At 61.7% G+C, this 42,615-nt stretch carries 42 protein-coding genes and 1 tRNA gene (2 of these 43 cut by a window edge); 20 read left to right on the plus strand and 23 right to left on the minus strand.

Annotated features, from left to right (window positions below; translation table 11 throughout):
* Together Q0887_RS14500 and Q0887_RS14505 are read left to right on the plus strand one after the other, a co-directional pair.
* On the plus strand, positions 1-998 hold the 3' portion of the coding sequence (locus tag Q0887_RS14500; RefSeq protein ID WP_299196602.1) for an aldehyde dehydrogenase family protein. It extends 439 nt beyond the left edge of the window; only the last 998 of its 1,437 coding nucleotides appear in the window; its start codon lies off the left edge, out of view; its stop codon occupies positions 996-998.
* Between the two features lie 89 nt (positions 999-1,087).
* Positions 1,088-2,224 carry a Xaa-Pro peptidase family protein gene (locus tag Q0887_RS14505; RefSeq protein ID WP_299196787.1) on the plus strand — a complete coding sequence of 379 codons (1,137 nt, stop codon included), beginning with the start codon at positions 1,088-1,090 and terminating at the stop codon, positions 2,222-2,224.
* Positions 2,225-2,461: 237 nt separating this feature from the next.
* Here Q0887_RS14505 and ccoS read toward each other — a convergent pair whose 3' ends face one another.
* The 9 genes from ccoS to Q0887_RS14550 form a co-directional block, all read right to left on the minus strand.
* Complete coding sequence (ccoS, locus tag Q0887_RS14510) at positions 2,462-2,617, minus strand: cbb3-type cytochrome oxidase assembly protein CcoS (protein ID WP_299196603.1); 156 nt, start codon at positions 2,615-2,617, stop codon at positions 2,462-2,464.
* Positions 2,614-4,749 carry a heavy metal translocating P-type ATPase gene (locus tag Q0887_RS14515; RefSeq protein ID WP_299196604.1) on the minus strand — a complete coding sequence of 712 codons (2,136 nt, stop codon included), beginning with the start codon at positions 4,747-4,749 and terminating at the stop codon, positions 2,614-2,616. Before Q0887_RS14515 ends, ccoS begins: the two co-directional genes overlap by 4 nt.
* Positions 4,746-5,207 (minus strand): FixH family protein, encoded by a 462-nt coding sequence (locus Q0887_RS14520; protein WP_299196605.1) that lies wholly within the window; start codon positions 5,205-5,207, stop codon positions 4,746-4,748. The genes Q0887_RS14515 and Q0887_RS14520 overlap by 4 nt, the downstream gene beginning before the upstream one ends.
* Positions 5,207-6,751 (minus strand): cytochrome c oxidase accessory protein CcoG, encoded by a 1,545-nt coding sequence (ccoG, locus tag Q0887_RS14525; RefSeq protein WP_299196606.1) that lies wholly within the window; start codon positions 6,749-6,751, stop codon positions 5,207-5,209. Before ccoG ends, Q0887_RS14520 begins: the two co-directional genes overlap by 1 nt.
* On the minus strand, positions 6,738-7,700 hold the full coding sequence (ccoP, locus tag Q0887_RS14530) for a cytochrome-c oxidase, cbb3-type subunit III (RefSeq protein ID WP_299196607.1): 963 nt from the start codon (positions 7,698-7,700) through the stop codon (positions 6,738-6,740). The genes ccoG and ccoP overlap by 14 nt, the downstream gene beginning before the upstream one ends.
* Entirely contained in the window at positions 7,693-7,854 is a 162-nt protein-coding gene (locus Q0887_RS14535) for a cbb3-type cytochrome c oxidase subunit 3 (protein ID WP_299196608.1), read from the minus strand. The genes ccoP and Q0887_RS14535 overlap by 8 nt, the downstream gene beginning before the upstream one ends.
* Positions 7,851-8,627, minus strand: coding sequence for a cytochrome-c oxidase, cbb3-type subunit II (ccoO, locus tag Q0887_RS14540; RefSeq protein WP_299196610.1), 777 nt, complete (start codon positions 8,625-8,627; stop codon positions 7,851-7,853). Before ccoO ends, Q0887_RS14535 begins: the two co-directional genes overlap by 4 nt.
* A gap of 11 nt (positions 8,628-8,638) precedes the next feature.
* Positions 8,639-10,309, minus strand: coding sequence for a cytochrome-c oxidase, cbb3-type subunit I (gene ccoN, locus Q0887_RS14545; RefSeq protein ID WP_299196611.1), 1,671 nt, complete (start codon positions 10,307-10,309; stop codon positions 8,639-8,641).
* 243 nt (positions 10,310-10,552) lie between these two features.
* On the minus strand, positions 10,553-11,254 hold the full coding sequence (locus tag Q0887_RS14550; protein ID WP_299196613.1) for a helix-turn-helix domain-containing protein: 702 nt from the start codon (positions 11,252-11,254) through the stop codon (positions 10,553-10,555).
* A 140-nt stretch (positions 11,255-11,394) separates the two neighbouring features.
* Between Q0887_RS14550 and Q0887_RS14555 the strand changes: the two genes are divergently transcribed.
* Complete coding sequence (locus tag Q0887_RS14555; protein WP_299196614.1) at positions 11,395-12,078, plus strand: OmpW family outer membrane protein; 684 nt, start codon at positions 11,395-11,397, stop codon at positions 12,076-12,078.
* 34 nt (positions 12,079-12,112) lie between these two features.
* Positions 12,113-12,901 carry a DUF2189 domain-containing protein gene (locus Q0887_RS14560; protein ID WP_299196615.1) on the plus strand — a complete coding sequence of 263 codons (789 nt, stop codon included), beginning with the start codon at positions 12,113-12,115 and terminating at the stop codon, positions 12,899-12,901.
* A gap of 278 nt (positions 12,902-13,179) precedes the next feature.
* Here the strand turns inward: Q0887_RS14560 and Q0887_RS14565 are convergent.
* A tRNA-Ser gene (locus tag Q0887_RS14565) sits at positions 13,180-13,270 on the minus strand.
* A 302-nt stretch (positions 13,271-13,572) separates the two neighbouring features.
* Here Q0887_RS14565 and Q0887_RS14570 point away from each other — a divergent pair.
* The 5 genes from Q0887_RS14570 (at position 13,573) to Q0887_RS14590 (ending at position 20,219) form a co-directional block, all read left to right on the plus strand.
* Positions 13,573-14,523: a DUF1134 domain-containing protein gene (locus Q0887_RS14570; RefSeq protein ID WP_299196617.1), complete on the plus strand. Its 951-nt coding sequence runs from the start codon at positions 13,573-13,575 to the stop codon at positions 14,521-14,523.
* A 114-nt stretch (positions 14,524-14,637) separates the two neighbouring features.
* Positions 14,638-15,813 carry an aromatic amino acid transaminase gene (locus Q0887_RS14575; protein ID WP_299196619.1) on the plus strand — a complete coding sequence of 392 codons (1,176 nt, stop codon included), beginning with the start codon at positions 14,638-14,640 and terminating at the stop codon, positions 15,811-15,813.
* Positions 15,814-15,822: 9 nt separating this feature from the next.
* Positions 15,823-16,380: a GNAT family protein gene (locus Q0887_RS14580; protein WP_299196621.1), complete on the plus strand. Its 558-nt coding sequence runs from the start codon at positions 15,823-15,825 to the stop codon at positions 16,378-16,380.
* 766 nt (positions 16,381-17,146) lie between these two features.
* On the plus strand, positions 17,147-18,916 hold the full coding sequence (locus Q0887_RS14585; protein WP_299196622.1) for a hypothetical protein: 1,770 nt from the start codon (positions 17,147-17,149) through the stop codon (positions 18,914-18,916).
* A 376-nt stretch (positions 18,917-19,292) separates the two neighbouring features.
* Complete coding sequence (locus tag Q0887_RS14590; protein WP_299196623.1) at positions 19,293-20,219, plus strand: OmpA family protein; 927 nt, start codon at positions 19,293-19,295, stop codon at positions 20,217-20,219.
* Between the two features lie 78 nt (positions 20,220-20,297).
* On the opposite strand, the gene Q0887_RS14595 is transcribed toward Q0887_RS14590, so the two are convergent.
* From Q0887_RS14595 to Q0887_RS14620, 6 genes are all read right to left on the minus strand, one after another.
* Complete coding sequence (locus Q0887_RS14595) at positions 20,298-20,918, minus strand: riboflavin synthase (RefSeq protein WP_299196624.1); 621 nt, start codon at positions 20,916-20,918, stop codon at positions 20,298-20,300.
* Positions 20,919-20,930: 12 nt separating this feature from the next.
* Complete coding sequence (gene ribD, locus Q0887_RS14600; RefSeq protein ID WP_299196625.1) at positions 20,931-21,878, minus strand: bifunctional diaminohydroxyphosphoribosylaminopyrimidine deaminase/5-amino-6-(5-phosphoribosylamino)uracil reductase RibD; 948 nt, start codon at positions 21,876-21,878, stop codon at positions 20,931-20,933.
* A gap of 29 nt (positions 21,879-21,907) precedes the next feature.
* Complete coding sequence (locus Q0887_RS14605) at positions 21,908-22,417, minus strand: hypothetical protein (protein WP_299196626.1); 510 nt, start codon at positions 22,415-22,417, stop codon at positions 21,908-21,910.
* A 218-nt stretch (positions 22,418-22,635) separates the two neighbouring features.
* Positions 22,636-23,382 carry a SprT family zinc-dependent metalloprotease gene (locus Q0887_RS14610; protein WP_299196627.1) on the minus strand — a complete coding sequence of 249 codons (747 nt, stop codon included), beginning with the start codon at positions 23,380-23,382 and terminating at the stop codon, positions 22,636-22,638.
* The gene (locus Q0887_RS14615; protein ID WP_299196629.1) at positions 23,379-23,870 is read right to left on the minus strand and encodes a YcgN family cysteine cluster protein; all 492 of its coding nucleotides are present in this window, start codon (positions 23,868-23,870) and stop codon (positions 23,379-23,381) included. The genes Q0887_RS14610 and Q0887_RS14615 overlap by 4 nt, the downstream gene beginning before the upstream one ends.
* On the minus strand, positions 23,858-24,466 hold the full coding sequence (locus Q0887_RS14620) for an SCO family protein (protein ID WP_299196630.1): 609 nt from the start codon (positions 24,464-24,466) through the stop codon (positions 23,858-23,860). Before Q0887_RS14620 ends, Q0887_RS14615 begins: the two co-directional genes overlap by 13 nt.
* A gap of 152 nt (positions 24,467-24,618) precedes the next feature.
* Here Q0887_RS14620 and Q0887_RS14625 point away from each other — a divergent pair, with 152 nt between their 5' ends.
* The 3 genes from Q0887_RS14625 (at position 24,619) to ssb (ending at position 26,605) form a co-directional block, all read left to right on the plus strand.
* Positions 24,619-25,236, plus strand: a complete 618-nt coding sequence (locus Q0887_RS14625; RefSeq protein WP_299196631.1) for an ankyrin repeat domain-containing protein — start codon at positions 24,619-24,621, stop codon at positions 25,234-25,236.
* Positions 25,237-25,251: 15 nt separating this feature from the next.
* Entirely contained in the window at positions 25,252-25,938 is a 687-nt protein-coding gene (locus Q0887_RS14630; RefSeq protein ID WP_299196632.1) for a COQ9 family protein, read from the plus strand.
* A 127-nt stretch (positions 25,939-26,065) separates the two neighbouring features.
* A complete protein-coding gene (ssb, locus tag Q0887_RS14635; RefSeq protein ID WP_299196633.1) occupies positions 26,066-26,605 on the plus strand; it encodes a single-stranded DNA-binding protein in 540 nt (179 codons plus the stop codon).
* A gap of 4 nt (positions 26,606-26,609) precedes the next feature.
* Here ssb and Q0887_RS14640 read toward each other — a convergent pair whose 3' ends face one another.
* Entirely contained in the window at positions 26,610-27,293 is a 684-nt protein-coding gene (locus tag Q0887_RS14640) for a hypothetical protein (protein ID WP_299196636.1), read from the minus strand.
* A gap of 267 nt (positions 27,294-27,560) precedes the next feature.
* Between Q0887_RS14640 and Q0887_RS14645 the strand changes: the two genes are divergently transcribed.
* On the plus strand, positions 27,561-28,028 hold the full coding sequence (locus Q0887_RS14645) for a BLUF domain-containing protein (RefSeq protein ID WP_299196638.1): 468 nt from the start codon (positions 27,561-27,563) through the stop codon (positions 28,026-28,028).
* Positions 28,029-28,039: 11 nt separating this feature from the next.
* Here Q0887_RS14645 and Q0887_RS14650 read toward each other — a convergent pair whose 3' ends face one another.
* Positions 28,040-28,717: a Crp/Fnr family transcriptional regulator gene (locus Q0887_RS14650; protein ID WP_299196641.1), complete on the minus strand. Its 678-nt coding sequence runs from the start codon at positions 28,715-28,717 to the stop codon at positions 28,040-28,042.
* A gap of 49 nt (positions 28,718-28,766) precedes the next feature.
* On the opposite strand from Q0887_RS14650, the gene Q0887_RS14655 reads away from it, so the two are divergent.
* Positions 28,767-29,615, plus strand: coding sequence for a sterol desaturase family protein (locus Q0887_RS14655; RefSeq protein WP_299196643.1), 849 nt, complete (start codon positions 28,767-28,769; stop codon positions 29,613-29,615).
* Positions 29,616-29,743: 128 nt separating this feature from the next.
* Positions 29,744-31,198: a S41 family peptidase gene (locus tag Q0887_RS14660; protein WP_299196644.1), complete on the plus strand. Its 1,455-nt coding sequence runs from the start codon at positions 29,744-29,746 to the stop codon at positions 31,196-31,198.
* 15 nt (positions 31,199-31,213) lie between these two features.
* On the opposite strand, the gene Q0887_RS14665 is transcribed toward Q0887_RS14660, so the two are convergent.
* Positions 31,214-31,756 carry a YceD family protein gene (locus Q0887_RS14665; RefSeq protein ID WP_299196645.1) on the minus strand — a complete coding sequence of 181 codons (543 nt, stop codon included), beginning with the start codon at positions 31,754-31,756 and terminating at the stop codon, positions 31,214-31,216.
* The gene (locus tag Q0887_RS14670) at positions 31,753-32,304 is read right to left on the minus strand and encodes a ubiquinol-cytochrome C chaperone family protein (protein ID WP_299196646.1); all 552 of its coding nucleotides are present in this window, start codon (positions 32,302-32,304) and stop codon (positions 31,753-31,755) included. Before Q0887_RS14670 ends, Q0887_RS14665 begins: the two co-directional genes overlap by 4 nt.
* Positions 32,305-32,538: 234 nt before the next feature.
* Between Q0887_RS14670 and bamE the strand changes: the two genes are divergently transcribed.
* The 5 genes from bamE (at position 32,539) to Q0887_RS14695 (ending at position 38,314) form a co-directional block, all read left to right on the plus strand.
* Positions 32,539-33,024 carry an outer membrane protein assembly factor BamE gene (gene bamE / locus Q0887_RS14675; protein WP_299196788.1) on the plus strand — a complete coding sequence of 162 codons (486 nt, stop codon included), beginning with the start codon at positions 32,539-32,541 and terminating at the stop codon, positions 33,022-33,024.
* A 45-nt stretch (positions 33,025-33,069) separates the two neighbouring features.
* Positions 33,070-33,630, plus strand: a complete 561-nt coding sequence (gene hslV / locus Q0887_RS14680) for an ATP-dependent protease subunit HslV (protein WP_299196647.1) — start codon at positions 33,070-33,072, stop codon at positions 33,628-33,630.
* A 16-nt stretch (positions 33,631-33,646) separates the two neighbouring features.
* Positions 33,647-34,948 carry an ATP-dependent protease ATPase subunit HslU gene (hslU, locus tag Q0887_RS14685; RefSeq protein ID WP_299196648.1) on the plus strand — a complete coding sequence of 434 codons (1,302 nt, stop codon included), beginning with the start codon at positions 33,647-33,649 and terminating at the stop codon, positions 34,946-34,948.
* On the plus strand, positions 34,948-35,340 hold the full coding sequence (locus Q0887_RS14690; protein ID WP_299196649.1) for an ACT domain-containing protein: 393 nt from the start codon (positions 34,948-34,950) through the stop codon (positions 35,338-35,340). Before hslU ends, Q0887_RS14690 begins: the two co-directional genes overlap by 1 nt.
* 103 nt (positions 35,341-35,443) lie before the next feature.
* Positions 35,444-38,314 carry a pitrilysin family protein gene (locus Q0887_RS14695; protein WP_299196651.1) on the plus strand — a complete coding sequence of 957 codons (2,871 nt, stop codon included), beginning with the start codon at positions 35,444-35,446 and terminating at the stop codon, positions 38,312-38,314.
* Positions 38,315-38,326: 12 nt separating this feature from the next.
* Here Q0887_RS14695 and Q0887_RS14700 read toward each other — a convergent pair whose 3' ends face one another.
* The 3 genes from Q0887_RS14700 to Q0887_RS14710 all read right to left on the minus strand — a co-directional run.
* Positions 38,327-40,159: an ABC transporter ATP-binding protein/permease gene (locus tag Q0887_RS14700; RefSeq protein WP_299196652.1), complete on the minus strand. Its 1,833-nt coding sequence runs from the start codon at positions 40,157-40,159 to the stop codon at positions 38,327-38,329.
* 65 nt (positions 40,160-40,224) lie between these two features.
* Positions 40,225-41,223 carry an aspartyl protease family protein gene (locus tag Q0887_RS14705; RefSeq protein WP_299196654.1) on the minus strand — a complete coding sequence of 333 codons (999 nt, stop codon included), beginning with the start codon at positions 41,221-41,223 and terminating at the stop codon, positions 40,225-40,227.
* Positions 41,224-41,358: 135 nt separating this feature from the next.
* Positions 41,359-42,615 carry the 3' portion of a lipopolysaccharide biosynthesis protein gene (locus Q0887_RS14710; RefSeq protein WP_299196655.1) on the minus strand. It continues 318 nt past the right edge of the window, so only the last 1,257 of its 1,575 coding nucleotides appear in the window; its start codon lies off the right edge, out of view — the gene reads right to left on this strand; its stop codon occupies positions 41,359-41,361.

The raw sequence follows: 42,615 nt of genomic DNA on the forward strand, positions 1-42,615 counted from the left end.
CGTGGAATTTCCCGATTGCCATTCCGGCATGGAAGATCGCCCCGGCACTGGCATTTGGCAATACGGTGGTGTTCAAACCTGCGGAACTGACACCCGGCAGCGCTTGGGCTCTTTGCGACATTATCGCGCGCTCAGGCGTGCCTGAAGGCGTCTTCAATCTGGTTATGGGGCGCGGCGCAGAGATCGGTGCGCCTTTGCTCAACGACCGCCGCATTCGCGCAGTGAGCTTCACCGGATCGACCCAGACCGGGCGCATTGTCGCCGAAGCATGTAGCGCGCGCAATGCCCGCTTTCAGCTCGAGATGGGCGGCAAGAACCCGTTGATCGTTCTCAATGATTGCGACCTGGAGAATGCTGTCAATTGTGCGGTGAATGGCGCGTACTTCTCGACCGGACAGCGCTGCACCGCGTCTTCGAGGCTGATCGTTGAGGCTTCGGTCCACGACGCATTTGTTGCAGCACTTGTGCGGAAAATGGATGGGCTGGTGATCGGAGACGCTCTCGCCGATGGAACCGATATCGGCCCGGTCGCAGACCAGTCGCAACTCAACAAGAACCTCGAATATATCGAAATCGGCAAACAAGAAGGTGCAGAACTCCTGACAGGCGGTGATGTGGTGGAGCGTGACAAGCCCGGCTTCTACCAGAAGCCTGCTCTGTTTATCGAAAGCGACAACGCCATGCGCATCAATCAGGAAGAGGTTTTTGGCCCTGTAGCTTCGGTGATCAAGGTGGCAGATCTTGATGAAGCTTTGCACTGCGCAAACGACACGCAATTCGGGCTTTCTGCAGGCATCTGCACATCATCGCTGCGTTCTGCCGCACGCTTCAAACAGGAAAGTCAGGCCGGAATGGTCATGGTCAATGCGCCCACAGCGGGTGTCGATTACCACGTCCCATTCGGAGGAACGAAAGGATCAAGCTTCGGTCCCCGCGAGCAAGGTGGCTATGCGCGCGATTTCTACACCACGGTCAAAACCGCATATACTCAAGCTTGAACCATACGTCGCCAGGAGCGGATTCTGCGCTCGCGATCTCAGGAAGCACAATATCTGGAGTGCCAGTGACGATGAATGCCAACGCCAAAATGCCGCCTTCTATTACGGATGTCGAGAAGAGCGATCGTCGAGCCAAATTGAGGCGAGCGATGGCCAACGCCGCGCATCAGGCCGTGATCATCACGCCCGGCTCAAATCTGCAATATTTCTTCGGCCTCAATCTGTATGAGAGCGAACGGTTCATTGGCGCGTTAATCACGCCGAGCGAGACCATATTCATCTGCCCGAAATTCGAAGACACGTCGCTGGCAGCCAAATTGAACCAGCCCTATGAAACGCTCTATTGGGAAGAAGACGAGGACCCATATGCGCTGATCGCAACCTATTTGCGTTCGAATTCAGTCAACCTATGCGCCATTGATCCCAACTGCAGCTACGGACACGCGTCGCGAATTGGCGATGCACTTGGCAGGGCGATCGGCGTAGGTTCAGCTCATGCGCTGATCTCACCACTGCGTGCTCGCAAATCGGCCGCAGAGCTTGCTTTGATGACCTTTGCCAAACAACTGACATTGGACATCCACCTCACAATAGCTGGCTGGATCAAGCCCGGCATGGCTTGCAGCGAGGTGAAGCACGAGATTGACCGGCTCCACCGCGCTGGCGGTGCGGATAATGGAAGTTCGTTCTGTGCCGTCCAATTTGGCGAAGCGACCGCACACCCCCATGGCGTTCCGGGCGATCCGGTTCTGCAGCCGGGCGAACTGATCCTGATTGACACCGGCTGCACGATTGACGGTTACAATTCCGACATCACCCGCACCTATGCGCTCGACACGATGAGCGAAGAGGTTGAGATGATGTGGGCGCTCGAAAAAGAAGCGCAGCAGGCCGCTTTTGATCGTGCGGCTCCCGGCGTTGCTTGCGAGGATGTCGACACCGCCGCAAGGCAATTTCTGACAGATCGCGGTCTTGGCCCCGACTACAAACTGCCCGGCGTCCCGCACCGGACAGGGCACGGCATCGGTCTCGACATCCATGAAGGTCCCTATCTCGTACGCGGAGACAAAACCCCTCTCGCTGCGGGCATGTGCTTTTCGAATGAGCCGATGATCGTCGTCCCCGGCAAATTCGGCATCCGGCTGGAAGATCATTTCTACATTACGGAAACAGGGGCCTCCTGGTTTACCGAGCCGCAGGAAAGTCTGTACGCGCTGACGCAATAGTGTGAGACCCCTACCGCTTTCTGAGAACTGTACATACGTTCTAGGTTAGCTTCTCACCTTTGGGTCCGAGCATTGAGCAAAGGCAAGAGTTGAGCTGGAATCGGAAAGCAATAGTCAATCAAGGTTCAGTCATTCCGACATCACCCACTGCGCAGATATGAGCAGACGGTGAGAGTTGGTGTAACTCTCGGCAGCGGCTCAATGGTGATCGGGGAAAGGCCAGAATTGCCAGAAGCTTCATGGTTCCGCCTCATCCTCATCGTCGATCAGAATACGATGCGATGCGCCGTCCATATCGTCATACTGGCCCGAACGCATGGCCCAGAAAAACGCGCCCAACCCGGCAAGACCCATGAGCAGCGCGATAGGGATCAGGAAGGCGAGGCCCGTCATATCCTGCTCTCTTTGGCGCTGCCCGCCAGCCGGAGCGAATTCGCAACCACGATCAGCGAGCTAAGCGACATTGCGATCGCTGCGATCAGCGGAGTGACATATCCGAACAGCGCCAGCGGCACTGCAAGCGCATTGTAGCCGATGGCGAGCGCGAAGTTCTGCCGGACTATTGCCATCGTCCGCCTTGCCACCTTGATCGCCAATGCGACCGGCATCAGCCGATCCCCGATAAAGACCGCGTCGGCGGCCTGCTGGCTGACATCGCTGGCGGTGCTTGGCGCTATCGAGGCGTGCGCTGCGGCGAGCGCGGGGCCGTCATTCAGGCCGTCGCCGACCATAAGTGGAAGACGCCCCGCCTCGCGCAAGGCTTCGAGCGCGGCGAGCTTGTCCTGCGGGCTGACTTGCGCGCTTGCGTTGATGCCCAGTTGGCGCGCGACCTCTTCGACCGGCGCGCTGCGGTCGCCCGAGAGGATGCTGGCTTCGATATCGTTGCTGTGCAGCCAGGCGATTGTTTCAGCAGCATCGGAGCGGATCGGGTCAGTGAAGGAGAGCGTTACCTCGCGCTCTCCAATCATCAGCCTCGTCGCAAGATCGCTTCCGCCGGATTCCGGCCGTGTTAGCGCGACAGGCACGCCGCCCCAGTTGCCCGTAAGCCCTTGCCCGCTCGTTTCGACAATCTCGATGATCGCGGCTGGTTCGACACCCTCTTCGAGCAAGGCCTCGCTCAATCCTTGGCTAAGTGGGTGGCGGCTCGCCTGCGAAAGCCCGAGCGCCACGCTGCGGGCTTCTGCGTCAAGCGCGGCGATATCGGCACGCGGCTTGCCCAGCGTGAGCGTTCCGGTCTTGTCGAACAGAGCCATATCGACCTCGGCCAGCCGTTCGAGCGTGCTGCCATCTTTGACCAGCAATCCGCGCCTCAGCAGCGCGCCCGAGGCGACAACCTGAGCGGTCGGGACCGCCAGCCCCATCGCGCAGGGGCAGGTGATAATCAAGACCGCGATAGCGATCACCAGCGATTGGTGCCAGCCAGCACCCGCGATCATCCAGCCGGCAAAGGCGAGCGCCGAAAGGCTGTGAACGACCGGCGCGTAAAGCCGCGATGCGCGGTCGGCGATGCGGACATAGTGGCTGCGCGATTGCCCGGCCTCGTCCATGAGCCGCGCGATTTCGGCGATTGCGGTATCGTCGGCGGTGCGCGTCAGCCGCATCCGGAACGGCGCGCCGAGATTGATCGCTCCGGCATGGACCTCCGACCCGGCTCGCACGCTTTCCGGCGCGCTTTCACCGGTCAGCATGGAATTGTCGATCGAGCTTTCGCCATCCTCGATCTCGCCATCGGCGGCGAGAGCCTCGCCTGACGCGACCAACACCAGCATGCCCGGCTCCAGCGCATTGGCAGCAACGCGGCGGGTCGCTCCATCAGCGCCGATCACGCTGGCGCTCTTGCCCATCCGTTTGAGCAGAGCGCCAATACCGGCCCGCGTGCGGGTGCGCATTTCCGCATCAAGCGCGCGGCCCGCAAGCAGGAAAAACAGCAGCATCACCGCGCTCTCGAAATAAGCGTGCGCGCCGCCGGTCATCGTCTCGTAGAGGCTTAGCCCGGTGGCCAGGATCACCCCGATCGAGATCGGCACATCCATATTGGTCCGGCTGTATCTGAGCGCCATCCAGGCGCTGGAGAAAAAGGGCCTGCCCGAATAGGCGATGACCGGCAGCGCGATCAGCGCCGAAAGCCAGTGGAACAGCTCACGGGTGAACCCTTCCGCGCCCGACCAGATGCTGACCGAAAGCAGCATGACATTCATCATCCCGAAGCCCGCAACCCCGAGCGCGCGCATCAACTGCTTGCGTTCGGCGGATTCGGTGCCGACCGGGTTTTCCTCGATCGGCTGCGCTTCAAAGCCAAGCCTGAGCAAGGCTTCGGTGAGCGCGTCTTCATCGACGCTTGCATCGTGTTCAACCGCGACGCGTTTTGACGAGAAGTTCACCCGCGCGGCGACCACGCCGCCGGTTTTCGGCAACTCGCGCTCGATCTTTGCGATGCAGCCCGCACAGCGCATTCCCGGCACGATGAAACGCGTGGATTTGGTCTGACCTTGCGGCGAAGCAATCGAGAGACCGGGCGCGTTCACTCGGGAAGCTCGCTTTCCTGCGCCCAATGCTGCCCTCCAGCCTCGATGAACAGACGCATGGTCCAGCGGCCTGCGGCGACCGGTTCGCTCGACCGGTAGCGCCCTGCGCCAAGCGGCGTGAACGAAAGGCTGGCATATTCGCGCGGGCCGATCGGGCGGCGCAGTTCGGCCATAACCCTCGCGCCTTGAGGAACGGCCTCAGTGCTCACAAGAACATGGCCCTCCTCGTCGCGGGTGGTTTCGACCGTCCAGCCCAACGCCTCCGCAGCTTCGGCCTCTTCGAGCCAATCGTTGAACTGCTGGCTGGCCACATAGGAATTGTCGACGACCGTGCCGTGGAAGCCGCTGACAGCGAGGCTCGCCATGTAGAAATTCACGCAGACGACAATGCCGAAACCGCCGACAAGAATGGCTGCCATGTGCTTGCCGGTGAACGGCTTGGTCGTTTTGCCCGCCATCATTCGGCTCCTGGCTGCATGAATGTGGTTTCTTGGCTGTCGCGCTCACCCTGTTCGTCGAGCGAAGTCAGGACGAAGCTGAAATCATCGACATTGCTGCTTGCCGAAACCACGACATAGGCGCGGATAATGCGGGTTTCGTCCGCAGCCACTTCCACCGTCTGGGAAGGCGCAGCATTATCGCGCCCGATCCGGTCGGTCCACATCAGCGCGCCTTCGGGCAGTCCTGTGAAAGACACCTCCATCTGGCGCGGGCGGGCTTCCATGTTGCGAAGGCGCAATGTGTAGGAATTGCGCACCGAACCATCTTTCATCAGCATGAAAGGCGGATTGCGGTCCGGTGAGACGGTAATCTCGGTATGCGCACGCGTGCCCAAGGCAAACAGCATCGCCAGCCCGATCGAGCCCCAGATGCCGAAATAGACGAATGTGCGCGGCCTGAGCAGCGCCTTCCATGCGGGTTGCGCAGGCGCTCCTGCAGCTTCGGCCTCGCACTGTTCCAAAGTCGTGTAGTCGATCAGACCGCGCGGACGTCCGATGTCTTTCATCACGCGGTCGCAGGCATCGATGCAGAGCGCGCAGGTGATGCAGCCGACCTGCTGGCCTTCGCGAATGTCGATCCCCGTCGGGCAAACCGCCACGCATTGGAGGCAATCGACGCAGTCGCCGTAGAGCTCAGGATCCTTCGCCGCTTTCTTGAGGCTGCCGCGTTGCTCTCCGCGCCAGTCCTTGTAGGTCACGATTAGCGATTTTTCATCGATCATCGCGGCCTGAATCCGCGGCCACGGGCACATATAGATGCACACCTGCTCGCGCATGAATCCGCCCAGCCAGAAGGTCGTGCCGGTCAGCACCGCGACAGTCATATAGGCGACCGGATCGGCCTGAAGCGTGAAGAAATCCGCAAACAGCGTGGGGGCGTCAGCGAAGTAGAGAATCCATGCGCCGCCGGTCAGCAGGCTGATCAGCAGATAGACCGACCACTTGCCAGAACGCCGCGCGATCTTGGCCGGGCCCCAAGGTGCCTTGTCCAGACGGATGCGGGCGTTGCGGTCTCCGTCGAACAGACGGTCGACATGCTGGAACAGATCGGTCCAGACGGTCTGCGGGCAGGCATAGCCACACCACGCTCGGCCCACGGCGCTGGTGACGAGAAACAGGCCTAGGCCTGCCATGATCAGCAGGCCCGCCACGAAATAGAATTCGTGCGGCCAAATCTCGATATCGAACATGTAGAAGCGGCGGTTTGCGAGGTCGATCAGAACCGCCTGATCGGGGGCATAGGGTCCGCGATCCCAGCGGATCCATGGCGTCAGATAATAGATGCCCAGCGTGACCAGCATGACCAGCCACTTGAACCGGCGAAACGGCCCGTCGATCCGCTTGTTGTGAACCGCCTTGCGCTTTTCATAGAGCTTGGGCGTGGGCTGGGGCGGCCGGGCTTTGACTATCGGGTCAGCCTCGATCTCGGGCAGGGCGCCGCCCCAGTCGCGTTTCTCCGGTTTCGCGCCTTCTGCGCGAGCCATCTGGTCAGGATCGGCCATTGTCTCCGGCTTCCGGCGATACCGCCACATCATCAGCCGCTTCTGTCGCCGCGTCACCGGCATCGGTGTCTTGCTGAGCGTCCCCGGCCTCGCCGCCGCCGCGCGAATGGACATAGGCCGCGAGCATCTTGATCGTCACCGGATCGAGCTTGTCACTCCAGCCCGGCATCGCACCATGCCGCGGCTCTGCGATCTGACGCCGCACCAGCGCACGGTCGCTGCCATAGAGCCAGATTGCGTCATTGAGAGCGGGCGCGCCCTGCACGCGGTCCCCTTCGCCATTCGCCTGATGGCAGGTGGCGCAATTGATCTCGTAGAGCTGCGCACCGGCAGCGCTGCTTTGCGCCTGACCGCTCAGCGACAGGACATGGTCGGTCACAGCGTCAAGCTCTGCGCCGGTGAAAATCTCACCGAAGGCAGGCATCAGGCTGAAACGGGTTTCATCCGAACCATCCCAGCGAATGCCGTGGGTGAGCGTCGTTTCGATATCGGTGATCGTGCCGCCCCACAGCCAATCGTCGTCATTGAGATTGGGGTAGCCATATTGCTCGTAACCGGCGGCTCCCGCGCCATGACACTGGACGCAATGCTGTTTGAAGGCCGCTGCCCCGCCCGCGATAGCCTGCCCGAGAAGCTCAGGGTTGGCAGACAGTTGGGTAATGTCGGTCGCTGCGATCTGTTCGAATGTGCCGCGCCGCGCGAGGTCGGCAGCGCTCATTTCTTCGGCCAGATCCCCGCGGCTTGACCAGCCAAGCACGCCTTCGGTCGCCTGATTGACGAGCGGCCATGCGGGATAGAGGACCACATAGATAATCGACCAGACAATGCTGGCGTAAAAGGTCCACAGCCACCATCGGGGCAGAGGTGTGTTGAGCTCCTCGATCCCGTCCCATTCGTGGCCGACAAACTCTGTGCCAGTGGGCTCATCAATGCGATATTTGTCAGACATGATCGTCTTCCTTGAAAATCGAATTCTTGGCGTCCTCGACATGCTCACGCGAGCGCGGGAGGAAGTGCCAACCGCACAGCAACAAATAGAGGCCGAAGATCATCACCAGCCCGTAGCTGTCGGCGAAGTGGCGCAAGGCGTCGTAGAAACTCATCGACCCTTCTCCTCGGCGAGTTCAGCCTGCGCAGCGGCGCTGTCGACATCGACAAGCGTGCCGAGCATCTGGAGGTAAGCGACGAGCGCATCCATTTCGGTCACGCGGGCCGGATCGCCGTCGTAATCGCGGATCTGGGCCTTGGGATAACGCGCTTCCAGATCGCCCGGATCGCGCGACGGATCGGCCTGGGCAAACAGGTCGTTTTCGGCGTTTTCGATGTCGGCATCGCTGTAAGGCACGCCCACGCGGCTAAGCGCGGTAAGACTGGCCGAAGCGTCAGCGACGTTGAGCCGCGTCTCGGCGAGGAACGAATAGCTGGGCATGATGCTCTGCGGCACAACGCTGGTCGGCTCGATCAGGTGCTGGACATGCCATTCATCCGAATATCGCCCGCCAACCCGCGCGAGATCGGGGCCGGTCCGCTTGGACCCCCACTGGAACGGGTGGTCGTACATGCTTTCCGCAGCGAGGCTGTAATGCCCATACCGTTCCACCTCGTCGCGGAAGGGCCGGATCATCTGGCTGTGGCAGGTGTAGCAACCCTCGCGCACATAGATGTCACGTCCTGCCTGTTCGAGCGGGGTATAGGGACGCATCCCCTCCACCTCCTCGATCGTGTTTTCGAGGTAGAACAGCGGTGTGATCTGGACGAGGCCGCCAATCGCGACGGTAAAGAAGGTCGCGACGGCGAGCAGGGTGATGTTCTTCTCGAGCTTTTTGTGCCCTTCGAAAATGCCCTGCGGAGGTGTCTCTTGATTGGTGTCACTCATGTCTACGATCCCTATTCCGCAGGTTGAGCTTGAGGCTGCGCACCCGGAAGGGGCCGGTCGGCCTGCTCGTCATATTGGGCGTCGCCCATCGGCGCTTCCTCGCGCAGGCGGCCTGCGATCGTCATCCACATATTGTAGGTCATGATGATCGCGCCCGAGAGGTAGAGCACCCCGCCAAAGGCCCGCATCAGATACATCGGATGAAGCGCCGCGACGGTGTCGATAAAGCTGTTCACCAGAAACCCGTCGGAGCCGTATTCGCGCCACATCAGGCCCTGCGTGATACCGGCGACCCACATGCTGGCGGCGTAGAAAACGATACCCAAAGTCGCGAGCCAGAAGTGCCAGTTAATCATCCGCAGCGAATACATCCGCTCGCGCTTCCACAGCCGGGGCACGAGGAAATAGACGCAGGCAAAGGTGATCATTCCGTTCCAGCCAAGCGCGCCGGAATGAACGTGGCCGATGGTCCAGTCGGTATAGTGCGACAGGCTGTTCACTGCCTTGATCGACAGCATCGGCCCCTCGAAAGTGCTCATCCCGTAAAAAGCGAGCGCCATCACCATCATGCGGATGATCGGGTCGGTGCGGATCTTGTCCCATGCGCCGTTCAGCGTCATCAGGCCGTTGATCATCCCGCCCCAGCTGGGCATCCACAGCATGATCGAGAACACCATGCCCAGCGTCTGCGCCCAGTCGGGCAGCGCGGTGTAGTGCAAGTGGTGCGGTCCCGCCCAGATGTAGAGGAAGATCAGCGACCAGAAGTGAATGATCGACAGCCGGTAGGAATAGACCGGCCGGTTCGCCTGTTTCGGCACGAAGTAATACATCATGGCGAGGAAGCCGGCAGTCAGGAAGAACCCGACCGCATTATGGCCGTACCACCACTGCGTCAGGGCATCCTGAACCCCGGCAAAGGCGGAATAGCTGCGCGAACCCAGCAGGCTCACCGGCATCGCCAGATTGTTGACGACATGCAGCATCGCCACGGTCACGATGAAGGCGAGGTAGAACCAGTTCGCGACGTAGATATGCGGTTCGCGCCGCTTCAGGATGGTCGCGACAAACACCGCCAGATAGGCGAGCCAGACGATGGTCAGCCACAGGTCGACATACCATTCCGGCTCGGCATATTCCTTCGACTGGGTAACGCCGAGAAGATAGCCCGTCGCGGCGAGCACGATAAACAGCTGGTAGCCCCAGAAGACGAACCGCGCGAGGCCAGGCAGAGCCAAAGTGGTGCGGCAGGTGCGTTGCACCACATAAAAGCTGGTCGCGAGCAACGCATTGCCGCCAAAGGCAAAAATCACCGCTGATGTGTGCAGGGGACGCACGCGCCCGAAATTGAGATAGGGCTCGATATTGAGCGCCGGGAATGTCAGCTGCAACGCGATAAAGACGCCTGCCAGAAGCCCCGCGAGCCCCCAGAACATCGTCGCAATAACGCCCCAGCGGATGATGTCGTCATCATACCGGCTTTCACCGGGCGGCATGCGGAAAATGCCCTGAACGCGCGCCATCGGATCGAAGCGCGCGATCGTAATCACCGCAAGCCCGAAGGCGACGAGCCCGACGATCAGAGCATGCACAGCGAAGCCTGCATCCTGCGCTCCGACCATCGCGGCAAGCGCCAAAAGCGCGAGCACGAACCAGAGCCCCGCACGGGCGACAACAGCTTCCATAACTTAGCTTCCTTCTGTCCGCTGCGCCCAATACGGCGCCGCGCATTCTGAGTGTTTGATCCAGATCAAGCTTGCGCTCGTCATGCCGATCTTTTGCTCCATCCCACTGATCTCGCGTCCCAATCTCGCTGGTCCGATGCATCCCGCCGTGCGAACCCGGCACGTTCTTGTCTTCACTGACCTCACGTTCGCTACAGCGACCCGCGAACCGCTTCATTGATCCAAGTCAAATTTCCGAAATAATTATTCAGGCCCGGACAATCGGCCCGCTCGTGCGTTCAAACTCGGCAAATCGAGCAGCACAATTCTCGACCGGCCATGGGTCTCCAGCAGGCTCGCACTGCGCAATTGGCTCAGTTGTCTGCTCACCGTTTCGATCGTCAGTCCCAGACTGTCAGCAATGTCGCGCCGCGACATGGTCAGATCGAGCACGCAGCCGCCGCGCTCATCCTCGACCCCGATCCGTTCGGCCATGGTTACTAGAAAGGTCGCCACCCGTTCCTGAGCGCTCTTGCGTCCCAGAGTGATCGTCTTTTCGCGGCATCTGGCGAGAGCCTGCATCGTGTGGTCCAGCAACTGCTCGACCATTCCTGTTTCGAACCGGGCCAGCTCAAGAAACTCGCGCGCGGGGAAATAGATGAATTCGCAGCCCTCTAATGCGCACACCGCATAGGCGTGGGCCGCGCGCGCCGGGACGAGGATAAGATCGCCAGCGAAGTGGAACGCAACCACCTGCTCGCGCCCGTGCGATGCGTGGGCGACCAGTTTGGTGCTGCCGCTTGCCACAAAGACGACCTGATCGGCGTCGCTCCCGGTGAAGAGCGCATCGCCAGATCTCGCACTCGCATAGCGCGCTTCGTCCTGAAAGCGCAGCCGCGCCTCGGTTGATCTCTCGAGTGGTAAGATCGCTACCGAAAAGCGGTCGAAGAGTTCTGGAAACGTCATGAATGCGGCAATGAAACCGTCCAGCACCTTCAGCATTGATATGGATCAATGCAGGTCATTTGCGATCAAGCCAATTGGACCGTGGCAGCAACAACCCTGGGTCGTGACGGACGACCGCTGCTGCCAAAGAAGGACAAGAAATGAAGTGTATTCGCGCCTCGGTCTGCGCCGTATTTGCCCTCGCAGCCTCAGCGGCAGCAGCCCAAGATAGCACCGGATATCAGGCTGGAGACGTCCAATTAAAGGTAGTCGGTACCGCCGTTCTGACGGACGGTGAGATTGATGAGGTGAATGTCGACCTCGTCGGACTGCCTGCTGGCACTAACACCACAGCGAACGACAATTACGTGCCGACAATCGCAGTCGAGTATTTTGTTAGCGAGAATTTTTCGATCGAGACCATCGCTGGCACCACCCAGCACGATGTCGACGCCATCTCAGGCTTCGCGCCGGGCGCCGAACTGGTTTCGGACGCGCTCCTTTTGCCCGCAACGGTCACTGCCAAGGCGCATTTCGATGCAGGCGGCATAAAACCCTATGTCGGTGCGGGTGTTTCCTATTTCGTCTGGCTGGATGTCGAACCCGGCGCAGCGGTGGTACCGCTGGGCGTGACCGACACCGATCTATCAGACGAATTCGGATTTGTTCTGCAAGTAGGCGTGGATGTTCCTGTTGGAACCGATGGCCTCGGGATCACTGTCGATGCAAAACGCTATTTCATCGGCACAACAGCCCAATGGTTTGCAGGCGAGACGCTGGTGATCGAGACGGAGCACAATCTCGACCCATGGGTTTTGAGCGCGGGCGTTTCCTACCGCTTCTGAGGGGAACACCGCGCACCGGAAAGGAAGGACAGGTTTGGTCGAAAGGATTGAGAACCAATCTGCGCCGCCAGAGGTGGCGCGCGATCTAAGCTTCGCCGACTTGCGCGAAGCATTGGCGGCCGGGTGGTCGGACTTCAGAAATCAGCCCGCTTTTGGCCTGTTCTTTGCCGCGATCTTTGTGGTCGGAGGATTGGCGCTTACCTACTTCCTAGTCGGGCGCGGAGAATACACTTGGGCGATCCCCGCCGCTGCCGGATTTCCGCTGCTCGCCCCGTTCACCGCTGTTGGCCTTTACGAGGTCAGCCGCAGGCGTGAGCTTGGCCTTGCGATGAGCTGGGGCGGCATTCTGGGTGCAGTCCGGGGGCGCGGCGACGAGCAGATTCTGGCGATGGGGGTAATCATCTTCGTCGCTTTCGGTTTCTGGGTAATCGTTGCGCACGCCATCTTTTCAATCGCGATTGTCGAAGCTGGTGCAGGTTCGGAATCGCTCGCATTCCTCGCAACCGATACCGGCCTGATCATGCTCGCGATCGGCAGCGCCGTTGGGGCAGTGATGGCGCTTGTCTTCTATGCAATTACCGTCATCAGCCTCCCGATGCTTGTCGATCGCGAAGTCGACTTCCTCACCGCCATCATCGCAAGCCTTGCCGCCTTCCGGGCAAATGCCGCTGTGATGATCGTCTGGGCAGCGATAATCGCAGCGCTGCTGTTCCTTGCGATGGTACCGGCTTTTCTCGGCCTGCTGGTTGTGCTGCCCGTACTCGGCCATGCAACCTGGCACCTCTATCGACGGGCGATCCGACCGGCGGTGCTGTCAATCTAACGTGAGTTAGTCTTCGACTGGCGGGACGGTTACAAGGCTGAGTACGCCCCATCTCGCGCCTTTCGAGATGGCTAATCTCTCGCACCTCCGCTGGTTAGGTTTCAGGCTGTCGGTGACGATCGTTTCGGTTTGTCGATGTCGCCTCAGCGTTTTCTCGATGAACTTCAGAACAGCCTCAGGTCCCGCCTCTTCGCGACGTATTTCTCAAGCGTCTCAACTGCATGGTCCACCGCCCACGCCCACCGGATTAGTCTGACAAGACGGTGTTAAGGAGTAAATGGCGGAGACGGAGGGATTCGAACCCTCGATACCCGTAGTAGGTATGGTTCCTTAGCAGGGAACTGGTTTCAGCCACTCACCCACGTCTCCGCACGACAACCGATTGCGCATGCGCCTATTGGTTGCGAGCCGCGCGCTATAGTCGGGCTTGCCTATGGCGGCAAGTGTCGATTGACCCTGAATTGCGCCAATTTGCTTTGCCTGCCACCCGGGCGCCAATGCCACGCAATTTCCCGCAGTTTCAGCCAGCCCAGCTTAAGGCTCGCGGCGCTATCCACTCGTCTCGCCGCAATTTCGATTCGCTTCGCCGCCGATGCGTTGATGAAGGGGCGGGGAAGGACTCTCTTTAACCGCGCAGAATTGCGGCTGCGCGAATGTGAAAGGTTTGAGCCATGCGCAAGAATGGACCCGAAACAGACACCTGGACCAGAAGGCTTACCGGATGGAGCCGCGCGGGCGTTGCCGTGCTTGCGGCAGGCATGCTCGCGCTTGGCCCAGTCGCTGCGCAGGATGTCGAGAGTTTCGATCCCGACGAAGCCTATGCGGCGGCTAGCGAAGGAGCGGCGGAAGCGAGCGGTGCGATCGACGCCGACCTTGCCAATCCCGCGCTGCGCAATGCACCTTCGGTCGATCAGGCCACCGGGGCGCTACCAACGGTGCCAGCGCGTGTGCCTGTCGGCGCTCCCGTTCCGGTCGATCCTCAAGGTGACACAGCCGAAGTCAGTACGGAGACGATCACTGGCTCGCCGGGCTTTGATGACGAGTTTGCCCAATATGCCGACAGCGCTCCGGCAGGCGATGCCACTCCGCAGACGGTTCCGGAGCCTCCCCAAGATCTCGCCAGCGCGGGTGACGCGCCCACGACCTATCAGCAAGACGATCTGATCGGAGCCGCAGAGGGGGTCTTTGGCAAGGGCGCGGAAGGTCTCGCCGGCATGATCGAGAACCTGCTGCGCGAACAGGGTGAGCCCAATGGCTACATCGTCGGGCGCGAAGGCGGCGGCGCGTTCATCTTCGGTGTGCGTTATGGCTCGGGCACGCTTCATCACAAGGTCGAAGGGGCGCGGCAGGTCTATTGGACCGGCCCCTCGCTCGGGCTTGATGCAGGCGCGAATGCGGGCAACACCTTTGTGCTCGTCTACAACCTCTATGACAGCGAAGACATCTTCCGCCGCTATCCGGCGGGCGAGGGTCAGGCCTATTTCGTCGGCGGCTTGCATGCCAGCTATATGCGCCGCGGTGACGTGGTGCTGATCCCGATCCGCGTCGGTGCCGGGCTGCGGCTTGGCGTCAATGCGGGCTATATGCGGTTTAGCAAAAAGCAGCGCTGGCTGCCCTTCTGAGGTCGCTCCCGAAGGCACTTTGACTGGGCTCAAGCCGAGCAAAGCCACCACTAGATGCACCCTGCCGTCGATTGACGGTTGCAGCCCGCGCGCGCACGCGGCAGAGGGTGCTCCATGCTTAGTCGACTCGAACCCCAATCGCCCGATGCGCTGCTCGCGCTGATCAAGCTTCACGCTGCCGATACCCGCGCTGACAAGGTCGATCTTGGCGTCGGCGTCTATCGCACCGGACAGGGCGCAACCCCGGTCTTCGGCGCGATCAAGGCGGCGGAGCAGCGCCTTGTCGATACGCAGGATTCCAAGTCCTATCTCGGCCCCGAAGGCGATATGGGCTTCGTCAATGCGCTGATGCCTTACATCTTCGGCGAGGATGCGACGATGGGCGGGCGCATTGCTGGCATGCAGACACCGGGCGGGACCGGCGCGGTGCGGCTGGCGGTCGCGCTGGCGCAGCAGGCGGGCATGACCAAGCTGCATATGGGCACGCCAAGCTGGCCGAACCATGCGCAGATCCTTGGCGATATCGCGCTCGAATGGGTGCCTTTCGAGCATGCCAATCCTGATGGCAGCGCCAATGTCGAAGCGGTGCTGTCCGCGATCCGAGGTGCAGGTCCGAACGAAGGCGTGCTGCTCCACGGATGCTGCCACAACCCAACCGGCATCGACTATACGGCGGATGAGTGGGAAGCGATCGGCGATGCGATTGCCGAGACCGGCGTGTTCCCGATCATCGACACCGCCTATCAGGGGCTCGGCTCTGGCCTCGAAGAGGACGCGGCGGGCTTGCGCAGTGTGCTGGCCAAGGTGCCGGAGGCTTTCATCGCCTATTCGTGTGACAAGAACTTCGGCCTCTACCGCGACCGCGTCGGTGCGTTCTACATTCTGGCGAAGGAGCATGACACTCTCGAGACTGCTTTCTCCAACGCCAACGCTCTGGCCCGTGCGAGCTGGTCGATGCCGCCCGATCATGGCGCGGCTGCCGTTCGGCTGATCCTGCGCGATGAGGAGCTGACCGCGCAGTGGCTCGACGAGCTTGACCAGATGCGCGAACGGATGCGGCAAGTGCGCGCGCGCCTCGCCGAATTCGGCATGGCGGGCACTGTCGATCTCACCCCGCTGGGCCGCCAGAACGGACTGTTCTCGGTCCTGCCGGTGAGCAAGGAGCAGGTCGTCCAATTGCGCGAAGAGCATGCCATATACATGGCCGGTTCGGGCCGCATCAACGTCGCTGGCCTCACCATGGACAACATCGACAAGTTCATCGCCGCTCTGGCCGATGTAACAGGCTGAGCGAAGCGGGTGCTCGACCGCCAACCCACACTTGAAGCCGGGCCGCTGCTGCTGCGCCCTTTGCGTGAGGCGGACTGGCAGGCGCTCTTCGCAGTGGCGAGCGATCCGCTGATCTGGGAGCAGCACCCCGCCCATGACCGCTGGCAAGAGCCGGTGTTTCGCGCCTTCTTCGACGATGCGTTGGCGAATGAGGGCGCGCTTGCCATCATCGACAAGAACCTTGGACCTACGGGCACCATCATCGGCTCCTCTCGCTATCAAGGCCTCGAAACCGGCAATGGCGGGTCGATCGAGATCGGCTGGACCTTCCTTGCGCGCTCGCATTGGGGCGGGCCGACCAACCTTGCGATGAAACGGCTGATGGTGGCCCACGCGCTTGGCTCGGTGGCCGAGTGCCGCTTTGCCGTGGGCGATGACAATTGGCGTTCGCGAAAGGCGATGGAGAAGATCGGCGGCCGCCTGACCGACCGGACCGATATGCGCGGCATGGCAGGCAGTGAGCGCATCCATGTCTACTACGTGATCGGCAAAGACGAGTTCGAAAGCGGGCCGCTGGGGCAGGGCTAACCTCGCGTTCCTGCGCTGAGACCCGGGAGACCTGGACCGCGCAAGTCCCCTTTATAACAAATTGCATTCCTCCCCTCAGCATCGCCCCCTCTCGATCCGGCGAGCGCTCGCATCATAGCGCCGCATGAGGTGTAACAGCGCAGAATTGTTAGGTTTTTGTGCAATTCTGCGCATCTTTCCGCGATAGATGACCGGTCGCAGCCGCCCGATACCGGCGCGCCAGAGCAGGTCGCCAAGTGTCAACTTTCGCCAGCGGAGCTTTTGCGGCCTCTCGGGCGGTTTGTTCCGGTCCCCGCAAGCATGCTGCAAAATGCGGTCCCAGCTCCTCGCAAATTCCTCTGCGCCATTCCGCGCGCGCAGCTTGTAAGCGCTCGCCCGGCTCTTGCCCACAGCGCGCGCGGCAGCAGCGACCGATCCTTTGAGATGCAGCTCGGCCAAAAAGGCGCATTGCAGCTCCACGCTCCACCCGTCGCGCCGCGCGCGCAGCTTTACCGGCGTGAAGGCGAGCGGGGAAGGGCGGGTGTTGCGGGTGCTTTTTCGTTTGCGTGCGTGTGTTTGGGGCATGGCGCAAAGTAAGCCACAGGCCGCGCATTGTAGGAAAGCGAATTCCCTTCAGCCAACGCATTGGCGATTAAGTAGTTTCCCATAGTCGAGTTTACATGTTAGCTAACGAAAGGACTCGGAAGCGATCGGTGCAAGACGACTTTCGGGCATGGGTCAATTGAACGAAGTCGGGCTATCGCCCGCATGACCCTGGGGGGATATTTTGAACAAGATTTTTCTAATCGGCGCGTCTGCAATCGCGCTTTCCGCAGCGCCTGCCTTTGCCCAGAGCAATTCCAGCACAGTCAGTCAGACGGGTGACGACAACTCGGTCAATGTTAGCCAACCAGGTACGGGCAATGACAGCACTGTCACCCAGACCGGCGATGACAATCTGATCGGTGTGACCCAGTCGGGCACCAACAACGAATCGGTGGCCTCTCAGCTCAACGGTCTGGCGACCGGCGGGACCCCGCCCTCCAATGAATCGACCATCATCCAAGAAGGCGATGGCGGCTTTTCCGAGCTGACCCAGACGGGCGACAATATCGCTGTCGTCAATCAGGTCGCGGGTAGCTCCGGCATGAATTCCGAGCTGACGCAGGAAAATGCTGGCGGCGGCGCCAGCAACAATGCAGCCGTGACCCAGTTTGGCCAAGGCTCCGGCTTTGGTTCAGGCACTGGTTCATTTGTCGCGCAGAGCGGGACCGGCGGAAACGTTGTTGTCGACCAGAGCGGCGGCACAGTGGACGCGGTCAGCCTGATCGACCAGTCGGGTGAAGACGACACCGCCGATGTGCTTCAGAATAACGGCGTCGATATCACGTCCTTTGTCGTGCAGTCAGGCGACCGCGAGAATGCATTTGTGCGCCAGACCAACGGTGACGACAATTTTTCCGACATCAGTCAATCGGGCGCGGATAACGATGCCAGTATCCTGCAAACCGCTGCGGGCAACTCGTCAAGTGTTGCTCAGAGCGGGACGTTTGGCACCACCGATGTCGACCAGAACGGCACCAACGCTTCGTCCACCGTCTCGCAGGCGGGCGATCAACAGATCGCCACTATCGCGCAAACCGGTGACAACAACACTTCGATTTTGACGCAGGGTGCGACGAGCCAGGGTGCGCAGGCCGTGATTACGCAGTCGGGTTCGGGGCATTCCTCGACGGTGAACCAGACCGGTCTGGCCAGCTTCTTTCCCGCTCCCATCCCGGGGGTCTCTGTCACCCAGTCTGGCACCAACAACACCGCGGAAATTGATCAAGCCGGCGATCACATTCGCTGGCAGTTTGGCCCTACCGCCGGACTTTCCGCAAACAGCTCGCCCACGGCGCTTGTGTTCCAGCAATCGAGCGGAAACTTCGCCGATATCGACCAGGATGGTCTCTCGACACTGTCCTCTAACACGCAGAGCGGCAGTGATAACGACGTGACCGTTGGTCAGACGGGCGAGAACAATTACGCGCTCACAAACCAACAGGGCAATCGCGGGGCAATCACGATCGATCAATCCGCTGCAACTCCGGGCGGATCGCTGGCATTTGTGGATGTGTTCCAGTCCGGTGACGACAACCAGGCTTCGGTGACGCAGGACGGTTCGGGAACTCCGGGAGCCTCTACCTTCATCCCGCTCGCTGACATCGATCAGGTGGGCAACAACAACATGTCGACCAGCACCCAGTCGGGTCAGGAAGATCAGGTCTTCGTGACTCAGATTGGCAATGGCAACACGTCCACCACGACGCAGAATGCCGGCGGATTGACCAATGTGGGCGACATTGACCAGAACGGAGATGACGGAATTTCCGAGCTCACACAGTCTGGCACCAGCAATGACGCCACTCTTGTCCAGAACGGGATGCTCAACGAGAGCTTCATCACGCAGGACGGAACCACCAATATGGCGACCGTCACTCAGGGCGGCATGGGTGATCTGTCGACCGTCGGCCAAACCGGCACCAGCAACACTGTGACGGTGACGCAGAACTAGAGTCTGGCAAGCGCCACATTCGATCAAGACATGATAAGCGGGCGCGAAGTTTCAGACTTCGCGCCCACTTTTCGTTTGGGCTGCGCGAATTCTGAGCGTTTTGCACAATTTGCAACGTCTCACCGCAAGACCGGCTCTTGCCAGCCGCTCATCACCCTAACACAGCTTGATTGTTCATCCGCGCGCAAGGATTAAGCGAACATTCGCCGCATCCTTGCGATTGGCGGAGCGGATTTCGGTCTGCTTTGCGGCGCGTTAACCCGGTTTGAAAAGGGGGTTCTGTCAGCCCTGAATGCAATCACGGAAATGGGGCGGTCCACCACGGACCGCGTGAGTATTGCGCCCAATGGCAGACCTAGAATGCAGGAGTACCCTAATGAAGTTCATTTCCACCAATTCCGCCGTTAAGTCCCTCGCTCTCGCCGCAATGATCGCCGCGCCTTTTGGCGGCGTTGCAGCGCAGCAGATCCCGCAGAGCGAAGGCCAGGTCCTCACCACTGTCACCGCGCCGCAGCCGCCCGCGCTCGACCAGATGCTCGAAGGACCCGATGTCGAAGGCTTCGTTTCGGGCCGCAACGGCAACCGCGTGCGTGTCACCAGCGCGGACGGCACCAACACTGTCGTGACCGTGGTTGAAGGCACCAGCATCCGCGCGCGCGGGGGCTTTCTGGGTCTCGCACGCGATACGCTGGGCGCGGATTCGCTGCTCAACGGACTGCCGGTTGAGATCAAGACGCGCCAATGGGATGGCGGTCTGGTCGCCAGCCAAGTGCGCTTTTCCGCCAGCGACCTCGAAACCGCAGAGATGATCCGTTCGGGCACCTCGCAGCGCTTTGCTGAAAACGAAGCCGCGATTGGCGAAAATGCCGAGGGCGTTGAGCGCAATGCCGCGGCGACCGAGGCTTTGCGCGGGCGCTTTGGCGATATTGACCAGTACAATATCCGCGGCACCACGAACGTCTATTTCGACAGCGGCCGCTCCAACCTGTCGCCCCGCGCGCAGAACGAGCTGTGCGCAGCCGCGCGTGAGGCTTCGCAAACCGATCACGCGCTGCTTCTGGTGGTGGGCTACACCGATTCCACCGGCAGTCAGGAAGTGAACCAGCGGCTGAGCGAGGCACGCGCGGCGAGCGTTGTGAACTATCTTCAGCAGCAATGCGGCTGGGCTCCTTACCGGATGCTCACCCCGACCGGCATGGCATCGGCTGATCCGGCAGCGGACAACACCACCGCCTATGGCAAAGCGCAGAACCGCCGCGTCGCGGTCAATGTGCTGGTGTCGAAAAGCGTCGACGGCTTCTAGAGCAGGATAGCTCGAAAACTAGCGAGGGGCGGGCCGGTTGGCTCGCCCCTTTGCGTTTGGGGCTGGGATATTGCTCGCTCAGGTCTGAGCGAGGCTCTGCATCCGCTTGAGATAGCGCGCCAGCACGTCGATCTCGAGATTGACCCGCTCGCCCACTTTGAGCGCGCCCAGAGTGGTCACTTCGCCGGTATGCGGGATGATGTTGAGCAGGAAGTCGCAGGTCCCGTCGGGCCGGTCGCGCACGTCGTTGACCGTCAGCGAGACGCCTTCGACTGTGATCGAGCCCTTCTCGGCAATGAAGGGTGCCATTTCGGCGCGCGCGCGGATGGCAATGCGCAGGCTGTCGCCGGTCGCCTCTGCCAGAACGACTTCACCGACTGAATCGACATGGCCGGTAACGATGTGCCCGCCCAGCTCGTCGCCAACGCGCAAGGAGGGTTCGATATTGAGGCGCTGCCCCTCAGCCCACATTTCCGCGCGGGTGCGGCTGACAGTCTCGCCCGAGACATCAACGTCGAACCATGCATCGCCTGCCGTCCCGCCGCGATCCACGACCGTCAGGCACACGCCCGAACAGGCAATCGAAGCGCCAATGTCGATCCGCGCCGGATCCAGCGCTGCAGCAATGCGCAGCCGCAGATCGCCGCGCTGATCGGCCTTGGCGATAGTGCCAATGGCGGTGACTATTCCTGTGAACACATGCGGCTCCTTTTAGCGTGACCGCAGATAGGCGCTGAACGTGTCGCTGCCAAGCTGGCGCTGTTCGCTCGCCCGCCAGCGGCCATGTGCATCGGCAAGATTGGTGAGGCCTATGTCTGCAAGGCCGCGCCGACCTTCGCCGATCAGGATCGGGGCGCGGTAGATATGCAGCTCGTCGACCAGATCTTCGGCGAGGAAGCTGGCAGCGGCCACCGCTCCGCCCTCGACATAGAGATATTGCACGCCCTCCAGATCACCGATTTGCGAGGGCCGGTTGATGACCCGAACGCCGTCAGGCGCGACCCCGCGAGAGAGCAGCACGCGGACGGGGCTGCGCGCTTCCAATCCGTCGAGCCGCACATCGAGGCGGGGCTTGTCCGCGCGCCAGGTTGCGCCGCCGACAAGGATCGCATCGTGCCGCGCGCGCTGTGCATGGACATGGGCGCGCGCCGCCTCGCCAGTGATCCACTGGCTCGATCCGTCGGCCATGGCGATGCACCCATCAAGGCTCATGGCGAGCTTCAAGGTCACATGCGGGCGGGAGAATTCTGCGCGGGTGAAATAGCCCGACAGGCTGGCGCGGGCATTGGCATCATCGAGCACCGTGACCGCGATCCCTGCACGCCTGATCCGCTCTGCCCCTTCGCCCGCAGTGCGCGGGTCAGGGTCAAGCTGGCCGATCACGACGCGCGCAGGGCCCGCTGCGATCACAAGGTCGGTGCAGGCAGGCCCGCGTGCCGATTGGTGGGCGCAAGGCTCCAGCGTGACATAGAGTGTCGCCCCTTCAGCGCCGCCGTCGCCCAGTCCCGCCAGTGCCACCGCCTCGGCATGCGGCCGGCCGCCTTCCTGCGTCCAGCCGCGCGCGATCACGCAGCCATCTTTCACCAGCAGCGCAGCGACGCCGGGATTGGGGTGGGCGAGGGGGCGCGCGCGCGCCGAAGCCCGCGCGGCGGCTGCCATCCAGTCAGCGTCGCTGATAGCGCTCGCCGCTATGGCGCGGAGCTTTCGCTGGCGGTGTCGGGAGTGCTGCTTGCCTCCCCGCTGGCTGTATTTTCACCAGCAGGCGCGCGTCCGAACATCTCGTCGAGACGTGCTTGTTCGGCGGCTTCCTCTGCGGCGCGGGTTTCATCGGCGCGGCGCTCGATTTCATCGACATCCATGCCCGCAACCGCGCCCAAAGCCTTGTAAAGATCACGCTTGCGCTGGGCCAGCTCGGCATCCTGCGCCTCACGCAGCTCCTTCACTTCCTGATTTTCGATGTTGGAGGCCATGATCTCCGCATCGCTCCGGTCAGGGTCATAGGTGGTGACATAGGTGATCTGCGGCTTTTCGGGAGTGCCGTAATGCTTCTCTCCCGTCAGCCAGACCATAATCAACGCAAATGGCGCTGTCGAAGCGATCAGGATTGGCCAGCGATAAGGGTTGGGCTTCCGAAACTCGGTCCAGAAGTCCACAATTCCCGGTGCGGGATTGAATCGTGATTTGGCGAGCCTGCTCATGGTGGGGCGCAATATAGGGGCGGTGAGCGGTCTAGACCAGTGTTAGTAGGGAGTCTTTGTTGCGTGCGGACCGGACTTCCGTCCGGTCCTTGGCCGCGCCACCCGCGCCCTCCACCCTTCCACCCGGAGCCTACCGGGATAAAATCCGGGTGGAAGGGTGGAGGGCGCGGGTGGCACGGCGCGAGCGATAGCGAGCAGTAAACAAAAGCCAATACCAATCACCCGAAACTCGCATACAGGCTGCGGCCCTTGTCCTTCAGCCATTTGTCCGCGCGGCTGATGTCGTCTTCGTAAATGTCGCCCAGCAGCGCGTGGAAGGCGGGGCTGTGGTCGAAATGAATGAGGTGCGCGACTTCATGCGCGACCACTGAACGGCGGACGAAATCGGGGGCCTGAACCAGCCGCCAGTTGATGCGGATGCGGTCCTTGTCGGAACAGCTGCCCCAGCGGCGCTGTGCCCGCGACAGACCGACCGGGACCGGTCCCAGCGCGGCGGCGGCGGTGTAGTCGGCCATATCGTCCTCGAACAAGGCCAACGCTTCGCGTTCGAGCCAGCGTTGCAGGCGCTTATCCAGCCCCTCTTGCGGGCCGCCGATGCGAACAATGTCGCCAGTGCGTTTGGGGCGGCGCGGTGCGGCCGCGTCCCATTCCACCGCCAGCGTCTCGCCGCGATATTGCAGCGTTCCGCCGGGTCCGGGCGCGCTTCGAGCGGGCACCTTGGCGAGCTGCTGGGCCAGCCAGTCCGCGCGCGAATGGGCAAATGCAATCGCGTCTTTGCCATTGGCCCATTTGGGCAGCGTGATGCGCACTTCGCTGCCATCGGGCGCAAGCCGCAGGGTGAGCCGCTTGGCTGTCCGGTGGCGGCGCAGAGCGATGGGAATGCTCGCACCGTTCAGCTCGATTTCGGGCTCTATCTGGGGATTGGGCGGCTTGGTGATATCCGCGCGTTTGAGCCAGTCGATCACTCGGCATCCTCCGCATCAACGGCAAAGCCCATCGGGGCAGAGGGGCGGGGCGGCCCCCATTCAACGATATGATGCTCCAGCGGGCCAGCGTCCGTCTCGCTCACCACGCGCCCGGCGACCGAAACGCCGGCATGCTTCACCGCCTCGCGGTCGCCGCTGATGAGATAGTGCCAGTCGTGCAAGGGGCGCCCGTCCGCGCGCAGGCGATAGGCGCAGGTCGTGGGCAGCCACGGCACATCCTCGACGATGGAGAGCGTCAGCCGCAGGCAATCGGGCACGAACGCCTTGCGGTTGCGATAATCGGAGCACTGGGCGCTTTCGCAATCGAGCAGCTTGCACGCGACATTGGTGTCTTCGATTGCGCCGGTATCGGCATCCTCGATCTTGTGCAGACAGCAGCGCCCGCAGCCATCGCAAAGGGCCTCCCACTCGGCGCGGGAGAGCTGCTCCAGCGGCAGCTCCCAGAAGGCCTCTCTTAGCTCACCCATAAAGCCAGTTCAGCCTCGACCGCATCGGCGCCCTGATCGTGGGGGAGCATCGAAATCGGCTCTCCATCAGGGCCGAACAGGAAGGAGATGCGCGAATGGTCCATCAGATATCCGCCTTCCTCATTCGCCTCGAATTTCGTGTAATAGACGCTGAATTTCGAGGCGACATCGGCGATCTGTTCCTCGGTGCCGGTGAGGCCGATCATGCGCTCGGAAAAGGCATCGGTGAACTGCGTGAGCACTTCGGGCGTGTCGCGCTCGGGATCGACCGAGATGAAGATCGGCTGGACTTTTGCGGCCAGTTCCGGTGCGGATTGCTCGAACTGGGCAAAGCCCTGCATCGTGCGCTGCACATCGGTGGGGCAGGCATCGGGGCAATAGGCATAGCCGAAATAAACGATCCGGTACTGCCCGTCGAAATCGGTCCAGCGCACGGTTTCGCCATCCTCGCTGGTCAGCGCGAATTCCCCGCCGATGGTCGCGCCTTCGAGCGGCGGCGACAGCGGAGCCCCGACCGATGTTTCTGGCGCGCAAGCGGACAGCGCCAGAGCGGCGATTGCGGTAAAGGCGGAGAATGACTTGGCGCGGATGTTCATGGTCTGCTAATTGCCTCAGGAGCAGAGGACACCCAAGGGGCAGCCTCAAAAATGATGTCTGACAGGAAATGCGAAGGGTTCAAAGCGTGGGTTCGATTGTTTTGCGCAAATTAGGCTTGGTTAGAGCGAAAGCCAATGGCGGCTTGCATGCAATGGCTGCAAGTGCACTTGCCATTGGAGCGTTTGCCGTCGGCGCGATCATCCCGCTTGGCCAGCCGGCACTCGCGCAGCTTTATTCGCAAGGCTACGAATTCCTCGAAGCGGTCAAGGATCGCGATGGCGACACGGTCACCGAAATGCTCAATGAGCCGGGCACGACCGTGATCAACACGCGCGACATCACCACGGGCGAATCCGGGCTGCATGTTGTAGTCGCGCGGCGCGATACGACCTGGGTGCGGTTCCTGCTGCAACGCGGTGCCAATCCCAATATCCGCGACAATGCCGGCCTCACCCCGTTGCAACTTGCGACACGGCTGGGCTTTGTCGAAGGGGTCGAGGAATTGCTCAAAAAGGGCGCGCAGGTCACGGTGGCCGACAGTCAGGGCGAAACCCCGCTGATGTCGGCTGTGCACCAACGCAATGTGGAACTGGTTCGCCGGTTGCTCGCCGAAGGTGCGGACCCTGACCGCAATGACAATTCGGGCCGCTCGGCGCGCGATTATCTGGCTCTGATGACAGGCAACACACTGTTGGCGCGTGAGTTTCAGCTTGCCGATGAAGCGCGCGAGGGGCAGGGGACGCAAGAGCAATACGGACCCTCTTTCTAAAGGCCGGGCCTTTTCATGACCACCATAACCCCCGATTTTGCCGACATGACGCTCGACGAACTGCGCGTCGCGCTCGCGCCAGAGATTGCCGCTGCGGCGATTTTCGACGGGTGGACCGAGAAGGCGCTGGTGTCCGCCGCCGATATGGTCGGCGCTGACCCTGATATCGCCAAGCTCGCTTTCCCCAAGAAGGCGCCCGGCGGTCAGGCGATGGACATGATCGAGGCTTGGGTGACCGGCGTCGATCAGGCGATGGAAGCCGAATATCCGCAGGACCGGCTCGCGACGATGAAAATCCGCGAGCGTATCCGTGCGCTGGTGGCCTTCCGGCTGGAAGCGGTGGCGGATGTCGATGAGGCTGTGCGCCGCGCTCTGTCGGTGATGGCGATGCCGCAAAATGCGGCGCGCTCGATGCAATTGGGCTGGCGCTCGGCGGACATCATGTGGCGGCTCGCGGGCGACACCGCGACCGATTACAACCACTATACGAAGCGCGCGATCCTTGCGGGGATCTATTCGGCAACGCTCGCAGTCTTCGTGAATGACGACAGCGATGGCAAGGCGAAGACCTACGAATTCCTCGACCGCCGCATTGATGGCGTGATGAAGTTCGAGAAATTCAAATACCAGCTGCTCGGCAAGGACCGCGAGATGCCCAGCCTAAGCCGGTTCTTGGGTCGACTTCGGTACCCCTCTAGGTAGTTTCCTCCATATCGGAAGTGGATTAACGGACGCGGCGGGTCGCTCTGCGCTGCGCTGTGTCCTATCAACCTTGCCAGAGATTCGCGGCGGATTGGCCGCGCAACTGGATCACGGAAGGAATAAGAGGATGGCGGGTTCGCTCAATAAGGTCATGCTGATCGGCAATCTCGGGGCAGATCCCGAAGTGCGCAGCTTTCAGAATGGCGGCAAAGTGTGCAACCTGCGCATCGCAACCAGCGAGACGTGGAAAGACCGCAACACCGGTGATCGTCAGGAACGCACCGAGTGGCACACGGTTGCGATCTTCTCAGAAGGTCTGGTGAACGTTGCCGAGAACTACCTCAAAAAGGGATCGAAGGTTTACGTCGAAGGCCAGCTCCAGACCCGCAAATGGCAGGACCAGAACGGGCAGGATCGCTATTCGACCGAGATCGTACTGCGCGGCTTTAACGGCACGCTGACCATGCTCGACGGCCGCGGCGAAGGCGGCGGCGGTGGTGGCGGGGGCGGTGGACGCTCCGGCGGCGGCTATGGCGGCGGTGGCGGCCAAGGCGGCGCTCAAGGTGGTGGCGGCCAAGGTGGCGGCGGCGGCTGGAACCAGGGTGGCGGCTCGGCTGGCGGTTCAGGCGGCGGCCACGACGATCTCGACGACGATATCCCGTTTTGATCGATCAGTAGATCGCCTCGGCGATGCGCGCCCAAGTTTCTGATGGGCCGACCATAAATCTCACAGGTGCGCCGCCAACGGCGACCACAAGCCCCAGCACGCTGGCCCAATGCGGTCTGCCGCGGCTTCTCCAGTCGTAGACAAGGAACGCACCGGCAATTGCGAATGCGGCAATGCCGGCCAGCGGCTCGAAACCGATTGCCAGCCCCAATCGCGCAGTCGCAGGGGGCAGCATCATCAGCCCTGCGAGCACCATCAGCCGCTTATGCGCTGCGCCATTGGTCCGGTTGGCGAGCGCGAGGGCGTAGAACAGCACAAAACCCAGCAGGTCCATTGTCGGGAAAATTGTCGATCCGGCGGGCGTCATTCCCGCAATCGAGGTCTCGGGCCGGGCAATCGCCGCGCTGACAGCAAAATATCCCGTGACCAAAATCAACGCGACCAGCGCGGCGCTCAACTGGCCCAATCGCTTGTGGAGCGTGAAGTTGGCCTTGCCGATCAGACGCGCCTGCGAGGCGGTCAAAATGTACCAGCCTAGCATGACGATCCCGTGGAAGATCAGCAGCGTACTAGGCGGAAACGGAAATTCGGGCAGGTACAGGGCGGACGCGCCAAATCCGGCGAAGATGATCACGATCATCGCGATGGTCATGTTGAAAAAGAACGGTTCCGCGCGTGGATTGGTCATAGTCGACTGCCCGGGAGTGGTCTGAAGAAACAGTCCCCGATCGTCATGCCGACGATGAAGATGGCGAGAGCCAATCCGTTCACCCCCATGCGGATTGCCTGCATTGCGACTGTCGTAAGACAACACTGCCAGAACGACCGGGAAGCTGCAAGAAAGCGCTCCCGCGCTGCGCATGCCGGTCGGCGAGGCATTCGGCTAACCCATTGACTTGGCGCGCAATAGATGGCTTCTTTGCCGCTGGGTCGATTCAGCTCGGGGGAGTAAGAATTGCTGTCGTTGATCTATGTTAGCACCGCAGCCACGCAAATGAATGATGCCGAGATTGAGGCGATTACGACGCGCGCGGCAGCTCGAAATGCCAATGCGGGTGTTACCGGAATGCTCGCCTACAATTCGCGCAACTTCATGCAATTGCTCGAAGGCGGCGGCGAAGCGGTCCTGTCCATTATGCAAGATATCGAGCGGGACGAACGCCACGAAAGCATCGTCTATCTGCGGCAGGATAGCCGCGAAAGCCGGGAATGCCCCGACTGGTCGATGCGGTCGCTTCTGACCCCGCTTGTCGGGATCGGTTCGGCCAGCGTCTTTACCGGATCGCTGCCGCGTACGATGGAGCTGGACACCAAGATGCTCTTCACCAGCTTTGCCTCCAGCCTCACAGCCGACGCAGCGCAGCGCCATGCCGAGCAAGAGGCGGCGCTGATGGCCGGAACCGGCGCTGCCCAGAACGACTGAGATTTGCGAGTTTAGTCGAGAGCAAACAGTGCCAAACCCTCGGGGTCGGGCACAGTGATCCTGCCATAGCCGCGCTCGATCAGTCCCGCTTCTTCCAGCGCGCTTAAGGCCGCATTAGCGGTTGCTCGGGTCACGCCCAGCAGGTCGGCGAGTTCCTGCTGGGTGATCGCGGTCTGGCCGTCGGCCCGGGCCAGGTTGGCGAGCAATCCGGCCAGCCGCTGGGGATTGGTGCCGCGCCGCATTCCCGCGAGCTGATCGAGCGTGTCCTGCAATTGCGCAGACAAGGCAGAGAGCAGCGCGCGGTTGGAGGCAGGATATTCGATCAACAGGTCGAGAAAGGGCGCGCCGCGAATAAAGCGCAAACGGCTCACCCCGCGCGAGACTGCATCGACAACCCGCGGCCTGCCGGAAAACAGCGCAAGCTCACCGTATGAATCGCCCGGGCCCAGCACCGCAACCGCGCGAAAATCGCCATCGGGAAGGAACTGGCCGACGCGCACGCTGCCTTGCTCGATCAGCCAGAACCCGTCTGCGAGCGTCCCGCGATGCTGGATGAACTGATTGTCGCTGAATTCGCGGATCGGGCTGGCCGCGCGCACTCTCTCTTTCACCTCATCCTCAAGCGCGGCGAACAGCATCGGCACGGCGAGCGAGCGGCGGGGATCGGATAAATGTAAAGAATTAGACATTCTTGCGCAGACCTAACCGCTATCAGTCTCTCCAACAAGGGAGAGAATCATGCCCGCTTCAACCATTGCTATCCTGTCGATCTTTGCATTCTTCGCCGCTCTCGAATTGTGGCGCACCAACCTGTTCGGCAAAGGCGAGCAGACCCGCGATGACGGGATTGTTGAAGCGGTCAGCATGACCATGCTGGTGGCGATCACTCAGCCCGCGATCATCTTCACCGCAGCTGCGCTGATGGGGCTTTTCCTGCCGCAATTCGAAGGGGCCTTGGCGGATATCAATGTCTTCGCCGCGATCGCTCTGTTCCTGATCCTCGACGATATGACGCAATATTGGTGGCACCGCGCCAGCCACACATTCCCAAGGCTCTACAACCTCCACCGCGCGCACCATAACGCGAAATATATGAGCGTGCGCCTCGTCTACCGGAACAACATTATCTATTACGCGATCATGCCGGGCCTGTGGTTCGCTGGCATCCTGCTCTATCTGGGGCTGGGCTGGGTCTATGCCTTCTACCTCGTCGTGAAGATGACGGTGATTATCGGCGCGCATTCTGATGTGGCGTGGGACCGTCCGCTCTATGCGATCAAGTGGCTCTCGCCCTTAATGTGGGTGGTTGAGCGCACCATCTCGACCCCTGCGACCCACCATGCGCATCATGGCCGCCATGCCGACGATCCGGCGGTGAACTACAAAGGCAATTACGGCAATCTGCTGTTCTTCTGGGACATCCTGTTCGGCACCGCCAAGATCACGCGCCAATATCCAGAGAGCTACGGGGTCGAGAACCTCGCCCCTGCCAGCCTGGGCCAGCAATTGCTGTGGCCGATTTTTCCTGAGAACAAGCAGATGGACAGCGCCGTAAGCGAAACGCCGTTGCCAGCACGAGAGGCCTAGACTGGCCGCGCCGCAGGACCTCAATACCCGGCAAGGCATTTCAAGCGCCGCTTGCCATTGATCGAACTTGTTGGTGCATTGGTCGCAGGGTATTGGGAACCTCGCAGAACACCTCTATTCGCGCCTCGATGAACAGAATTTCGAATCTGACAGCTTTCATTTTCCACGCAGCAGGGCTGCTCCTGCTCGCAGGTTGCACCTCGGCCAGCGGGGTTGCGGACCAGACCCAGCCGTGGTTGATCGCAAGCGACCTTAGGTCAGTGCAACAGGATGACGGCCGCACCGATCCCGCCGTGCGCGGTGTCTGGCGTAGCCGCGGCTATGGCCGCATTCTGGACATTTCGGAGCAAGGCGTTCGGCAGTATGAGGCCGGAACGCAGTGTTATAGTCCGGCACGCGAGGACGGGTCCTCGCTCAGCGAAATGGATTCGGTCACTTACCGCTATTTCCGCATGCTGCCGGGGGAAAAGAGCGCGATCTTCCAGCTCCTTCGCGGCGATACCAATGTGGTGTTCGACCGGCTGGATAGCTTGCCCGCTGCTTGCCGGACCGAATTGCCCGTTTCTCCTCGAGCGGTGTCCGATGCCTTCCTCGACGCGTTCGAGCGGCACTACGCATTTTTCGAGCGCCGACCGCCCGACCACGCTGCAAGGGCAGCACGGCTGCGCGCGCAAATCAGGCCTGACATGGGCGATGAAGAATTGTGGGCGGCGCTCGGCACCTACATGGACGGCCTGTCAGACAGCCACACCAAGTTGATCGGAGAAGTCGCCGGTGAGCGCCGCCGTATTCAGGACGGCCAGGGCGAAACCCTGCCTCGCATTCGCAGCGCACAGGGCGGCGAGAGCGAATGGCTGGTCGGTTTGATCGGGCAGACGCTAGACCGATTAGACGAAGGCGCGCAGCATACCGGGCGCGACCGGATCATCTGGGGCCTGATCGATAACCGGATCGGCTATCTCCAGATTTTCCAGATGGGCGGCTTCACCGACCGGCAGGACTTTGGCAGCGATGAATGGGCCGATGCGGAAATGGCGGAATTCAACCGCATCATGGACGAAGCTTTCGCGGCATTTGACCAAGCGGGTGTGGCTGCAATTATCGTCGATCTGTCCAACAATCGCGGCGGCTGGGACCAGATTGCGAAGGCCATTCCCGGACGCTTCACCGACAGCGCATATACCGGCTTCACGACCCGCGCGCAGGGATCAGGCCTTGCTGAATTCCCACATGTGATCGAACCTGCTGCGGGAACCCGTTTCATCGGCCCAACCTATCTGTTGACGAGCGATGTCACGGTGAGCGGCGGTGAGCTTGCTAGCCTGGCTCTGCTGCAAAACCCGCAGGTTGTGCACGTCGGCACGAAAACGCGCGGAGCCTTCTCTACGCCTTTGGCGAAGCGCCTGCCGAATGGTTGGCTGCTGGAGGTTTCGAACGAAACCTTCGCCGCGCCCGATGGCGTGGTTTATGAAGAGACCGGGCTGGAACCGCGCATCAATATCGAGGTTTACCCGCAAGACGATCCGGTGGGCGGGCATTGGAAGGCGATCGAGCGCATCGTGGCGCTGGCCGGAGCGCAGTAGAAGCCAGCCTGAAATTCAATCCCGCTTCAACCCCTTGAGCATTTCGGCCAGCGGGCCTTCCTGCTCGCCTTCTTTCACGATCCCCGCCTTTTCGCGGGCGGCATCGGCTTCGGGGCCTTCGGCATAGGGGTCGATGGCTAGGCCGAGGGACTGCGCCACCGCCTCGCCCAGATCGAAGGCGTCGCCGGAATATTCGATCTCGTCGCAATCCTCAGCGCCCAGTTCGACTTCTATCTCTTCGTTCTCGTCAATCGGTGTGTCCAGCGATCCGGCTTCGACAAAGCGCAGGTCGAGCGCTTCGTCTATATTGGCGGGAAAGTCCTCGCCCGAGATCGCGCAAGTCTGGCGGATTGCAGCCTTTAGCGTGCCGGTCGCGCGGACGGCTGAGCCGCGTTGTTCAAGCTCGACTTCGGCGCGCAAGCTATCAATGCCGGGCAGGCTGAACCGCGCGGCCAGCGCAGCGCGCTCACCGGCATCGGCTTCGACCACCACGGTTTCGCCCGGCAGGCCTGCAAGTTTGATCCGGCGCGAAAGCTCGGGCGTGGGCAGCGCGCTCATTCGGCGGTCTCCGCGCTGAAGCTCGCATTGATGATCTGCTCGTCGCTCAGACCGGAAAGCCGCTTTGCAAGTGTGAGCAATTTGTCTGCCACAACTTCGCTACAGGCCGCTTCATCCGCGCCATCGACAAAGGTGACATTGCGCGAGACTGCGCCGACCAGCTTGCTGCGATCCTTACCCGCCAGCGCGTCATTCAGCGCGCCGCGATAGGCGCCCAGCCTGCCGCCCAGCACGCTCATCAGCTTGCCGATCCGCTTGCCCACGACCACGTCGTTGATGCCAAATTCGCGCAATTGGGCGTCCATGTCCTCAACAAACAACTCCGCCAGCAAAGCGCTCTCGCCGCGCATATTGCTGGCCTCGACCCGCACGATCACCACGCACAGGATCGCGGTGATGAGGTCAAAACGGCCTGCGACCGTATCGGCCACCTTGCCTTCTGCATAATAAGATGGTGCGCGCGCCAGCTCGACCACGCGGTGCCAGAGCGGGCGCATGGCTTCGCGCGGGTCCGGCGCGGTTCCGAGCAGGCGGGAGAAGAACGACATAGGGGCACTCACTAATGGATTTAATCGAGCCTGTCTCGCAGAGCGGTTTGGCAAACATTCAGCCGCAATTCACCGGCCCGCCACCAGATCGGAACCCGGCGGCTTGAGGCGAATGGACCACAAATGATTGCAGCAGCGGCGTTGCAAGGGCCAGATATTGACCGTAAGGCGCTCGATATAGAACGCTGCATCCGTGCGGCAAGAGAAACGACTAAGTGGGAACTGACTGGCATTATGCTTGGTAACGCTTCGGCAAAAAGCAGGTTTGTGAAACTCGCAGCGCTCTCTTGCGCGGTGCTGGCATTGGGGGCGTGCTCCTCGATCCGCGAATCGCGTGGTTATGTGACGGATGCGGTTTTGCTCCAGTCGGTGCAGCCGGGGATCGACAATCGCCGCTCGGTAGAGGGCACTTTGGGACGCCCGACTTTCCAGAGCCAGTATGGCGAAGACACCTGGTATTATATTTCCAGCACCACGGGCCGGCGTCCGTTTGTGCGTCCGCGGATCGATCAGCACGCGGTGCTGGCGGTGCAATTTGACGAAGCGGGCAATGTGAAAAGCGTCGAGCGGCGCGGGGTCGAGGAGGTTACCTTCCTCCAGCCCGATGGCGACAAGACCCCGACATTGGGCCGTGAGCGGACCTTCCTCGAAGATCTGTTCGGCAATATCGGTCAGGTCGGCGCAGGCGGTCCGGGTGCTGGCGGACCCGGCGGCCCGTAAGCGGTCAATCTTGATCCTGACGGGTAAGCGCCCATATCGCTCCCCATGAGTGATTCCAATAACAGCCACGGCCTGATCCAGTGGCACGGCACCACGATTATCGGCGTCAAGCGCGGCGATAAGGTTGTGGTTGCGGGCGATGGTCAGGTGTCGATGGGCAACACCGTGATGAAGCCCAATGCGCGCAAGGTCCGCCGGATCGGTGAAGGCGACAAAGTCGTCGCCGGTTTCGCCGGAGCGACAGCCGATGCCTTCACCTTGTTCGAGCGGCTTGAGAAGAAGCTGGAGCAATATTCCGGCCAATTGCTGCGCGCCTCGGTTGAACTGGCAAAGGACTGGCGCACTGATAAATATCTGCGCAATCTCGAAGCTCTAATGATCGTTGCCGACGCGGAAAGCCTGCTGGTGCTGACCGGCAATGGCGATGTGCTGGAGCCTGAAGGCGGGATTGCCGCGATCGGATCTGGTGGGAACTACGCGCTCGCCGCCGCCCGCGCGCTCGCCGATTACGAAGACGACCCCGAACAGATCGCGCGCAAGGCGATGGCGGTCGCGGCTGATATCTGCGTCTTCACCAATGGCAATCTGACCGTCGAAACGGTCTGAGCATTCCAGAGAGATCATGACAGACAACCTCACCCCTAAGGCCATCGTTGCCGCGCTGGACGATCACATTATCGGCCAGAAAGACGCCAAGCGCGCCGTCGCGGTTGCGCTGCGCAATCGCTGGCGGCGTCAGCGGCTTGGCCCTGATCTGCGCGATGAAGTCACGCCCAAGAACATCCTGATGATCGGCCCGACCGGCTGCGGTAAGACCGAGATCAGCCGCCGTCTGGCCAAGCTCGCCGAGGCGCCTTTTGTGAAGGTCGAGGCGACCAAGTTCACCGAAGTCGGCTATGTCGGGCGCGATGTGGAACAGATCGCCCGCGATCTGGTCGAGGAATCCATCCGCCTTGAGAAAGAGCGCCGCCGCGAAAGCGTGCGCGAGGCTGCTTCCGATGCCGCGATGGAGCGCCTGCTCACTGCTTTGGTGGGAGACAATGCGTCCGAGGCCACCCGCGAAAGCTTCCGCGAGCGGATCGTCCAGAATGCGATGAACGAAGTCGAGGTCGAAATCGACGTCTCCGACGCGCCTTCCACGCCCTTCGACATGGGCAATATGGGCGGCAATATGCAGATGATCGACCTGTCGGATATGATGGGCAAGGCATTCGGCAAGACCAAGACCAAGAAACAGAAACTGCGCGTCCCCGATGCGTGGGACAAGCTGGTCGACGAAGAAGCCGACAAGCGTCTCGACGACGAAGATGTCGCCCGAGTTGCGCTCACCAATGCAGAAACCAACGGGATCGTGTTCCTCGACGAGATCGACAAGATTGCGGTGAGCGATGTGCGCGGCGGCTCGGTCAGCCGCGAAGGCGTGCAACGTGACCTGCTGCCTTTGATCGAGGGCACTACTGTCGCGACCAAATACGGTCCGATGAAAACCGACCATGTGCTCTTCATCGCCAGCGGCGCGTTCCACGTCGCCAAGCCCTCCGACATGTTGCCTGAACTGCAAGGCCGCCTGCCGATCCGCGTCGAATTGCGCGCGCTGACGCAGGAGGATTTCGTTCGCATCCTGTCCGAAACCCGCGCCAATCTGGTCGAGCAATATCGCGCGCTGATTGCCACCGAGAAAGTCGAACTCGACATCACCGAAGACGCGATCAACGAGGTTGCGACCATCGCGGCGCAGGTGAACGAAAGCGTCGAGAATATAGGCGCAAGGCGGCTCCAGACGGTGATGGAGAAACTGCTCGAAGATATCAGCTTCGAAGCCGAAGACCATGAAGGCGAGACGATCCTGATCGACGCCGCCTATGTGCGCGAGCGGTTGGGCGAGCTGGCAGGCGACACTGACCTGTCGAAATATATCCTGTAATGGCTGGCGAGCCAGTCAGCGATCTTCAAGGCATGCTGGCGGGCATGGAGCCGGTCATGCTTGATATACATGGCTGGGTCTTCTTACAGGATGACGGCGAACCCTATTTTCAGGAGCCATTCGCGACCATCCGCGAGGCCGAAGGCACGACCTTCATCATGGCTGCCGATCCGACGGACGAGGGGCCTTTCTTCGCCCGCATCACCCTGTCGGTCCATTCCGATCTCGAAGGGGTAGGGCTAACGGCGGCGGTCGCGAGCACGCTCGCCGAAGCGGGGATCGCCTGCAACGTCATCGCAGCCTTCCATCACGATCATCTATTCGTGCCATGGGATCGGCGCGAGGAAGCGCTGGCACTGCTTGAAAGGCTGAGCCTCGACGCGCGTCGATAATTCTTGACCGTTTGCAGGGCGGGGCGGGGATTGGCGGTTGAAACGCCGCCGCCTAGGCGCTCTAACTGTTCCCGTTAGAATTCAAGCAACGGGGCCGACTTCCATGATCCGAAACATCCTGCGCGCCAGCGCAGCCGCAACCAGCCTGCTCGCCGCCGCGCCACTCTTGGCCGAAGCGCATAGCGAGGGTGACGCACCCACGCTCTCTGCGCCCGAGATCGAGTACACGATGTGGACGCTCGATAACGGCCTGCGCGTCATTGCGATCCAGGACGACACGACCAGCACCGTCACCACTTCGCTGTGGTACGATATCGGATCGAAGCTCGACCCCGAGGGACGCAGCGGTTTCGCGCATCTGTTCGAGCATATCCTCAGCCGCAAGACCGAGAATATGCCTTACAATATGATCTACGGACTGACCGCCGATATTGGCGGCACGCGCAACGCGTCGAACTGGATCGACCGGACCAACTATTACGAGCAGGTTCCAGCCGCTTACCTTGAAACCATGCTGTGGACCCACCGCGAGCGCATGGCCAATGTGGTGGTCGATGATGAAGTGTTCGAAACCGAGCGCGGCGTTGTCAAAGAGGAACTGCGCCAGCGCGTGCTCGCGCCGCCCTATGGCCGCTTGCAGCGCTTTGTCCTGCCCGAAAACGCCTATGACGTGATGCCGCATCGCCGCCCGGGGATTGGCTCGATCGACGACCTCGACAGCGCGACGCTCGACGATGCGCGCGCCTTTTACGAGGCCTATTACGGGCCCGACACCGCGACGCTGATTGTGGCGGGCAATTTCGAGATGGATAATCTGCGCGCGTTGGTGAGCGAGTATTTCGCCGACATTCCGCGCCGCGCCAATCCGGTTGACCTCGCTCTGCCAGAGCGCGAGCCTGAAGTGACCGGCCCGCGCACTGTCAACGCCACGGCGCCCAATGTCCCGCTGCCGGTGATCGGCGGCGTGTGGAAAGGCCCGCCGACCACGCATGGCGACGCCGCTGCGCTCGAAGTGCTGTCTGCGATCCTCGACCGGGGCGACAATAGCCGCCTCAACAACGCTTTGGTGCGTTCGGGGCAGGCGGTGCAGGCCTTTGGCGGTGCGTCCATGTTCCGCGAGGCAGGGCAGATCGGCGTCTATGCCGTGGTTCGCGGCGAAGAGCAGATGGAGGCGGCCAGCGCGACGCTTGACGCCGAGCTCGAGCGCATCCGCACTGAGCATGTGACCCCCGCCGAACTCGCCGAAGCCAAGAACGAGATCATCGCCAGCACTTTGCGCCGCCGCGAAACCGCGCGCGGGCGGGCGTTTGAACTGGGCGAGGCTTTGGTGTCGAGCGGTGATCCCGATTTCGCCGACCGCCGTCTGGCCGAGATCACCGAAGTCTCCGCCGAGGATGTGATGCGCGTCGCCGCGCTCTATCTGGACCCAGACAAGCGCGTCACCATTACCTATCGCGCGGGCGAGGATGATCCGGCGAGCTACGCCAATCCGACCCCGCTGCCAGAATTCCGCACGCTCCCGCCTGCGACCGGCGAAATCCGTCAGGTCCGTCCCGAAGGCGAACGCATGGCGCCTCCCGGTCCCGGCGCATCGCCCGAAGTGGCTGCTCCCGAAATCGTCGAAGCGACGCTCTCCAACGGCATTCAGGTTGTCGCGGTTCAGACCGGCGACGTGCCGATTGCAACGATCTCCATGCTGGTCCCCGGCGGCAGCAAAACCGACCCGCGCGACCGCGCCGGTATCGCGCAGCTCGCCGCGAGCCTTGCCGACAAGGGTATCAACGGCATGGACGCCGAAGCCATCGCGGCGCGCTTTGAAAGCCTTGGCGCAAGCTTTGGCGGCGGCGCGGGCAGCGACGGGACGAGCTTCAGCCTGACCGCTCCGGTTGCCAATATGGACGAGGCGGGTGCGCTTGCTGCTGCAATCGTCAAAGGCGCGATCTATCCGACCGACGAGTTCGAACGTGAGCGCGCCCGCGCGGTCGATGGCCTGCGCGTCTCGATGCAGGAGCCGGGCGGTCTGTCGCGCATGATCGCGCGGGTCGCGATGTATGGCGATGCGCCCTATGGCTCGCAGCCCGGCGGCACGTCGGACAGCCTTTCGGCGATCACCCGCGAGCACCTTCTCGAACACCGCCAGCGCTATTTCCACCCCTCGCGTATGCGGCTGGTGATCTCGGGCGGCATGGCTCCGGATGAGGCGATTGCGACCGCAGAGGCGATGTTCGGTGATTGGAGCACAGATCTGCTCGCTGGCCCGCTGCCGCAGGAACCCGCAGGCCGGGCGCAGCCGGTGCGCACCATTGTGGTCGATATGCCCGATTCGGGGCAGGCCTCGGTCATCACCGCCGTCCGCGCGCCATCGCGCCAGTCGGAGGACTACTTCCCGCTGGAGCTTGCCAACAGCGTGCTGGGCGGCGGGTCGAGCGGGCGGCTGTTCGAGGAGATTCGGACCAAGCGTTCGCTCAGCTACGGTGCCTATTCAGGCTTTGCCGACCGCGCGGACGATTCCATCCTGACTGCCAGCGCACAGACCAAGAATGACAGCGCGGATGAGGTAACGCAGATCTTCCTCGATGAATTCGAGCGGCTCCGCAGTGAGGAGCTCAGCGAGGATCTGCTTGAGCGGCGGCGGCTCTATCTGACCGGCGGCTATGCGCGTTCGCTAGAGACAAGCGGCGGCTTCAACCGGATCGTTGCGACTCTGCTCCAGCAAGGCCTGCCTGCCGGCGAAGCGGCGCGTTATGCCGAGCGGCTTGCTGCCGTCGATGCGCAGGCGGCGAGCACGGCGGCGCGCAGCTATGTCAATCCCGGCCGCGCGACGATTGTGATTGTCGGCGATGCCTCACAATTCCTCGATGATCTGCGCGAAGTGCGCGAAGATATCGAGGTGATCCCGGCGGACGCGCTTGATCTGGCTTCGGCGGATTTGTGGCGCGCAGTGGAGGCAAGCGAGGGCGGCGACGCGGAGTAAGCGCCGCTTTTCTTATTCCGCTTCGGCCAGCTCGCTCGATTGCTGCGACCACATATCGGCATAAAGTCCGCCTTTCGCGAGTAGCTCGCCATGCGAACCGCTTTCGGCCAGCTTGCCGCCATCGAGCACAATGATCCGGTCGGCGTCGGCGATGGTCGAAAGCCGGTGCGCGATGGCGACGGTCGTGCGGCCCTGCGCGAGCCGTTTGAGCGTGCCGAGAATTTCCTGCTCGGTGCCGGTGTCCAATGCGCTGGTCGCTTCATCGAGCAGCAGGATCGGCGGGTTCTTCACCAGAGTGCGCGCAATCGCGACCCGTTGCTTCTCCCCGCCTGACAGTTTGAGCCCGCGCTCGCCCACGGTGGTTGCAAAGCCATCGGGCAGCCGCTCGATCAGCGGCATCAGTGCGGCATCGCGCGCGGCCTGTTCGACCACAGCTTCGTCAGCACCTTCGGCGCCATAGGCGATGTTGTAGGCGAGCGTGTCGTTGAACAGCACGCTGTCCTGCGGGACAATGCCAATGGCGGCGCGCACGCTTTCCTGCTGGACCTCGGCGATATCCTGACCGTCGATCAGGATGCGCCCGCCTTGCGGATCGTAGAAACGGAAGAGCAGCCGCCCGATTGTGCTCTTGCCCGCGCCCGACGGGCCAACGATTGCCAGAGTTGATCCGGCAGGCACTTCGAAACTGAGGCCTTTGAGGATGGTGCGCCCGTCATCATAGCCGAAGGTGACATTGTCGAAGGCGAGCGAAGGTTCAGCCACCACCAGCGGCGGCGCGCCCGGCACGTCTTCCACTTCGACAGCCGTGTCCATCAGGCGGAACATCTCGGCCATATCGACAAGGCCTTGCCGGATGGTGCGATAGACCCAGCCCAGCAGGTCGAGCGGGCGGAAGAGCTGCATCAGGTAGGTGTTGACGAAGACGAGGTCGCCCACGGTCAGCTCGCCCTTGCTCCAGCCCCAGACCGAATAGGCCATCGCGCCCGCCATCAGCGCATTGGTGATCCCCGCTTGCGCCACGTTGAGCAGCGCGAGCGAGTTTTCCGATTTCACTGCGGCCTGCGCATAGGCGCGCGCGGCGTTGGAATAGCGTTCTTCCTCGCGCGTTTCGGCGCCGAAATATTTGACCGTCTCGAAATTGAGGAGCGAATCCACCGCCCGGTGCAATGCCTGCCCGTCGAGATCGTTCATCTCGCGCCGCAATTTGGTGCGCCATTCGGTGATCCAGCGGGTCAGCGCGATATAGGCCACGACGGCAAGCGCGGTAGCCGCAACCAGTTCCCAGCCGAAATTGAGGTAGAAGATGATGCCGACTGCAATCAGCTCAATGGCCGTGGGGGCGATGTTGAACAGCAGGAAGTAGAGCATGGAATCGATGCTCTTGGTTCCGCGTTCGATGATCTTGGTGATCTCGCCGGTGCGGCGGTTAAGGTGAAAGCGCAAGCTAAGCCGGTGGAGCCGGTGGAACACGTCCTGCGCCAAGCCGAGCGTCGCCATCTGGCCCACCCGCTCGAATGCGACATTGCGCAGATTGTCGAACAGCAGCGAGGTGAAACGGCCCAGCACATAGGCCGCGACCAGCGCCATCGCGACTTGCGCAGCCGGGGCAAAATCGCCCGCAGCTTCGGTGCCCTCCATCGCGTTGACCGCGCCTTTATAGGCAAAGGGCAGGGCCAGCATGACGCCTTTGGCCGCGATGACGAGCAGCATCGCGAGCACGATCCGCACCCGCAATTCGGTGTTATCGCGCGGCCAGAGATAGGGGAGGAAGCGCCTGAGCGTCACCCAGCCTTCGCCCTCGGGCGGCTTGGTCGGACGATCCGAGGAGGCGTTGTCGGGCGGCATTCGAACCGCCCATGTGGGCGCTATACTATCCTACGGCAAGGTCGCCGCCAGAACGATAACGGGGATCAGTACTCGATAGAGCTATAACCGCTTGAACGTTGCCGCCGGAGCGCGCGGGCGACATCGCGCGGGACATCGAACAGAATGCGCTGGTTGGAAAAGTCGATCGCCACCCGGTCGAACATTCGCAGATGCTGCATGCCGAGCGAGATGACCGGTGTATCCTTCAATCCCAAAGCTTCGAAAGCGGGCGCATCGGCAAAGGCGAGCGGAACATTCTGCAAGGACAAGCCTTCGATATTGAGCGAGCGGACATAGGAAAGCTCACCGACCAGATCGACGCCGTTGACATCGGTGGTGGTCACCTCCTGCGCGCGCATATTGCGAAGGCGCCTCTGCAATGCCAGATTGCCGATGCTCCCCTGCGCGCCAGTGTCGATGATAACGATCGCATCCACTCCTTCGACAGAAGCGCTGGTGATGAGCAGCTGGCCCAGTTCACGCCGCGCGCGAACAATAATCTCGAACCCGGCCCGATGGTTTCGTATGGTTGATACGTCCTGCACTGCGATTGTTTCTTCGCGGAAGTCGATGAGCACGCGCAGATCCTGCAAACTGTCGAGGCCCAGAATTCCGTCGGCGCCGACATGGCGCGCGTCCAGCACCGGTGAGACAATGTCATGCACGGTGTGGCTGCCAAAGCTCATGGAATCGACTTCAACCACGTTGACGGGCCGAGTGCTGGCCATTCCGACAAGCGTCGCGGTGCCGAAGGGGGTAAGTTGCAAACCATCATTGATCTGATGCGTGACGGCAGTGGCCTGACTGCCGGTGTCGATCATGAAGTCGAAAGGCCCTGACCCCTCGATCGTGACCGGAACAGTAAAGCGGTTGGCCCGGTCCTCATCAAGATCAATGATCTCTGTCTGCGGGTCGGTGATGTTCGGGGCGATAGCCTCTATCTCGGACGTGACCGGAGTGATCGGGGGTTCGACGGCGGTTGTGGCCGCGCTTGATCCGATCAAACTCGCGCTGAGTGCTGGCAGGGCCCATAGATATGTCATCGCATCTTCCCGTCCGTTTGGGCGCGCAATGGGTAGGGGACCCTCGCGTCACCGTGATGCGAAGGTATCAGACAAGTACCACAAGCCAAAATGTCGCTGGTCGAAAAACCTTGGCGGTCTGCCTCAGCCTCAGGCTCAGGCAATAGCCGCAACCGGAGCGGCGTCGCGATTGCGCAGCAGCGCCCAGGTCTCGCGCACGATGCTGCGATAAAAGAACCAGAAGGTCGCACCATATATGAATGCGCCCAGCGCCGCGTTGAATGCGAGCGAGAAGAGCGGCGAGTCGATGGCAACCAGCGATTGCGCCGAAAGAACAGCAGCAGCCATCGCCGCGCAGGCAAACACGATCGGCAGCAATGCGTCGAGCAGTGCAAGCGGGCTCACCCCGATCCGCGGCAGAGTTACCGTTAGTGTGACCGCGCAGAGCAGCGGCGCTGCGATCCACCATGCATGGACCAGACCCATCGCTCCGCCGCCAACGCTCGATGCGAACATCACGGGAAAGATCACCGCGCCCGCTATGCTGGTGAACAGATAGACGCGCGGCCGCCCCATCGCGTTGGTCACGGGCGAGCAGATCAGATGCAGCGCGAAGGCCGGCATCGCCAGCGCAAGCCCTGCGACAATCGGGATCAGCCCGGTCCATTTCTCGCCCATCAGGACAAGGATCGCATCCTCACTAACCAGCGCGAGGCCGACATAAATCGGCGCGCAGACCATCATCACCATGCGCGCGGTCTTGAGGAAATAGGGCGCAAGCGGCTTGGCCGCGCGGTGCAGTTCTGAATAGGCGGCAAGCGCGACTTCGTTGATCGGTGGGACAAAGCGCCCTGTGACGATCAGGGTCAGGAACAAGGCCTGCGTATAGAGGCCCAGATCATAGGTCTCCATCAACCGGCCAGCGATCACAACGTCGCTTTGGCTCTGGATGATCCAGAACAGCTGGCAAAGGGTCAGCGTGCCGCCATAGGTGAACAGATCCCACGCGCCGCTGGGGTTGAATACCGGACGAATCCAAAGCTTGGCCGCGATCATCATGCCCACGGCGCGCGCGATAAAGATCGAAAGGCCGGAATAGATCAGCGCCCAGACCCCCCAGCCGAGCCATGCGAGAACCAAGGCAGTAAGCGCACCCACAATTGCGGCGCCCATATTGACCTGGCCTTGCCTGCGGAACTCCAGCTTGCGCGCGAGCCATTCGGATGGAAGCGCGATGAAGGGGATGGTGAGGAAGATCGCCGCCTGCACGCGCAGCATGTCGGCAACGATGGGCTCATCGAAATAGGCCGCCGCATAGGGCGCAAAGGCGAGCTGGATCGCGGCGAGCAGGACGTTGGCCATCAGCAGCATGCCGAAAACCTGCCCCACGCGCCTCTCATCCACCCTGTCAGT

It is taken from the genome of uncultured Erythrobacter sp. (genome assembly GCF_947492365.1).
In the GTDB taxonomy this organism is placed as follows: domain Bacteria; phylum Pseudomonadota; class Alphaproteobacteria; order Sphingomonadales; family Sphingomonadaceae; genus Erythrobacter.

Excerpts from the sequence above, each read along its gene's own strand:
- Q0887_RS14505 (WP_299196787.1), top strand. The coding sequence starts at position 1,088 with ATGCCGCCTTCTATTACGGATGTCGAGAAGAGCGATCGTCGAGCCAAA.
- ccoS (WP_299196603.1), bottom strand. The coding sequence starts at position 2,617 with ATGACGGGCCTCGCCTTCCTGATCCCTATCGCGCTGCTCATGGGTCTT.
- Q0887_RS14520 (WP_299196605.1), bottom strand. The coding sequence starts at position 5,207 with ATGGCGGGCAAAACGACCAAGCCGTTCACCGGCAAGCACATGGCAGCC.
- ccoG (WP_299196606.1), bottom strand. The coding sequence starts at position 6,751 with ATGGCCGATCCTGACCAGATGGCTCGCGCAGAAGGCGCGAAACCGGAG.
- ccoP (WP_299196607.1), bottom strand. The coding sequence starts at position 7,700 with ATGTCTGACAAATATCGCATTGATGAGCCCACTGGCACAGAGTTTGTC.
- Q0887_RS14535 (WP_299196608.1), bottom strand. The coding sequence starts at position 7,854 with ATGAGTTTCTACGACGCCTTGCGCCACTTCGCCGACAGCTACGGGCTG.
- ccoO (WP_299196610.1), bottom strand. The coding sequence starts at position 8,627 with ATGAGTGACACCAATCAAGAGACACCTCCGCAGGGCATTTTCGAAGGG.
- ccoN (WP_299196611.1), bottom strand. The coding sequence starts at position 10,309 with ATGGAAGCTGTTGTCGCCCGTGCGGGGCTCTGGTTCGTGCTCGCGCTT.
- Q0887_RS14550 (WP_299196613.1), bottom strand. The coding sequence starts at position 11,254 with ATGACGTTTCCAGAACTCTTCGACCGCTTTTCGGTAGCGATCTTACCA.
- Q0887_RS14555 (WP_299196614.1), top strand. The coding sequence starts at position 11,395 with ATGAAGTGTATTCGCGCCTCGGTCTGCGCCGTATTTGCCCTCGCAGCC.
- Q0887_RS14570 (WP_299196617.1), top strand. The coding sequence starts at position 13,573 with ATGCGCAAGAATGGACCCGAAACAGACACCTGGACCAGAAGGCTTACC.
- Q0887_RS14575 (WP_299196619.1), top strand. The coding sequence starts at position 14,638 with ATGCTTAGTCGACTCGAACCCCAATCGCCCGATGCGCTGCTCGCGCTG.
- Q0887_RS14590 (WP_299196623.1), top strand. The coding sequence starts at position 19,293 with ATGAAGTTCATTTCCACCAATTCCGCCGTTAAGTCCCTCGCTCTCGCC.
- ribD (WP_299196625.1), bottom strand. The coding sequence starts at position 21,878 with ATGGCAGCCGCCGCGCGGGCTTCGGCGCGCGCGCGCCCCCTCGCCCAC.
- Q0887_RS14605 (WP_299196626.1), bottom strand. The coding sequence starts at position 22,417 with ATGAGCAGGCTCGCCAAATCACGATTCAATCCCGCACCGGGAATTGTG.
- Q0887_RS14615 (WP_299196629.1), bottom strand. The coding sequence starts at position 23,870 with ATGGGTGAGCTAAGAGAGGCCTTCTGGGAGCTGCCGCTGGAGCAGCTC.
- Q0887_RS14620 (WP_299196630.1), bottom strand. The coding sequence starts at position 24,466 with ATGAACATCCGCGCCAAGTCATTCTCCGCCTTTACCGCAATCGCCGCT.
- Q0887_RS14625 (WP_299196631.1), top strand. The coding sequence starts at position 24,619 with ATGGCTGCAAGTGCACTTGCCATTGGAGCGTTTGCCGTCGGCGCGATC.
- Q0887_RS14630 (WP_299196632.1), top strand. The coding sequence starts at position 25,252 with ATGACCACCATAACCCCCGATTTTGCCGACATGACGCTCGACGAACTG.
- ssb (WP_299196633.1), top strand. The coding sequence starts at position 26,066 with ATGGCGGGTTCGCTCAATAAGGTCATGCTGATCGGCAATCTCGGGGCA.
- Q0887_RS14640 (WP_299196636.1), bottom strand. The coding sequence starts at position 27,293 with ATGACCAATCCACGCGCGGAACCGTTCTTTTTCAACATGACCATCGCG.
- Q0887_RS14650 (WP_299196641.1), bottom strand. The coding sequence starts at position 28,717 with ATGTCTAATTCTTTACATTTATCCGATCCCCGCCGCTCGCTCGCCGTG.
- Q0887_RS14655 (WP_299196643.1), top strand. The coding sequence starts at position 28,767 with ATGCCCGCTTCAACCATTGCTATCCTGTCGATCTTTGCATTCTTCGCC.
- Q0887_RS14660 (WP_299196644.1), top strand. The coding sequence starts at position 29,744 with ATGAACAGAATTTCGAATCTGACAGCTTTCATTTTCCACGCAGCAGGG.
- Q0887_RS14665 (WP_299196645.1), bottom strand. The coding sequence starts at position 31,756 with ATGAGCGCGCTGCCCACGCCCGAGCTTTCGCGCCGGATCAAACTTGCA.
- Q0887_RS14670 (WP_299196646.1), bottom strand. The coding sequence starts at position 32,304 with ATGTCGTTCTTCTCCCGCCTGCTCGGAACCGCGCCGGACCCGCGCGAA.
- bamE (WP_299196788.1), top strand. The coding sequence starts at position 32,539 with ATGCTTGGTAACGCTTCGGCAAAAAGCAGGTTTGTGAAACTCGCAGCG.
- hslV (WP_299196647.1), top strand. The coding sequence starts at position 33,070 with ATGAGTGATTCCAATAACAGCCACGGCCTGATCCAGTGGCACGGCACC.
- hslU (WP_299196648.1), top strand. The coding sequence starts at position 33,647 with ATGACAGACAACCTCACCCCTAAGGCCATCGTTGCCGCGCTGGACGAT.
- Q0887_RS14690 (WP_299196649.1), top strand. The coding sequence starts at position 34,948 with ATGGCTGGCGAGCCAGTCAGCGATCTTCAAGGCATGCTGGCGGGCATG.
- Q0887_RS14695 (WP_299196651.1), top strand. The coding sequence starts at position 35,444 with ATGATCCGAAACATCCTGCGCGCCAGCGCAGCCGCAACCAGCCTGCTC.
- Q0887_RS14700 (WP_299196652.1), bottom strand. The coding sequence starts at position 40,159 with ATGCCGCCCGACAACGCCTCCTCGGATCGTCCGACCAAGCCGCCCGAG.
- Q0887_RS14705 (WP_299196654.1), bottom strand. The coding sequence starts at position 41,223 with ATGACATATCTATGGGCCCTGCCAGCACTCAGCGCGAGTTTGATCGGA.